General features: G+C 36.4%; 56 protein-coding genes, 1 tRNA gene and 2 pseudogenes (1 of these 59 running past the window's edge). 45 read left to right on the forward strand and 14 right to left on the reverse strand.

What is annotated here, in order from left to right:
• The 9 genes from dnaA to rpsR all read left to right on the forward strand — a co-directional run bounded on the left by dnaA (position 1) and on the right by rpsR (position 10,044).
• Entirely contained in the window at positions 1 to 1,368 is a 1,368-nt protein-coding gene (gene dnaA, locus J6L97_RS00005) for a chromosomal replication initiator protein DnaA (RefSeq protein ID WP_035442826.1), read from the forward strand.
• 170 nt (positions 1,369 to 1,538) lie between these two features.
• Positions 1,539 to 2,669 (forward strand): DNA polymerase III subunit beta, encoded by a 1,131-nt coding sequence (gene dnaN, locus J6L97_RS00010; protein WP_057726290.1) that lies wholly within the window; start codon positions 1,539 to 1,541, stop codon positions 2,667 to 2,669.
• Positions 2,670 to 2,885: 216 nt separating this feature from the next.
• The gene (gene yaaA, locus J6L97_RS00015) at positions 2,886 to 3,107 is read left to right on the forward strand and encodes a S4 domain-containing protein YaaA (protein WP_005721893.1); all 222 of its coding nucleotides are present in this window, start codon (positions 2,886 to 2,888) and stop codon (positions 3,105 to 3,107) included.
• An 8-nt stretch (positions 3,108 to 3,115) separates the two neighbouring features.
• Positions 3,116 to 4,243, forward strand: coding sequence for a DNA replication/repair protein RecF (recF, locus tag J6L97_RS00020; protein ID WP_013085587.1), 1,128 nt, complete (start codon positions 3,116 to 3,118; stop codon positions 4,241 to 4,243).
• The gene (gyrB, locus tag J6L97_RS00025) at positions 4,244 to 6,208 is read left to right on the forward strand and encodes a DNA topoisomerase (ATP-hydrolyzing) subunit B (protein ID WP_057726288.1); all 1,965 of its coding nucleotides are present in this window, start codon (positions 4,244 to 4,246) and stop codon (positions 6,206 to 6,208) included.
• A gap of 9 nt (positions 6,209 to 6,217) precedes the next feature.
• Positions 6,218 to 8,698: a DNA gyrase subunit A gene (gene gyrA / locus J6L97_RS00030; RefSeq protein ID WP_013085588.1), complete on the forward strand. Its 2,481-nt coding sequence runs from the start codon at positions 6,218 to 6,220 to the stop codon at positions 8,696 to 8,698.
• A gap of 217 nt (positions 8,699 to 8,915) precedes the next feature.
• Positions 8,916 to 9,212: a 30S ribosomal protein S6 gene (rpsF, locus tag J6L97_RS00035; protein WP_005729269.1), complete on the forward strand. Its 297-nt coding sequence runs from the start codon at positions 8,916 to 8,918 to the stop codon at positions 9,210 to 9,212.
• Positions 9,213 to 9,261: 49 nt separating this feature from the next.
• Positions 9,262 to 9,780 carry a single-stranded DNA-binding protein gene (ssb, locus tag J6L97_RS00040; RefSeq protein ID WP_013085589.1) on the forward strand — a complete coding sequence of 173 codons (519 nt, stop codon included), beginning with the start codon at positions 9,262 to 9,264 and terminating at the stop codon, positions 9,778 to 9,780.
• A 27-nt stretch (positions 9,781 to 9,807) separates the two neighbouring features.
• Positions 9,808 to 10,044 (forward strand): 30S ribosomal protein S18, encoded by a 237-nt coding sequence (rpsR, locus tag J6L97_RS00045; RefSeq protein ID WP_003549366.1) that lies wholly within the window; start codon positions 9,808 to 9,810, stop codon positions 10,042 to 10,044.
• A gap of 114 nt (positions 10,045 to 10,158) precedes the next feature.
• Here the strand turns inward: rpsR and J6L97_RS00050 are convergent, their stop codons facing one another.
• Positions 10,159 to 10,629 (reverse strand): M48 family metalloprotease, encoded by a 471-nt coding sequence (locus tag J6L97_RS00050; RefSeq protein ID WP_054832720.1) that lies wholly within the window; start codon positions 10,627 to 10,629, stop codon positions 10,159 to 10,161.
• Positions 10,613 to 10,966 (reverse strand): helix-turn-helix domain-containing protein, encoded by a 354-nt coding sequence (locus J6L97_RS00055; RefSeq protein WP_035442818.1) that lies wholly within the window; start codon positions 10,964 to 10,966, stop codon positions 10,613 to 10,615. Before J6L97_RS00055 ends, J6L97_RS00050 begins: the two co-directional genes overlap by 17 nt.
• 333 nt (positions 10,967 to 11,299) lie before the next feature.
• Between J6L97_RS00055 and J6L97_RS00060 the strand changes: the two genes are divergently transcribed.
• From J6L97_RS00060 to J6L97_RS00120, 13 genes are all read left to right on the forward strand, one after another.
• Complete coding sequence (locus J6L97_RS00060) at positions 11,300 to 11,617, forward strand: hypothetical protein (protein WP_023487822.1); 318 nt, start codon at positions 11,300 to 11,302, stop codon at positions 11,615 to 11,617.
• Between the two features lie 38 nt (positions 11,618 to 11,655).
• The gene (locus tag J6L97_RS00065; RefSeq protein WP_023487823.1) at positions 11,656 to 12,654 is read left to right on the forward strand and encodes a helveticin J family class III bacteriocin; all 999 of its coding nucleotides are present in this window, start codon (positions 11,656 to 11,658) and stop codon (positions 12,652 to 12,654) included.
• A gap of 137 nt (positions 12,655 to 12,791) precedes the next feature.
• Complete coding sequence (locus tag J6L97_RS00070; RefSeq protein ID WP_035442899.1) at positions 12,792 to 13,910, forward strand: SLAP domain-containing protein; 1,119 nt, start codon at positions 12,792 to 12,794, stop codon at positions 13,908 to 13,910.
• 210 nt (positions 13,911 to 14,120) lie between these two features.
• Positions 14,121 to 16,142, forward strand: a complete 2,022-nt coding sequence (locus J6L97_RS00075) for a DHH family phosphoesterase (RefSeq protein ID WP_005721046.1) — start codon at positions 14,121 to 14,123, stop codon at positions 16,140 to 16,142.
• Positions 16,143 to 16,153: 11 nt separating this feature from the next.
• Entirely contained in the window at positions 16,154 to 16,609 is a 456-nt protein-coding gene (gene rplI, locus J6L97_RS00080) for a 50S ribosomal protein L9 (protein WP_005721048.1), read from the forward strand.
• Between the two features lie 19 nt (positions 16,610 to 16,628).
• Positions 16,629 to 18,020 (forward strand): replicative DNA helicase, encoded by a 1,392-nt coding sequence (gene dnaB, locus J6L97_RS00085; protein WP_057726282.1) that lies wholly within the window; start codon positions 16,629 to 16,631, stop codon positions 18,018 to 18,020.
• 167 nt (positions 18,021 to 18,187) lie between these two features.
• On the forward strand, positions 18,188 to 19,123 hold the full coding sequence (locus tag J6L97_RS00090) for a phosphate/phosphite/phosphonate ABC transporter substrate-binding protein (RefSeq protein ID WP_054832723.1): 936 nt from the start codon (positions 18,188 to 18,190) through the stop codon (positions 19,121 to 19,123).
• 269 nt (positions 19,124 to 19,392) lie between these two features.
• A complete protein-coding gene (locus J6L97_RS00095; protein ID WP_005728142.1) occupies positions 19,393 to 20,571 on the forward strand; it encodes an IS256 family transposase in 1,179 nt (392 codons plus the stop codon).
• Between the two features lie 32 nt (positions 20,572 to 20,603).
• A complete protein-coding gene (locus tag J6L97_RS00100) occupies positions 20,604 to 21,542 on the forward strand; it encodes a DegV family protein (RefSeq protein ID WP_057726900.1) in 939 nt (312 codons plus the stop codon).
• A 97-nt stretch (positions 21,543 to 21,639) separates the two neighbouring features.
• The gene (locus tag J6L97_RS00105) at positions 21,640 to 23,244 is read left to right on the forward strand and encodes an ATP-binding cassette domain-containing protein (protein WP_057726901.1); all 1,605 of its coding nucleotides are present in this window, start codon (positions 21,640 to 21,642) and stop codon (positions 23,242 to 23,244) included.
• Between the two features lie 128 nt (positions 23,245 to 23,372).
• The gene (locus J6L97_RS00110; RefSeq protein WP_057726902.1) at positions 23,373 to 24,251 is read left to right on the forward strand and encodes an ROK family protein; all 879 of its coding nucleotides are present in this window, start codon (positions 23,373 to 23,375) and stop codon (positions 24,249 to 24,251) included.
• A gap of 147 nt (positions 24,252 to 24,398) precedes the next feature.
• Positions 24,399 to 24,590, forward strand: coding sequence for a CsbD family protein (locus J6L97_RS00115; protein ID WP_005723606.1), 192 nt, complete (start codon positions 24,399 to 24,401; stop codon positions 24,588 to 24,590).
• 50 nt (positions 24,591 to 24,640) lie between these two features.
• Positions 24,641 to 24,898, forward strand: coding sequence for a GlsB/YeaQ/YmgE family stress response membrane protein (locus J6L97_RS00120; protein WP_054832947.1), 258 nt, complete (start codon positions 24,641 to 24,643; stop codon positions 24,896 to 24,898).
• On the opposite strand, the gene J6L97_RS00125 is transcribed toward J6L97_RS00120, so the two are convergent.
• The 3 genes from J6L97_RS00125 to J6L97_RS00135 all read right to left on the reverse strand — a co-directional run bounded on the left by J6L97_RS00125 (position 24,872) and on the right by J6L97_RS00135 (position 28,794).
• Positions 24,872 to 26,605, reverse strand: coding sequence for an IS1182 family transposase (locus J6L97_RS00125; protein ID WP_057726903.1), 1,734 nt, complete (start codon positions 26,603 to 26,605; stop codon positions 24,872 to 24,874). The two genes, J6L97_RS00120 and J6L97_RS00125, sit on opposite strands and share 27 nt — an antisense overlap.
• Before the next feature lie 160 nt (positions 26,606 to 26,765).
• Complete coding sequence (locus tag J6L97_RS00130) at positions 26,766 to 27,995, reverse strand: DUF2974 domain-containing protein (RefSeq protein WP_057726904.1); 1,230 nt, start codon at positions 27,993 to 27,995, stop codon at positions 26,766 to 26,768.
• Positions 27,996 to 28,092: 97 nt separating this feature from the next.
• The gene (locus tag J6L97_RS00135; RefSeq protein WP_054832950.1) at positions 28,093 to 28,794 is read right to left on the reverse strand and encodes an MgtC/SapB family protein; all 702 of its coding nucleotides are present in this window, start codon (positions 28,792 to 28,794) and stop codon (positions 28,093 to 28,095) included.
• 174 nt (positions 28,795 to 28,968) lie between these two features.
• Between J6L97_RS00135 and J6L97_RS00140 the strand changes: the two genes are divergently transcribed.
• Positions 28,969 to 29,041, forward strand: a tRNA-Thr gene (locus J6L97_RS00140).
• Positions 29,042 to 29,244: 203 nt separating this feature from the next.
• Here J6L97_RS00140 and J6L97_RS00145 read toward each other — a convergent pair.
• Positions 29,245 to 30,009 (reverse strand): helix-turn-helix domain-containing protein, encoded by a 765-nt coding sequence (locus J6L97_RS00145; protein WP_005721899.1) that lies wholly within the window; start codon positions 30,007 to 30,009, stop codon positions 29,245 to 29,247.
• A 202-nt stretch (positions 30,010 to 30,211) separates the two neighbouring features.
• Here J6L97_RS00145 and J6L97_RS00150 point away from each other — a divergent pair, with 202 nt between their 5' ends.
• From J6L97_RS00150 to J6L97_RS00195, 10 genes are all read left to right on the forward strand, one after another.
• Positions 30,212 to 30,655, forward strand: a complete 444-nt coding sequence (locus J6L97_RS00150) for a hypothetical protein (protein WP_005721900.1) — start codon at positions 30,212 to 30,214, stop codon at positions 30,653 to 30,655.
• 18 nt (positions 30,656 to 30,673) lie between these two features.
• Positions 30,674 to 31,225, forward strand: a complete 552-nt coding sequence (locus J6L97_RS00155) for a hypothetical protein (protein ID WP_005721901.1) — start codon at positions 30,674 to 30,676, stop codon at positions 31,223 to 31,225.
• Positions 31,215 to 32,009: an FtsK/SpoIIIE domain-containing protein gene (locus tag J6L97_RS00160; protein WP_020992932.1), complete on the forward strand. Its 795-nt coding sequence runs from the start codon at positions 31,215 to 31,217 to the stop codon at positions 32,007 to 32,009. Before J6L97_RS00155 ends, J6L97_RS00160 begins: the two co-directional genes overlap by 11 nt.
• 86 nt (positions 32,010 to 32,095) lie before the next feature.
• Positions 32,096 to 32,917, forward strand: a complete 822-nt coding sequence (locus J6L97_RS00165) for a replication initiation factor domain-containing protein (protein WP_005721903.1) — start codon at positions 32,096 to 32,098, stop codon at positions 32,915 to 32,917.
• Positions 32,917 to 33,300 (forward strand): hypothetical protein, encoded by a 384-nt coding sequence (locus tag J6L97_RS00170; protein WP_057726905.1) that lies wholly within the window; start codon positions 32,917 to 32,919, stop codon positions 33,298 to 33,300. The genes J6L97_RS00165 and J6L97_RS00170 overlap by 1 nt, the downstream gene beginning before the upstream one ends.
• 1 nt (position 33,301) lies before the next feature.
• Positions 33,302 to 33,481: a helix-turn-helix transcriptional regulator gene (locus J6L97_RS00175; RefSeq protein ID WP_054832951.1), complete on the forward strand. Its 180-nt coding sequence runs from the start codon at positions 33,302 to 33,304 to the stop codon at positions 33,479 to 33,481.
• 43 nt (positions 33,482 to 33,524) lie between these two features.
• Positions 33,525 to 34,754: a tyrosine-type recombinase/integrase gene (locus tag J6L97_RS00180; protein ID WP_057726906.1), complete on the forward strand. Its 1,230-nt coding sequence runs from the start codon at positions 33,525 to 33,527 to the stop codon at positions 34,752 to 34,754.
• 224 nt (positions 34,755 to 34,978) lie between these two features.
• Entirely contained in the window at positions 34,979 to 35,056 is a 78-nt protein-coding gene (locus J6L97_RS11370; RefSeq protein ID WP_432718217.1) for a listeriolysin S family TOMM bacteriocin, read from the forward strand.
• A gap of 59 nt (positions 35,057 to 35,115) precedes the next feature.
• The gene (locus J6L97_RS00190) at positions 35,116 to 35,970 is read left to right on the forward strand and encodes an ATP-binding cassette domain-containing protein (RefSeq protein ID WP_005721907.1); all 855 of its coding nucleotides are present in this window, start codon (positions 35,116 to 35,118) and stop codon (positions 35,968 to 35,970) included.
• A 4-nt stretch (positions 35,971 to 35,974) separates the two neighbouring features.
• Positions 35,975 to 36,373 (forward strand): hypothetical protein, encoded by a 399-nt coding sequence (locus J6L97_RS00195; RefSeq protein ID WP_223876404.1) that lies wholly within the window; start codon positions 35,975 to 35,977, stop codon positions 36,371 to 36,373.
• Positions 36,374 to 36,394: 21 nt separating this feature from the next.
• Here J6L97_RS00195 and J6L97_RS00200 read toward each other — a convergent pair whose 3' ends face one another.
• Complete coding sequence (locus tag J6L97_RS00200; RefSeq protein ID WP_005728142.1) at positions 36,395 to 37,573, reverse strand: IS256 family transposase; 1,179 nt, start codon at positions 37,571 to 37,573, stop codon at positions 36,395 to 36,397.
• A 177-nt stretch (positions 37,574 to 37,750) separates the two neighbouring features.
• Here J6L97_RS00200 and J6L97_RS00205 point away from each other — a divergent pair, with 177 nt between their 5' ends.
• Genes J6L97_RS00205 through J6L97_RS11315 form a run of 4 tightly spaced genes read left to right on the forward strand, consistent with a single transcriptional unit; the run spans position 37,751 to position 41,215 of the window.
• A complete protein-coding gene (locus J6L97_RS00205) occupies positions 37,751 to 38,464 on the forward strand; it encodes a SagB family peptide dehydrogenase (protein WP_223876397.1) in 714 nt (237 codons plus the stop codon).
• Positions 38,457 to 39,401, forward strand: a complete 945-nt coding sequence (locus J6L97_RS00210) for a hypothetical protein (RefSeq protein WP_005729239.1) — start codon at positions 38,457 to 38,459, stop codon at positions 39,399 to 39,401. The genes J6L97_RS00205 and J6L97_RS00210 overlap by 8 nt, the downstream gene beginning before the upstream one ends.
• Positions 39,382 to 40,698: a YcaO-like family protein gene (locus J6L97_RS00215; protein ID WP_005721911.1), complete on the forward strand. Its 1,317-nt coding sequence runs from the start codon at positions 39,382 to 39,384 to the stop codon at positions 40,696 to 40,698. The genes J6L97_RS00210 and J6L97_RS00215 overlap by 20 nt, the downstream gene beginning before the upstream one ends.
• Positions 40,676 to 41,215: a CPBP family glutamic-type intramembrane protease gene (locus J6L97_RS11315; RefSeq protein WP_005729237.1), complete on the forward strand. Its 540-nt coding sequence runs from the start codon at positions 40,676 to 40,678 to the stop codon at positions 41,213 to 41,215. Before J6L97_RS00215 ends, J6L97_RS11315 begins: the two co-directional genes overlap by 23 nt.
• A 34-nt stretch (positions 41,216 to 41,249) precedes the next feature.
• Here the strand turns inward: J6L97_RS11315 and J6L97_RS00220 are convergent, their stop codons facing one another.
• Entirely contained in the window at positions 41,250 to 42,428 is a 1,179-nt protein-coding gene (locus J6L97_RS00220; RefSeq protein WP_005728142.1) for an IS256 family transposase, read from the reverse strand.
• Between the two features lie 472 nt (positions 42,429 to 42,900).
• On the opposite strand from J6L97_RS00220, the gene J6L97_RS00225 reads away from it, so the two are divergent.
• The 3 genes from J6L97_RS00225 to J6L97_RS00235 all read left to right on the forward strand — a co-directional run bounded on the left by J6L97_RS00225 (position 42,901) and on the right by J6L97_RS00235 (position 45,255).
• Positions 42,901 to 43,170, forward strand: coding sequence for a hypothetical protein (locus J6L97_RS00225; protein WP_225907787.1), 270 nt, complete (start codon positions 42,901 to 42,903; stop codon positions 43,168 to 43,170).
• A gap of 145 nt (positions 43,171 to 43,315) precedes the next feature.
• The gene (locus J6L97_RS00230; protein WP_057727027.1) at positions 43,316 to 44,383 is read left to right on the forward strand and encodes a hypothetical protein; all 1,068 of its coding nucleotides are present in this window, start codon (positions 43,316 to 43,318) and stop codon (positions 44,381 to 44,383) included.
• 98 nt (positions 44,384 to 44,481) lie between these two features.
• A complete protein-coding gene (locus J6L97_RS00235; RefSeq protein ID WP_054833034.1) occupies positions 44,482 to 45,255 on the forward strand; it encodes a putative ABC transporter permease in 774 nt (257 codons plus the stop codon).
• 67 nt (positions 45,256 to 45,322) lie between these two features.
• Here J6L97_RS00235 and J6L97_RS00240 read toward each other — a convergent pair.
• A pseudogene (locus tag J6L97_RS00240) lies at positions 45,323 to 45,882 on the reverse strand (cob(I)yrinic acid a,c-diamide adenosyltransferase).
• 98 nt (positions 45,883 to 45,980) lie between these two features.
• On the reverse strand, positions 45,981 to 46,268 hold the full coding sequence (locus tag J6L97_RS00245; RefSeq protein WP_318780430.1) for a helix-turn-helix domain-containing protein: 288 nt from the start codon (positions 46,266 to 46,268) through the stop codon (positions 45,981 to 45,983).
• A 256-nt stretch (positions 46,269 to 46,524) separates the two neighbouring features.
• On the opposite strand from J6L97_RS00245, the gene J6L97_RS00250 reads away from it, so the two are divergent.
• Together J6L97_RS00250 and J6L97_RS00255 are read left to right on the forward strand one after the other, a co-directional pair.
• Positions 46,525 to 47,751, forward strand: a complete 1,227-nt coding sequence (locus J6L97_RS00250) for an IS110 family RNA-guided transposase (RefSeq protein ID WP_057727026.1) — start codon at positions 46,525 to 46,527, stop codon at positions 47,749 to 47,751.
• Positions 47,752 to 48,521: 770 nt separating this feature from the next.
• Positions 48,522 to 49,244, forward strand: a complete 723-nt coding sequence (locus J6L97_RS00255; RefSeq protein WP_081036438.1) for a YSIRK-type signal peptide-containing protein — start codon at positions 48,522 to 48,524, stop codon at positions 49,242 to 49,244.
• Here the strand turns inward: J6L97_RS00255 and J6L97_RS00260 are convergent.
• Entirely contained in the window at positions 49,241 to 50,098 is an 858-nt protein-coding gene (locus tag J6L97_RS00260) for an IS982 family transposase (RefSeq protein WP_118992340.1), read from the reverse strand. The genes J6L97_RS00255 and J6L97_RS00260 overlap by 4 nt on opposite strands.
• A 159-nt stretch (positions 50,099 to 50,257) precedes the next feature.
• Here J6L97_RS00260 and J6L97_RS00265 point away from each other — a divergent pair, with 159 nt between their 5' ends.
• Positions 50,258 to 52,681, forward strand: coding sequence for a mucin-binding protein (locus tag J6L97_RS00265; RefSeq protein WP_225907788.1), 2,424 nt, complete (start codon positions 50,258 to 50,260; stop codon positions 52,679 to 52,681).
• A 120-nt stretch (positions 52,682 to 52,801) separates the two neighbouring features.
• Positions 52,802 to 53,089 carry an LPXTG cell wall anchor domain-containing protein gene (locus J6L97_RS10975; RefSeq protein ID WP_054833075.1) on the forward strand — a complete coding sequence of 96 codons (288 nt, stop codon included), beginning with the start codon at positions 52,802 to 52,804 and terminating at the stop codon, positions 53,087 to 53,089.
• A gap of 245 nt (positions 53,090 to 53,334) precedes the next feature.
• Here the strand turns inward: J6L97_RS10975 and J6L97_RS00270 are convergent, their stop codons facing one another.
• The gene (locus J6L97_RS00270; protein ID WP_318780431.1) at positions 53,335 to 54,525 is read right to left on the reverse strand and encodes an IS3 family transposase; all 1,191 of its coding nucleotides are present in this window, start codon (positions 54,523 to 54,525) and stop codon (positions 53,335 to 53,337) included.
• Positions 54,526 to 54,785: 260 nt separating this feature from the next.
• On the opposite strand from J6L97_RS00270, the gene J6L97_RS00275 reads away from it, so the two are divergent.
• Positions 54,786 to 55,964 carry an IS256 family transposase gene (locus tag J6L97_RS00275; RefSeq protein ID WP_005728142.1) on the forward strand — a complete coding sequence of 393 codons (1,179 nt, stop codon included), beginning with the start codon at positions 54,786 to 54,788 and terminating at the stop codon, positions 55,962 to 55,964.
• Positions 55,965 to 56,160: 196 nt separating this feature from the next.
• Here J6L97_RS00275 and J6L97_RS00280 read toward each other — a convergent pair.
• Together J6L97_RS00280 and J6L97_RS00285 are read right to left on the reverse strand one after the other, a co-directional pair.
• Positions 56,161 to 57,355: pseudogene (locus J6L97_RS00280) on the reverse strand (ISL3 family transposase); the annotation flags it as partial.
• Between the two features lie 194 nt (positions 57,356 to 57,549).
• Positions 57,550 to 57,671, reverse strand: the final stretch of a protein-coding gene (locus J6L97_RS00285; protein WP_057726944.1) for an oligopeptide ABC transporter substrate-binding protein. The gene runs 1,639 nt beyond the window's last position; only the last 122 of its 1,761 coding nucleotides appear in the window; its start codon lies beyond the right edge, outside the window; the stop codon is at positions 57,550 to 57,552.

Consider the following 57,671-nt stretch of genomic DNA (forward strand, 5'->3'; position numbering starts at 1 on the left):
TTGTTCGACATTAATAAATTTTGGGAACACTTTAATGACGAGATGCGTGCTCGTTTCAACGAAGTTGCCTACAATGCATGGTTCAAAAATACTAAACCTATTTCATATAATGGAAAAACACATGAATTAAAAATTTTAGTTCAAAATCCTGTTTCTAAAGGTTACTGGGAAAAGAATCTATCTTCTCAATTGATTCAATCTGCCTACGGTTATGCCGACATCGAGATCTTACCTGTATTTAAAATATCTGAAGATGCGGATATTACAGAAAGGATCGTAACACCTGCGCCAAAGCGTGAAGCGCAAGTTCAACAGCCTAATTTGCCAGAAAAAGAATTCACTAAAGACTTGAAGTTAAACGAAAAATACACTTTTGATAACTTCGTTCAAGGTGAGGGAAACAAGTTGGCCGCCGGTGCTGCACTTGCTGTAGCCGACAGTCCTGGTAGTTTTTACAATCCTTTATTTATTTTTGGTGGCGTTGGTTTAGGTAAAACACACCTGATGCAAGCTGTTGGGCATCAAATGCTAGCAGAGCGACCTAACGCAAAAGTTGTCTATATACAGAGTGAAACTTTTGTTAATGACTTCATTAATTCCATCAAAAATAAAACGCAGGACAAATTCCGCGAAAAATACAGAACTTGTGACCTGCTTTTAGTTGATGATATTCAATTTTTTGCCAAAAAAGAGGGGATTCAAGAGGAATTCTTCCATACTTTTGAGACACTTTATAACGATCAAAAACAGATCGTAATGACTAGCGATCGGTTGCCTACAGAAATCCCAGATCTATCAGAGCGTTTAGTTTCTCGATTTACATGGGGCTTGCAAGTCGAAATTACGCCTCCCGATTTGGAAACCAGAATCGCTATTTTGCGACGCAAAGCTGAAACAGAAGGTTTGACTATCGATGATGGTACGCTTAACTATATTGCATCTCAAGTTGATACTAACATTAGAGAACTTGAAGGGGCTTTAGTTAAAGTTCAAGCTTATGCCACAATTGAAAAAGCAGATATTGACGTTAACCTTGCGCGTGAAGCATTAGTTGACCTCAAATTAGTTCAAAAAAATCGTGGATTACAAATCTCTAAAATACAGGAGGTTGTCGCAAACTATTTCCAAACTTCAACTGCTGAATTAAAGGGTAAAAAGCGTGTACGGCAGATTGTAGTTCCTCGGCAAATAGCAATGTATCTTTCTCGTGAATTAACAGATGCCAGTTTGCCAAAAATTGGTCAAGAATTTGGGGGAAAAGATCATACCACTGTCATGCATGCTTATGATAAAATCGACAAGCAGATGAAACTTGATTCTGATATCAAAACTGCTGTCTTTGACCTAAAGCAAATTTTGGAGCACTAAAAGTTATCCACTGTGGAAAAATAAACAAGTTTTACACAAGTTTTTAACCGTAACAAGTCCGTTATTTTAGGCTTCTTATGAGTTTTCAACAGAACTCACAGGTCCTACTACTACTAATTATATAATTACTAATAAAGAGAAATCACACAGCTATTCTTGGGAGGAAAAACATGAAGTTTACAATTAATCGCAATCTGTTTATCGAAAACCTCAATAATGTAATGCGGGCCATCTCATCAAGAGCTACTATTCCAATTCTTAGTGGAATTAAGTTAGACTTAACAGAAGATGAACTTACGCTAACCGGTAGTGATACAGATATTTCAATTGAAATTCAAATTCCAGTCAATGATGATTTAAATGTGGAATCTACAGGTTCTATTGTTTTACCAGCTAGATTCTTTAGTGAAATCGTAAAAAAATTGCCAGGTAAAGACTTCTCATTTGAAGTAAAAGAAAGTTTTCAAACTCAGATCATATCTGAAAATAGTGAATTTACAATTAATGGTTTAGATGCTAATAACTATCCACGTTTACCAGAAATTCCAGATGCTGCTTCATTCACTATTTCTGGTAAAACTTTCCGTGAAATCATTAATGAAACGCAATTTGCTACTTCCAATGATCAAACACGAGCAATTTTAACTGGGGTACGTTTCTTCTTTAGTCCAGATAAAATTAAAGCTGTCGCAACTGATTCCCACCGTTTATCTCAAAGAACAATTGCTTTAGAAAACGGACCTCAAGCTGAAACTGATTTGATTATTCCTGGTAAAAGTTTGCAGGAATTAGCTAGAATCATTGGTGAAGCTGATCCAGAAGTTAAAGTTTGCCCAGGTGATAACCAAGCTTTATTTGTAATTGGCAACTTGTCCTTCTATTCACGTCTTTTGGACGGAAATTATCCAGACACTGATCGCTTGATTCCGACTGAAAAGACCACTAGTGTTGAATTTGACATTTCCGAATTATCTAGTGCCCTTGAACGTGCCAGTTTGTTAACTCATGCTGGCCGTAACAACGTGGTTACTTTGACTTTAGATATAGAAAATCAATCAGCTAAGTTATCAGGTAAATCTGCGGAAATTGGTAATGTTGAAGAAGATGTTAGCTTCAGAAATCTTGAAGGAAACAATTTAGAGATTTCCTTCAACCCTGACTATATGCGTGATGCGTTAAGAGCTTCAGTAACAGATTCTGTAATTATGAGTTTTACTAAGTCACTTCGTCCATTTATCATTAATCCAGATAAAGAAGACATTGAATTTGTGCAATTAATTACGCCAGTTAGAACATATTAATCAAGTACACAATATTTAGGTCATAAAAAGTCGTCAAATAAGGCGACTTTTTATTTTGCTTTTAAACGAAAACGCAAAATATTGGCGTATATTTATTTTTTTACCGTGCTAGTGTGATTAGGTTATTTTGAAAAAAAGCTCTGAAAAGGCTTATAAGAGCGATTTAGTTTGTTATTTGGGTTGAAAACTAATATAATTATATAGGTATAAAGCGTATTGAAGGTGAGCATTATTAAGTATTTTAAAGTTGACGGCGATCATATTACTTTGGGGCAATTCCTGAAGGAAGAGAGCATTATTTCATCAGGTGGACAAGCTAAATGGTACTTAAAAGATAATCCAGTAACTTTAAATGGTGAACTTGAAGATCGAAGAGGCAAAAAGATGCATGTTGGTGATCATGTAGTGGTTAATGGCCAAGAATATGAGTTTCGGTAGGGAAGTCAATGTATCTTGATCATTTTACTGTACAGAATTTTCGTAATTTAAAAAAGCTTGACGTAAATTTTGATTCAAACGTCAATATTTTTATTGGTAAAAATGCTCAGGGCAAGACCAATTTGCTAGAGGCAATCTATTTTTTAGCATTAACACGTTCACATAGGACCAATAATGATAAAGATTTAATTGGTTTCGGCGGTGAGTTTACCAATTTACTTGGGCATGTACATAAAAGCCAGGTGGAGCTTGATTTACGTGTTTTGATCACCCAAAAAGGTAAAAAAGTATGGATTAATCGAGTTGAGCAGGCGAAGTTGTCTAAATACGTAGGTCAGCTGAATGCGATTTTATTTTCACCGGAAGACCTCGAGTTGATCAAGGGTGCACCAGCACTGCGGCGGAGATTTATGGATCAAGAATTTGGTCAAATAAATGCAGAGTATTTATACTTCGCAAGTAAGTATCGGCAAGTTTTAATTCAAAAGAATAATTATCTGAAGCAGCTAGCTAAAGGTAAGGCAAAGGATCAGGTCTTTTTAGATGTACTTTCAGATCAACTAGCTGGTATCGCCGCTGAAGTTGTCTTTCGACGATTTAAATTTCTTAAGTATCTTAGTCACTATGCTAGCGATGCTTATGCACATATTAGTTTAGGCAGTGAGCAGCTTTCAATTGCTTATCATCCATCAGTGGCTGACATCCAAGCTGATGACAGTACAGAAGAAATTTATCAAAAGATTTTAGCAAGTTATGCACGAAATAAGGCAAGTGAAATTCGCAAGGGGACAACTACTTCTGGGCCGCACCGTGATGATATTGAATTTAAACTTGATGGTCAAAATGCACATCTTTATGCTTCGCAAGGGCAGCAGCGTTCAATTGCACTTAGCGTCAAGCTGGCGGAAATTCAATTGGTGCATCAACTAACAGATGAGTATCCTTTACTCTTGCTGGATGATGTAATGAGCGAGTTAGATCATGGTCGACAAAGTGCGCTACTTAATTATATTCATGGGAAAACGCAAACCTTTATTACTACGACTGATTTAGAGGGGATTTCCTGGGAAATAATTAAAAAGCCGCGTGTGTATCACATTCAATCAGGCAAAATTAGTTTGGAGAAGGAGAATTAAATGGCTGATAATTCAAAAGAAAATCTTGAAAAGGTCAAAAAATATGAAAAAGAGGCTGACAAGTATAATGCCAGTCAAATTCAGGTTCTTGGCGGTCTAGAAGCTGTACGTAAGCGGCCAGGTATGTATATCGGTTCGACTAGTTCTCAGGGATTGCACCACTTAGTGTGGGAAATTATTGATAACAGTATTGATGAACGACTTGCTGGTTTTGCGACCAAGATTGAAGTTACGATTAACGAAGATGGTAGTGTCACCGTTCAAGATGATGGACGTGGGATTCCTGTAGATATTCAAGAAAAAACAGGTCGTCCTGCATTAGAGACTGTATTTACTGTACTTCACGCCGGTGGTAAATTCGGCGGTGGTGGATATAAGGTTTCTGGTGGTTTGCACGGAGTTGGGGCTTCAGTAGTTAACGCTCTGTCCACTAAACTTGATGTTACCGTAATGCGTGATGGCAAAAAGTACTTTATCGATTTCGATCATGGCCGTGTTAAGGATGAGATGAAACAAATTGGCACGGTTCCACTTGATGAACATGGGACGATTGTTCACTTCTATCCAGATCCAGATATTTTCACAGAAACTATTGTTTTTGATGACAAGATCTTGAAGAACAGAATCCGTGAATTGGCCTTTTTGAACAAGGGATTAACTTTAACCTTTACTGACAAGCGTAAAGACACTGCCGAAACAGATGTGTATAAGTTTGAAGGTGGGATTAAGGAATACGTTGCCTTTTTGAACAAGAGACAAGAAGTATTATTTGATGATCCAATTTATGTTGAAAGCACCTATAATGGCATTGATGTTGAAGTGGCTTTGCAATATACAAATGGCTATAAGACTACTTTGATGACTTTTGCCAATAATATTCACACCTATGAAGGCGGGATGCACGAGGCCGGTTTTAAGACTGCGTTAACACGCGTGGTTAATGACTATGCACATAAGTCTAAGATCTTGAAAGATAAGGACGATAATCTTTCCGGTGAAGACATTCGTGAAGGAATGACAGCTATTGTCTCAGTTAAGCACCCTAGTCCGCAATTTGAAGGTCAGACTAAGACCAAGTTAGGTAATTCGGATGCTAGAACTGCTGTAGATAAGGCTTTTTCAGAAACCTTTAGTCGTTTCTTGATGGAAAATCCTTCAGTTGGGCGCAAGATTGTAGAAAAGGGTCAATTAGCCGAACGAGCTAGAACTGCTGCCAAGCGTGCACGTGAAGTAACAAGAAAGAAATCTGGTCTGGAAATTGCTAATTTACCAGGTAAGTTAGCCGACAATACAAGTAACGATCCAAGTATTTCAGAACTGTTTATCGTCGAGGGTAACTCAGCCGGCGGTTCTGCTAAGCAAGGTAGATCACGTTTAACACAGGCTATTTTGCCAATCAGAGGTAAGATTTTAAATGTTGAAAAAGCTTCGATGGATCGAATCATGGCTAACCAAGAAATTAGATCTTTATTCACAGCTTTAGGAACAGGCTTTGGTGCTGACTTTGACGTTTCAAAAGCACGTTATCACAAATTGATTATCATGACTGATGCCGATGTCGATGGTGCCCACATTAGAACCCTGCTGTTGACCTTGTTCTATAACTATATGCGCCCAATGATCGACAAGGGCTATGTTTATATCGCCAAGCCACCTCTATACCAAGTTCGTCAGGGGAAAGTGGTCAGATATCTTGATACTGACGAAGAATTGCATGATTACTTAGGTAGCTTGCAACCAAGTCCCAAGCCTACTGTGCAACGTTACAAGGGGTTAGGTGAAATGGACCCAGAGCAGTTGTGGGAAACTACTATGAATCCAGAAAATAGAAGACTGGATCGGGTAAGTCCTGAGTATGCTAAAGATGCTGACGCAGTCTTTGAGCTCTTAATGGGAAATGAAGTTTCACCAAGACGTGACTTTATTCAAAAGAATGCTAAATATGTTGAAAACTTGGATGCATAGGAGGATTAGATGGACGAGAATCAAACTCAAGATCATAGAATTAAAAACGTCGATCTAACTAGCATGATGCGTAGTTCATTTTTGGATTACGCAATGTCAGTTATTGTTGCACGTGCTTTACCTGATGTTCGTGATGGCTTAAAGCCCGTACAACGTCGTATTCTTTACGGTATGAGCGAGTTGGGTGTAACGCCTGATAAACCATACAAGAAGAGTGCCAGAATTGTTGGGGAAGTTATGGGTAAGTTTCACCCCCATGGTGATTCCTCAATCTATCTTGCTATGGCACACATGGCACAAGATTTCTCATACCGTTACATGTTAGTCGATGGTCACGGTAACTTCGGTTCTGTCGATGGTGATGAGCCAGCCGCAATGCGTTATACCGAAGCAAGAATGAGTAAAATTGCTGTGGAAATGTTGCGCGATATCAACAAAAACACCATTGATTGGCAAAGAAACTATGATGATACCGAAAATGAACCGGTTGTCTTACCTGCTAGAATTCCTAACTTGCTTGTTAACGGTGCTAACGGGATTGCCGTTGGGATGACAACAAATATCCCGCCACATAACTTGACTGAAGTTATTAGTGGTTTGCACATGTTAATGAAAAATCCTGATGCTACAACCAAGGACTTGATGAAAGTTATCCCAGGTCCCGATTTTCCAACTGGCGGAATTATTATGGGACGTGGTGGTATCTACCGTGCTTATGAGAGTGGTAAGGGTAACATTGTTGTTCGCGCCAAAACCAATATTGAGACTGAAAAGAGCGGCCGCGAGCGCATAATTGTGAGCGAAATTCCATTTATGGTAAACAAGGCTGAATTGGTGAAGAAAATTGCTGATTTGGCTCGAGAAAAGACTATCGATGGAATTACTGGTGTGCGTGATGAATCAGACCAGACAGGGATGCGGATTACCATTGATATTCGCCGTGATGCTAGTGCTAGCGTTGTTTTGAATAATTTATTCAAGCAAACTCAAATGCAGGCTAACTTTGGTATGAATATGGTGGCTATTGTTGATGGTGCGCCACACTTTTTAACCCTGAAGCAAATGCTGCAATATTACTTGGATCACCAAGAAGATGTTGTAACTCGCAGAACAAGATTCGAGTTAGCTAAGGCAGAGGCAAGAGCCCACATCCTTGAAGGGTTAAGAATCGCTCTGGACAATATTGATGAAATTGTCCACATTATCCGCAATAGTCAATCAAGTGACATTGCTAAAGCAACTTTGATTAGCCGCTTTGGCCTTGATGATAAGCAATCTCAGGCTATCTTAGACATGCGTTTGGTTCGCTTGACTGGCTTGGAGCGCGATAAGGTAGAAGCTGAATACAAGGAATTACAAGCTAAAATTGCTGACTACAAAGATATTTTGGCTAAGCCTGAGAGAATTGACCAAATTATCTATGACGAATTGCTTGATATTCAAAAACGATTCGGTGATAAGCGAAGAACCGAAATTGGTGCTAGCGAAGTCGTTTCAATTGAAGATGAAGATTTGATTGAAAAGCAAAATATTCTGTTGACGGTTACCCATAACGGCTATATTAAGAGAATGCCAATTCAGGAATTTAAGACTCAAAACCGTGGTGGTAAAGGTATCAAGGGAATGGGTGTACAAGATGGCGACTTTATTGAGCATTTGATTTACTCAAGTACGCACGATCTATTACTCTTCTTCACCAATGCCGGCAAGGTTTACTCTAAGAAGGCCTATGAAATTCCTGAATATGGCCGTATGGCTAAAGGCTTACCAGTAGTAAATCTTTTGCAATTGGAAAAGGGAGAAAAGGTTCAAACAGTCATTAACATTCCAGAAAATGCGGATGACAATTACTTGTTCTTTATTACCAAGATGGGTACCGTTAAACGGACACACGTTAGCGAATTTTCTAATATTAGAAATAGTGGTCTAATTGCCTTAACCTTGAAGGATGGCGACGAATTGAGTAATGTTTTGACTACTGATGGTAAGCAAAATATCTTGATCGGAACGCATTTAGGTTATGCGGTAACCTTTAGTGAAAACGATGTCCGGGCAATGGGTAGAACTGCTGCGGGTGTTCGCGGAATCAATTTAAGAGAGAATGACTATGTAGTTGGATCTGGCGTTTTAGGTGCTGATGATCAAGTCTTGGTAATCTCTGAAAAGGGCTATGGCAAACGGACGCCAGCCGCAGAATATCCAGTTAAAGGCCGTGGCGGTAAAGGCATTAAGACTGCCAATATTACTGAAAAGAATGGTCCTTTGGCCGGCGTAACAATCATCAACTCAAATAATGATGTTATGGTAATTACTACTGATGGGATTATGATTCGCTTCAAGATTGAGGATGTTTCTCAAACTGGTCGTAGTACAATGGGCGTTCGCTTAATTAAAGTCAATGACGGCAGTCAGGTTGCAAGCTTAACTATTGTTCCGACTGAAGAAGAACAAGATCAAACTGGTGACGATGACGAGCCCAAAAATGAATAATTAATTAAGAAAAACAAAAATTTTGAACTTTTAAAAAAATTATCAAACTTTTTTGCGTAATAAATAATGAGCAGTAAAAAAACTGTTAGGATCACGTGAAAACTGTTTGGTAATTTTTTGTTTATATGCTAAAATTAGAAATTGCGAGTAATATTCCATTACTCCTTGTTCTTGATTTTAGCAAGAACCATATAGTCCAAAAGGAGGTGCAATAGTCATGGCAACTACAAAGTACGAAGTAACTTACATCATCAAGCCAGATGTTGACGAAGACAACAAGAAGGCAGTTGTAGAAAACTACGACAAGGTTATCGCTGATAACGGTGGTACTATGGTAGAATCCAAAGACTGGGGCAAGCGTCGTTTCGCATATGAAATTGATAAGTATCGTGAAGGTACTTACCACATTATGACTTTCACTGCTGACAACGCTGACGCAGTTAACGAATTTAGCCGTTTGTCAAAGATTGACAACGCTATCTTACGTTCAATGACCGTTAAGTTAGATAAGTAATTTTAATTTATTATCCGTTATGTGATTTAGGAAAGGAAGGTACATGAGTATGATTAATAGAGTTGTACTTGTTGGCCGTTTAACACGTGATCCTGAATTACGTACTACTGGGAGTGGAATCTCGGTTGCTACGTTTACTCTTGCTGTTGACCGTCAATTTACAAATAGCCAAGGTGAGAGAGGCGCAGATTTCGTCAGCTGTGTAATTTGGAGAAAGTCAGCAGAAAACTTCTGCAACTTTACTTCAAAGGGTTCATTAGTTGGAATTGATGGCCGAATTCAAACCAGAAGTTATGATAATAAAGATGGGCAAAGGGTATATGTAACCGAAGTTGTTGTTGATAACTTCGCATTGCTCGAATCACGCAAGGATCGTGAAGCCCGCGGTCAAAATGGTGGTTATACACCAAATAGTGGAAATGCTGGCAGTCAACCTGCTAACAATTTCCCAAATAATGGCGGATCACAAGGTAATTCACAGACTAATAATAATCAAAATAATTCACAAGATCCATTTAGTGGCTCAGGTGATACGATTGATATTTCTGATGACGATCTACCATTTTAAACTAAATTAAAGAAAGGATTCTAGAACATGGCTCAACAAAGAAGAGGTGGCCGTCGTCGTCGTAAGGTTGACTACATCGCAGCTAACCACATCGACTACGTTGACTACAAAGATGTCGATCTGTTGAAACGTTTTATCTCAGAAAGAGGTAAGATTTTACCACGTCGTGTTACTGGCACTAGTGCTAAGAACCAACGTAAAGTAGCTAATGCAATTAAGAGAGCTCGTATCATGGGCTTGTTACCATTCGTTGCTGAAGACTAATTTAGATCGAAATAAACCAAAAGGACAGGACACAAGGTTCTGTCCTTTTTTGATATATAAATAATTAAAAAGAACTCACTACGTGCGCTGCATTGTAGTGAGTTCTTTTTGTGTTTAGTTATGGATTTTTGATCTGCCTATGTAGAAAAATTCACCTTCGTCTTCAAACATTTTGTAGGCTTCTTTGATCATTCTTTCGGGAATTGCGTAAGATTGGATAAAAGCGGCTGGATCGTAAAAATTATCTTCCTGAGCACAAGAGTATTGATAGATCAGATGCAATCCATAAATATCGGCATCTCTTTCTTCGTCATCAAAGCCGCCGTAGTCAAGACAACAATTATATTGTTTTAAGTTGAGCTTGCCATCCATGATATGCCCAATTTCATGAGCAATTGTAAATGGTACTTCTGGTGAATGGTGGTGCCAATTCATGTTGATGCAAATTTCTCGCTCATTTTTAAATGAAAGCGATGGATTGTTGGGATCTGATTCGAAAAAGATATAACCAATATCATGATCATAGGCATAATTAAATAAATACGTGATTAATTGCTTTTTTCGATGATTATTGTCCTCTGCCATTTTTTCTAGCTTCTCTCTGTTTGATGTCTCTCTTCATGAGCTCGCGAACCATATCGAGGTACTCCTTAGGAACAGGATGACCATAGTATGAATATGGCACTTCATCTTCCAAGTTTACGGTGTCTTGCACACTTGGAGCTGGATCATCGGTGATGCCGCTTAAATAGTCAACTGAAGTATGCAGGACCTTGGCTACAGCACCTAAGGCCATAATACCCGGTTTTCTGCTTTTCCAATTATAGATGCTTCTTTTGCCTAAACCTGCCTTGTCATTTACTTCTAGTAAAGACATTTTTCTTTTTTTTGCTAATTCTTTTGTGCGCTCAAACTCAATCATAGCGTGGGTTTCTTCACTTTCTAAATAAAAAAAGTATGCTAAAAAGCATATTTTTACTTGACATAGTATTCGTATAAGCATATTATATGAACTGTCAACAAGTTAGAAACAATCTAATGACCAGTAAAATTCTGTGTGGTAGTGGAATCGACGGCATTAGTCTGTTTTTTATACTCTAATTGTAGTATATTGACGTATTACGGTCAATGATAAATATGTCAATACTTAATTAAGAGCTGCTTGTTGAACATTATCAAACAGAGGTGAAATCCAATGGACATTCGTTAGCCCCCTCGGATCGTTTGATCAAAAGAGAGGTGAAATTATTCAATCATGGATATTCATGATTACGTTGAGCTGATTGCCCTAGCTTTCTGGGTAATTAGCGTAGTTGGTATTGGTATTTTGAGCAGAGTTCATTTCAAGAATAAACGCTTAGAGCGATTCCGCGATACTGTAGATAGCTTGATGAAAAGCTATGTACGCTTATACGACAAAGAGAATCTTTCTAACGAACAAAAGATTAACCGTGTCGGCAACGCCGTAGTAAATAGTCTTGAAGCCAAAGGCTTTAAGCTGAATAGGCAAGAAGTGCAGGACATCTTTGCGGCAGTAGCTAAGCAAATGAATGAACAGACTCAAGATAAGTAGTAATTTCTTAATTTTAAATTTTTTTCGGAGGTTTTATTATGAAACATTTAAATGAAACGACAAATGTTAATATTTTAAGTCAATTTGATTTAGGTACTGGATATCAAGCAGTAGTCCAAAAGGGTAATGTAGGAAAGAAGTATGTCTATGCCTTACAATTGCGTAAAGGTGTAACTACTATCTTGCGTGGTTATCGTGGTAATAAGATTAATAGTCCTATTCTTAAGTTATCCGATCAAGCTGGAGGTCATACTCAAACTTGGGAATTTGCTGGTAATCATAAGGATATTAATGGTAATGATAGAGCAGGTCAATGGTTTGTAGGAGTTAAGCCTACTAAAATTCAGGGGAGTGATATTATTTGGGCAAGACAAATGGCTAGAGTAGATATTAATACTCAGGCTGGACCTCATGCAGATAATACTGATTTTCCACGGTTGTCTTATTTGAACCGAGCCGGTGCCAATCCATATGCTGGAAAGGTAATGACTCATGCAGAAGCTGCGGTATCACCAAATTATAAAAAGTTCTTAATTGCAACCATCGAAAATAATCGTATTGGTCATTTTACCATTTATGATTTAGATAAAATCAATCAAGCACTTGATAAAAGTGGAAAGTATAAGGATGTCAGTTTGGATGGCTTTGAGTATGAAGATAGCTTTACTATTAATAACTTGTATGGCAATGCAGAAGACGCTGTTGTAAATTCAATTCAAGGATATGATTTGGATAATGATGGAAATATTTATATTTCTAGTCAAAAAGCACCCGATTTCGATGGCTCATATCATGCATATCATAAGCAAATTGTTAAGATTCCATGGAATGGTCGCTCTGAAACGAAAGAAGATCAATGGGAAAGTGTAAATCTAAGTGCATTTGGTGGATTGGATATATCAAAGAAGCATAGTGAAGTTGAAAGTATTCAAATTCTTAGTGAAAATCATTGCTATTTAACGGTTGCATACCATTCTAAATTAGACGGTAAAAATAAAACTACCTTAAATAGAATTTATGAATTATCTTGGAGCTAACAGAAAAACATTAAAACCATTTAAATCTAAAAAATTGAAGGGTGAGTATTTAACAAGATACTCACCCTTTTATTTGCCTTAAATAAATAAAAAGAAGATAATTGTGGTGTAATAATTTGATAAGGATGGGTGTTCTTATAATGAAGACTAAGATTACGTTAATATCTGCAGCTACATTAATGTCTATTGTACCCTTATTTGCTTTAAATAATACTGCTCAAGCTGCAGATAATTCAGTCAAAAAAACAGTAATGCATACTGCAATTGCCTATGACAAAGACGGTAATAGAACAAGTCAAAAATATAATGCTTATAGTACAGTTACTGTTGATTCTAAACCAATAGCTATCAATGATGATCAATATTACAAAATTTTAGGCAAAGATCAATATCTAAAAACTACTAACATTGACGGCGTAACTCGCAAGATAACACACAATACTTATATTTATAAATCTTCATCGGCCAGAACTTCTTACAGGGGGCGCTGGAAATTGTATAGAGGCGAAACAATTACTACTTATGGTAGCTCCTATAAGTTTAAGAATGGCAAGAGCTATTTCAGAGTAGGTGGACCACGTAAGCAATATATTAAATCCTATAATTTGGGTCCAGTTGTTAATTCAGATGTTGAATCTACGTCTGCTGTAGCAACGGTTGTTAGAAGGGCGCATGTTTGGACAGAAATAGGTCCTAATAAATTTGAAAATAAACTTAGTGATTTAAAAGTAGGGACTAAAGTATTAGTTGATCGACTAGAATACAATAGATTATCAGAAAATTCACCACAAGATGAAGATACTGGAATGAATTTTAGATATTACCATATTAAAGGTACTAAAAACTGGATATCAGAAGAAGATGTTAAGGTAAACAAAAAAGTACCGTTTCATAACTATAATAAGGAGCATTATACTTACATCACATTCCCTAAAGACACCGACGTCTACAATGCAGATGGAACAATCCAAGATCATAATGGACAAAAGATAAGTAAACAAAAAGGTCAGTTAAAAGTTGATAAACTTGTTTACATTTGGGTTCCAAGTGAAAATAAAGCAGAGCTTTTCTATCATTTAGTTGGCACTAGTTTTTATGCAAGTACTACTCCAACAGCTCATTGGAGCACAATTAACGTAGGGCATGATGCATATGTTAAAGCAAGTGATGTAAAATTTGTTTATGGAGTAAAATTAACCCCATCAAACACTGCTGCAGAAGCACAAGCAGCTGCACAGAAAAATAAGTTGAATTAAGCAAAAATAGTTGGAAATCAGATTTTTGATGTAAGATGGTAATTAAAAAGGTTGCTAATATGGAATAAATCACCATATTAACAGCCTTTTTAATGTGGAGAATCTCCAATGACTAGAGATTCTCTTTTTGCATCTACTGTTTTCAATCCTTGCTTGGAATAAGGTATAATTGACACTGAAATATTATGAAATCTATTAGAAAGGATCTTCATGAAGGATTTTTTACGTAAGCTAGAGTTGCCTGAATTTATTAAGGATTCACGGCTGACAGCTTCTATAATCATTGCACTTTCTCTTTCGTTATTGGGAAGCATTATTGCGATGATTATGAATCCATTGTTTGGATTGGCAATGCTTTTAGTCTTTATCTTGACCGTTGCCTTTGCCATCTATGGGACCTATATTTTAGCGGGTAATGCAAATAGCTTTGCAGTTAATTTGTCTTACCGGATAAAGCGTAGTGAACAAGAAGCAATGATTAAGATGCCGTTGGGAATTTTGCTTTATGATTCGGATCACCAGATTCAGTGGGTTAACCCATATCTACAATTATATTTAAAGAGTACAGATTTGGTGGGACACACAATTGAATCAGTTGACCCTGATCTGAATAAGCTACTTAATGAAGCAATTGAGGCAAAAACAGCAGAAAATCATCTGGTTGATTGGGATGGTCACCGATTTGAAATGGTGGTCCAAAATAATTTAGGCGTAATATATTTATTGGATATTACGCGCTATGCCAAAATTGAAGATAAATATAAAGCTGAACGATTGGCGATTGGTCAAATTTTCATCGATAATTATGATGAGCTAAGTGAAGCAATGCATGATCAAGAATTGACCAGCATGAGTTCATATGTGCAAAATACATTGAGTGATTATGCGAAAAAGTTTAACGCATATTTAAAACGGATTGATGAAGACCATTTCTTGATCTTGATCCATATGCAAGAATTAGCTGAGATGGAGAAGGACAAATTCTCTGTTTTAGATAAGGTGCGTCAAGAAACGAGTAGAAACAATACGCCACTTACTTTATCTATGGGAATTGCTTTTGGGAGTGATTCTTTGTCTGAAATTGCCAACCAGGCTCAATCTAACTTGGATTTGGCCCTAGGTCGAGGTGGAGACCAGGTTGTCTTACGTCAACCCGGTAAAGACGCCCGCTTTTATGGCGGTAAGTCTAATCCGATGGAAAAGCGGACTAGAGTTAGAGCAAGAATGGTTTCACAAGCAATTAGTGAACTATTTAAAGATGCCGATCAAGTTTTTGTTGTTGGTCATCAGCGTCCTGACATGGACTCAGTCGGTAGTGGGATTGGCGTAGTAAAATTAGCTCGTCTTCACGGAGTTAAAGCTAATTTTGTTTTAGATACTAATAAGACAAACTATGATGTTGGTCGCTTGGTCACCTTAATGCAACAGAAAAATCAGGATAAGGATATTTTTATTAACCCTGATGTAGCTTTAGCTCAAGTTACTGACAAGTCAATGTTGGTAATGGTTGATCATTCGAAGTATTCAATTACTTACTCACGGTCACTTTATGATCGTTTGAAGAATCGAATCATCGTTATTGATCACCATAGACGAGGCGAGGAATTCCCTGAAAATCCAATGTTAACCTATGTTGAACCATATGCTTCTTCGGCTTGTGAATTGGTCACTGAAATGATTGAATATCAGCAGCCAGCTAACGGTAAGCGAGTTTTGACCGATATTGAAGCTACAGCAATGTTAGCCGGGATTGTGGTCGACTCCAAGGAATTCTCGTTGAGAACAGGAACTAGAACCTTCGATGCGGCTAGTTACTTACGTTCAATCGGGGCTGACTCAGCAGTTGTAAGCATGCTCTTGAAAGAGGACATTGATAGTTTCCTCGAACGGACGCATTTAGTAGCCACTTTGAAGATGGTGAAGCCACATATGGCCGTATTATGTGGACCTGATGATAAGATTATAGATCCGATCATTACAGCGCAGGCGGCTGATACTGCACTTGATTTGGAAAATGTGGGTGCTAGTTTCGCAATTACGCGGCGCAGTGATAATACGATTGGTATTTCAGCTAGATCAATGGGTAAGATCAACGTTCAAATTATTATGGAAAAATTGGGCGGTGGTGGACATCTTTCTAATGCGGCAACACAGATTAAAGATGTTACTATTGAAGAAGCAAAACAAAAATTGCTTGATGCAATTGATGAATATGAAAAAGAAAATGATTAGGAAGGACAAATATGAAAGTTATTTTTACTCAAGATGTTAGAGGTCGAGGTAAGCGTGGACAAGTTAAGGACGTACCTGATGGATACGCACAAAATTACTTGATTAAGCGAGGCTTGGCTAAAGAAGCTACTAAAGGTAACATGAATACCTTGAAGCGTGTAGAAGCTAATGAAAAGGCTGCTTATGAAGCAGAAAAGGCCGAAGCAGAAAAGATCAAGGCAGAACTTGAAAAAGACGATACCGTTGTTAACTTCAAATCTAAGGCTGGTACTGACTCACGTTTGTTTGGTTCAATCTCAAGTAAGAAGATTGTGGAAGGCCTTGAAAAGCAATACGGTATCAAGGTTGATAAACGCAAGCTTAACTTGCCAGAACCAATTAAGACTTTGGGCTATACTAATGTTCATGCCAAATTATTTAAGGGTGTAGAAGCTACTATTCGCGTTCACGTTACTGAACAAGACTAATAAAAAGTGGTTGTGATTGATGGATAATATCGTTTCTCAACAAATTCCGCATGATCGCGATGCCGAAAGGGCAGTTCTGGGTGCGATTTTTATCGATCCTGAAGCCATTGCGGATGCTAGTGCGGTAGTTCAGCCTGAAGATTTCTATGAGCGGGCTAATCAAATTGTCTTTCAAGCGATGTTGGACTTGTCTGATCGCGGGGATGCAATTGATACGCTGACCTTGCAGGATGAATTAAACAAAAGAAATCAGTTAGAAGATATTGGTGGCATCGGTTATGTTTCTGAATTAGCGATGGCCACACCGACAGCAGCGCATGTTACCTATTATGCCAAAATCGTGCATCGGAAGGCGCTGCTTCGTCGTTTGATCTCTGCCAGTCAGAAGATTATTTCTAATGCAATTGACGGCTCAGACGACGTGACCGACATTCTAGACGACGCTGAAAGTGAAATCATGAATGTCTCGTCAGAAAATAATACAGGTGGCTTTAGAGCGATTAAGGAAATTGTTAATTCGGCGATTAATGATATTAACAATATCCCAGATGACGGGAATATGGTCACCGGTTTGCCAACCGGTTTCGCGGAATTGGACAAGATGACCACCGGTTTTCACGATGATGAATTAATCATTGTCGCTGCTCGTCCTGGTGTAGGTAAAACTTCCTTTGCCTTAAATATCGCGCAAAATGTGGGTCTGCATACGGATAAAAGCGTTGCGATGTTCTCACTTGAAATGAGTGGGGAGCAGTTGGTTCAAAGAATGCTGGCTTCTGAAGGCTTAATTAATTCGCAGCACTTAAGAACTGGTCAGCTTGATGAAGAAGAATGGCGCAAATTAGTAGTGGCTTCGGGGTCACTAGCTAACGCCCAGATTTTCATTGATGATACGCCGGGGATTAAGATGAGCGAGATTCGGGCCCAATCACGGCGTTTAGCTAAGGAAAAAGGTAATCTTGGCTTGATTGTGATCGACTACTTGCAGTTGATTGAAGGACCACGTAGTGAGTCACGGCAACAAGAAGTTTCAGCTATTTCACGACAATTAAAAAAGCTAGCTAAGGAGCTTCACGTGCCCGTCATTGCCCTTTCGCAGCTATCACGGTCAGTTGAGCAGAGACAGGATAAACGGCCTGTACTGTCCGATATTCGTGAATCTGGATCAATTGAACAAGATGCCGACATTGTTTCTTTCTTATATCGGGATGATTATTATCGTGATGAACCAGATGATGGTGAAAGTAGCGGTAGTCAAGATGAAGTTGGCGCAGAAGACGATAATGGTGAAGTAGAAGTCATCATTGAAAAGAACCGTTCCGGTAGCCGGGGGACGGTTAAGCTAATGTTTTCAAAGCCATTCAACCGTTTTTCAAATTTGGATTATGCGCATGATCCTAATGGTAATTAGAAAAAGCACTCGATGAGTGCTTTTTCTATGTTTGAATATAATACGAATAATATTTACATTTATAATGGAAATTGTTTATATTTGGTGTTGAAATGATACCATAAGTTTGCTATAACTATTACTGAAAAGAGTAATAGCGAATATACTCATGGAGGAATAGCAAATTTATGAAATTTAAGAAGATTTTGCTTGGTGCATGTGCAGTTTTAGCAGCCGTTTCACTAGCTGCCTGCTCAAATAGTAAGAAGAGTTCATCTGCATCGAGTGAGCCAAAGGAATTGAACGTTGAATTTGTACCAAGTACTCAAGCAAATAAGATGGAAGCTAAGGCCAAGCCTTTAGGCACATTATTGCAAAAGCAATTACACATTCCAGTTCATGTAACAGTTTCTACTGACTATAGTGGTTTAGTTGAAGCAATGTCATCTAAGAAAGTGGATGTTGGTTTTATGCCGCCATATTCTTACATATTAGCTCATAAAAAGGGAATTGCTGATGTTTTATTGCAAGCCGAACGTTACGGCTATGATGAACCATCCGGTAAGATGAATCATACCTTAATGCATAAGTATCGTGGTATGATCGTGGTTAAGAAGGGCTCAAAGATCAAATCTTGGAAAGACTTAAAGGGTAAAAAGATTGCGATTGGCGATCCTAGTTCTTCATCGGGCTATGTTTATCCAATTGCGGAACTTTACAAAAAGGGTTTGAATGTAACCAAGGACTGCAAATTAGTTAATGTTAAGGGTGACGATCAAGAAGTGTTATCCGTTTTGAATGGGGATGTTGATGCCGCATTCGTCTTCTCAGATGCACGTAATATTGCCGCTAAGGATGACAAGAAAGCAATGACCGATGTTGTGCCAATCTACTTTACCAAGTGGATTCCAAACGATACTATTGCAGTTAGAAAAGATATGCCTAAAAAATTCAGAGTTAAGTTAGCTAAGGCTTTCAAGAATATTGCTAAGTCTAAGAAGGGTAAGCAAATTATCGAAAGCATTTATAACCATTATGGTTACGTTGAAGCTAAGGATTCCGACTTTGATGGCTTACGTCAATACCAAAAGATCGTTAACAAAGCTACTGGTGGCAGTAACTAAAATAGAATAATTTAATTGAAAGGGCTCATCATTACGGGTGAGTTCTTTTTGTTTCTATATAATGTATCAGTTAAAATAGACATAAAAGAAATGAAGAAAGAAGAAAAATATGAAAATTGCGGTTTTAACTGATAGCTCGAGACTGTAAAATAGTTTGTGTAAGGATGAATGATTCCTTAAATTTATTTCTTTAAACATTAGAAAAAGGAGTTCCTTTCTCGTATGATTGGTTTGAACAAAAAAACACATACAGAAAGAAGAACTCCTTCATGAATGATTTTACCAAAGATTTTGCTCAAGCTCTATTCAATCCAGACAAAATAAATGATTTATTGCGCAAAGAGCTACAACAGGCTGTTAATAACTTGCTAGAAGCTGAGTTGACTGCCTTTCTAGGCTATGATCCCTATGCCAGAAATGGCTGGAATACTGGCAATTCTAGAAATGGTGCTTATTTCCGCAAGGTTGATACCCAGTTTGGACCAATTGAAGTGCAAGTGCCTCGAGACCGCAACGGTCAGTTTCATCAGCACACGCTGCCTGACTACAAGCAGCACTCTGATGTTTTGGAAAGCACGATTATCAAGCTATACTCCAAAGGCGTAACTACCAGAGAAATCGCTGACTTGATTGAGAAAATGTATGGCAGTCATTATAGTCCAGCTCAAGTATCAAATATTTCCAAGCAGATGCTCCCCAAGATTGAGGCTTATCACAAGCGCAAGCTAAGCGACAAGTTTTTCTGTGTCTATTTGGATGCGACATACCTTCCTTTGCGCCGAGAAACGTTTGAGCGTGAAGCAGTATATATTGCCATTGGCATTAAACCTAATGGACATAAGGAAGTCATTGACTACTGCATTGCTCCTAGTGAGAACATTGAAGTTTGGACAGAGATGCTTCAAAACATGAAGTCCAGAGGCTTGAAGCAAGTTGAGCTTTTTCTTTCTGATGGTGTTGTTGGCATGAAAACAGCCTTGGCCAGGACTTATCCTAAAGCTCATTTTCAACGCTGCCTGGTTCATGTCATGCGCAATATCTGCGCTAAAGTACGCGTCGACGATCGTGAAAAGATCATGAACGAATTCAAGCAGATACATCAACAGACAAGCAAAAAAGAAGCTGCAGCTGTCTTGCACAAATTCTATGCCAAATGGAATAAAGCTTATAGCCATGTCATCAAAGGTTTGAAGGAAATTGAGCCCGATCTGCTAGTCTTCTACAATTATCCCAAACAAATCAGAGCTTCAATTTATTCAACCAATATGATTGAATCCTTTAACAACGTCATCAAGCGTAAAGCTAAGCCTAAGGCAGAATTTCCAACTGAACAGTCGCTTGATGCATTTATTGGCATCCAGGCAATGAGCTACAATGACCGTTATTTCAATCGAATTCATAAAGGCTTTGGTCAGGTTCAGGACACCTTAGAATCCTACTTTGATTAAATAAATAATTAAAAAATCAATTTACGAGAAAGATCTATTTACACAAAAGATTTGACAGTTTCGATAGCTCAGCTTATTTAACTAAAGAACAACAAGAAAAATATCAAATCGATGTTTTGCCAATTCCAATTATTTGGGGCAAAAAAGTATATCATGACTTAGTCGATATTGGTTATGAAGAATTTTATCAAAAACTAAATACAGCAAAAGAGCTGCCAACTACTTCGCAGCCTTCAATCGGTGATCTTAAGCAGAAGATTGATGAATACGTGGCAGCAGGCTACACGGATGTTATTGTAATTACTCTTTCAAGTGGGATTTCTAGCTATTTCTCAACCGTTCAGAGTGTTGCGGCAGAAGAAGACCGAATCAAGGTTCATCCATTCGATAGTAAAATTACCTGTGCTGGTGAGGCGGATTATGCTATGTTGGCAGGCCGTTTAATCGAGGCTGGAGCGGATATTGATTTGATCATGCATGATCTTAAGGACCTGCAAAAAACGATGGATGTGCGCTTTATGGTGGACGATTTGAGCCATTTGAAGCGTACAGGTCGTTTGTCTAATGCGGCAAGTTTTGTTGGGACGCTGTTTAAGATTAAGCCAATTTTATCTATGGATGTGCAAAATGAAGGCAAGATCTCGGCGATTGCCAAAGAACGGCAATATAAGCGGGCTTATCGCCATGTCCAGAACGACTTTGATAATTTAACTAAGAATCTGTCTTACAAGATTCAAGATACGATTTTTGACTCGCTTGATCCTGAGAAAAAACAGGCCTGGCTTGATGATTACCGAGCTAAGTTCCCTAAGTATAAGTTTGATACTAGTATTATCGGCCCTGTTGTTGGGGTGCATGTAGGTCAAGGTACAATGTCGATGATCTGGTGCCGTGATTTGGATACTTATTTTGATGAAAACGGTCAGCCAATCAAGGGAATTGAGTCACAAGCAGTAGTGGATCCAGAGTAAGCATAATACCAATATGACAAAAAAATGAGAGATACTATTGATTCTTTAATATCATCGCTATATTATTATTAATAATTTAATATGTCGATGAATGGGGATGATCAGAGTGTCAATCAGTTCTTTTTTTAAAAAGTTAATAGCCAAAAATAAACTCTTGTTTTTAGCTATGGTGATTACTAGTGCTTTTGCTTCTTTAGATGGCGTCATTTCTCCTTATGTTATTGGGAAAATTACTAATACACTTTCTCAGAAACATTTTAGTGAGATACCGAAAATCTTGTTACTGTATCTGTTGATGATGCTTTTTCTGAATGTTAGCTTTTATCTATGGCAATTTTGTTGGGGAAAAATTACCAAATCAAGTAATGAATTATTGAGATCTACAGCTCTTAATAATTTTATTGCTTCCCCTAGTGAAAAGAAAATCACTAATACCCTGAATTTTATCAATGTTAATGTTAAACAAATTGAAAATCAATGTATTGATTCAACAATTATGCTTGTTTACTGCGTTGAGCAAGCCATCGTTTCATTAGTTTATATTTTAAGTATTAATGGCATTGCAGCAATGGTTTTCTTAGTTTGTGGGTTAATTCCAGCAGTTATTCCACGTTTAACTCGTAATTGGGTTCAGACAGGAACTAAAAAGTGGAATAGCAGTTATGAAAACTATAATCAAAAAACAAGTGATGCTGTGCATGGTTTTGATACTATCAGACATGCAAATGGTGATAATAGATTCAAAATATTTGTCCAAAAAGCATTAATGGGAGAAGAAAAGAAGTATTTTTTGATGAATTTTCGGCGTAATACTTCTAATTTTTTAGCCCAGGTCTCTTATTCATTATCAATGCTTATTTCTTTGGCTGTTGGTACATTCTTTGTAATTAATGGTCAAATTCTAGTAGGTGGTTTGATTTCTCTATTTTTAGCATCAGATCGTTTAACTAGTCCAATTATTTCGATTGTTAATATTGCAAATCAATTGACCTCTGTTAGTCCTCTGCTAAAAAATAAAGCTTTACAAAAATCTAAAAAGCAAGAATTTAATAATTTAGACTTCACCAAATTACCAAACCAAGAGAAAATAATTTTTGATCACTGCAATTTAGGGTATTCTAATAAAGCTATTTTGAAGAATATTAATTTGACAGTTTCTAAAGGAAATAAAGTATTGATCATCGGTCGTTCTGGTATTGGTAAATCCACTCTGTTCAAGACATTGCTTAATGAAATTCCATTGCTAAAGGGCAAAATACTGGTAGATAATAGTCTTAACCAAGCTAATTTCTATACCAATTTTGGTATTGTTAGTCAGGATACTTATATATTCGCTGAATCTTTGCGCTTTAATTTAACGCTTGGAAAAGATTTTCCTACTCAGCAAGTAATAAATGTTTTGAAAACTGTTAAATTAAGTTATTTAGCTAATGAAAAAAGCTTAGACATGCAGATCGGGGAGAAGGGATTATCACTTTCGGGTGGAGAAAAACGAAAACTGGAAATTGCACGAGCTTTATTGAATCAAAAATCGATTTTACTTGTTGACGAAGGACTATCTGGACTTGATGAAGAAAGCAATAAACAAATTTTTGCACTTCTTCAAAGTCTTCCGCAGACAGTAATTGAAATTGAACATGCTGTTAGTCCAGAAGAGAAAAATCAATTTGATCAAATTATTGATCTAGGAGCTCAGTATTGATTTTTTTATAAATAAACAAAAAAATACATACGTATGAAAGCCTTTACACATAAGGGCTTTTTTCTTTATAATATTAGCAGCACGAAAACTTTTTGGAGAAAAACTTACATACAGAAAAGGATGAGAATATGGCAGAAAAGAAATATGTTGGTAGTATCGAAGCTGGTGGTACTAAATTTATCGTCGCTGTGCAAGATGTTGAAACAGGCAAGGAAGTAGCGCGTGATCGTATTCCTACCACTACTAACAAGGAGACTTTACAAAAAACAGCTGAGTTTTTCAAAAAGCACCCCGTTGATGCATTAGGAATTGGTACTTTTGGTCCAATTGATATCAATCCTAACTCTCGTACTTATGGCTACATTTTGGACACGCCTAAGCCAGGTTGGTCAGGTACGGACGTAAAGGGCTTCTTTGAAAGAGAATTAGGTATTCCAGTTGCCATGACGACTGACGTTAACGCATCATGCTATGGTGAATATGTTGCTCGCGGTCGCGATGATTCTAAGAGCTACTTCTATGCAACAGTTGGTACTGGCGTTGGAGCTGGAATTGTGCAAGCGGGTAAGTTGCTCGGTTTGAATAACCATCCAGAAATGGGGCACATGTTGGTTCGTCGTTATCCTGGTGATGATTATGAAGGCCATTGCCCATTCCATAATGATGCTTGTGTTGAAGGCATGTCTGCTGGTCCAAGTCTTGAGGGCAGAACTGGTATCCCTGGTGAAAAATTGTCTCGCGATAACAAGGTCTTCACTTATTCTGCATATTACATTGCTCAAATGCTCTTCAATGTTTACATGGCTGCTCGTCCAGATGTAATGATTGTTGGCGGTTCAGTTTTAAATGAAGATGATTTGGTTAAGGTAAGAAAGTTCTTTGATGAATTTAACAACAATTACGTTGCCACACCCGATTTGAATGAATTAATTGTGCGTCCTGCTGTGGCTCACAACGGGTCTGCAACTCTTGGCGATTTTGAATTAGCTAAGAATTTGCTCAAATAAAAAAGCATAGATAAATTGAATAAGCAATAAAAAGGCTCAACTCGTTAAGAAAGACGTAAGGCGAGCCTTTTTTGACGTAATTTGACCTAAATGCGAGTAATATTAATTCTAGAAACGTAACCGGTTTATTAAGAAAGGAGCCCAACTATGAACAAATCAGATAGTGGCTTAAAAGACAAAGTTATCGGTAAAGTGAAAGAAGTCGAAGGTAAAATTACCGGCGATAAATCACGCGAAGTCCAAGGAAAAGCTCAACAAGCCAAGGGCAAAGTTAAGGACAAAGCCAAAAAATTAAAGGATGATCTGGAAAAAGACCATCAAATAGATGAAGATTGTTAAAGACTCAGGTCGACTAGCAATAGCTAAACAGAAAGCAAATAGGTGATCCTATGTTATCATGGATCTGGGTTTTAATCGTTGGCGCTATAATAGGTCTAATAGCTGGTTTCATAACTGGTAGGGGTGGATCAATGGGATTTATAGCTAATTTAATAGCAGGGCTGGTTGGTTCAACCTTAGGCCAAGCAATCTTTGGTTCGTGGGGGCCGCAAATGGCTGGGATGGCAATCGTACCATCAATATTGGGAGCAGTCATCTTGGTACTAGTGGTTTCCTTTGTACTAGGGATGCTTAGAAGAACTGAATAAAAATAGAATAAGAGAAGTGTCTGGGAAAAAACTAACCATTAGATACTGAAAGACGATCAATCCAACTCTTAATTTGAGTTGCTTGACCGTCTTTTTCTGTCTATTTTTATTTTTGAACAAAGAAAATTGGTCTTTTGACCATCTTCTGTTCCAATATTTGCTTAAATTCATCATCATGAAGGCTATTCCTATATCTGTTTCAACCTTCTTTTTGCCTCTTAAATGAGTTCGGCGCATGCCAAAGACGTTCTTCAAATGTCCAAAAATCGGCTCCACATCATATTTCCTCATGCTGTAGATGTGTCTGCCTTCAGGACTTTGGAGAACTGCTTTGGCTTTTTCTTTTAGGTATTGCCAGTTAGGATTATAGCGAACCTGACGTTGGCGTCCGCTCTTAGTCTTGGCTAAGCGTTCTAATTCTGGCGTTAGTTGAAATTCATCTGCTTCATAGACCTTAAAATCACGAACCTGACCAGTCGATCGATCTTTACGTTGACTATAATATTTGAAGTTGAATCTGACGCCATTTTGATCAAGGTAATAATCATCTTTTTCATCATAGAACCAGTTAGCCAGCTTAGTTGGATCGTTGCGATACTTTCTGGTCTTTTCCTTTTCGTACATGGTATAAGGAATATAGTACTTCTTGTCTGAATATTTCTCTGCCAACATTGAATAGTTATATTCGCTGCCATAACCAGCATCAGCGACAATCTTGTCAAACTTGTCTAGTGTCGTCATCTGCTTTAAAAATGGTTCGAAAGTTCTGAAATCAGTTGGATTAGGGTATAAAGCAAAGTCAACCACATATTGATCAGTGGTAGCGGCTTGAATATTGTAGCCTGGCTTGAGCTGGCCGTTCTTCATGTGATCTTCCTTCATATGCATGAAAGTCGCGTCATGATCTGTCTTAGAATAGCTATTACGCCCTGCAAAGATTTCTTTCGCCTCTTCATATTTCTTCATTCGAGGAACATAGTCTTTTCTTAGTTTATGAAGCAGCTTTTTAAGACCGCGTCTTCTTGCTTTTCTAGGCGAACCGCCAGGGATTGCTTTGGGTTCTTGCTCAATTTCTTCGGTCAGCTTTTCAATCTCGGCTTCCGTTTCTTGTACTAGCTCTGCCAAACCTTGACTGGTCTGGACTTTCTCTTTTGCCATTGCTTTGACGACTTCTTTGGCAATCAATTCATCATAAAGCTCAACCGCTTGACCTTTGAGCTTGTCATGAAATTTTTCAACTGCCTTGCGCCAAACAAAAGTATAGCGATTGGCGTCAGCTTCGATTTTAGTGCCATCAATAAAGATCGCTCCTTCATTGATAAGGCCCTCGGCTTCTAACAAATTGGTAAAGTAGAGGAAGCTTTTCTTAACCAGCTCATTGGCATGCTTGCTGGATCTAAAGTTATTGATAGTATGGTAAGAAATCTGTTGGTGTTCAGCCAAAGCCATCATCGGCACGTTTTCTTCCAGCATTAATTCGATTTTTCTGCCTGAAAATACTCTTCTGGAATAAGCAAAAAGCAAGATTTTAAGCATCATCGCTGGATGATAAGCTGGACGACCGGTTTTAGCAGTATTACCCAATAAGACATCTTCTGGAATTGAATCGACAAACCAGCTAATGGTATTAGCCAAATGATTATGAGGAATAGCGAAGTCTAAGTTGAGTGTTAAAGCTGTTTGACCTATGGTATAATTTTGATACATTAAGATTGCCTTCTTTCTTTTTGTTTTGTGGTGATTCAATAATATCAAGGAAGGCACTTAAAGTATAGAAAAAGAACGATGAAATCCATTAGGAAATCATCGTTCTTTTTTCCTGTCTGAGAATTAGTTTTTTCCCAGACACTTTGTGTTTCATGTGAAACTATTTTAGCTTTTTTCGTTCATTTTCTTTCTCAGCTAAAAAACGTTGCTTAATTTCTTCAGGCAAAAGACTAGGGACCGTTTTGTCATAAAATTCAAAGAATATGGGTGCCTTGTTAGAGTCATTGCTCTTGGGATATAAGGCAAAGTCACTTTCGCTAAACGGTAAGCTGATATTACCACGTAAAGCATTGATAATCTCACCGAACATATGCAAAACATAACGGCGCGTCTCAGGCTCTAATGACATAATTACGCGACTGAAACGGACAGTGCCTAATAATTTATTGGCTGTAATCTGGAACACATCGGTAATGTTCAATTCATCAAAAGCTTGAAAGAGGGCATCCCAGAGTTCGCCGCGTTGTTTTTCAGGGATGCTGTGATTGAAATCGATGAGCGAGTGGCGCAATGAGCGGGCACCTGAAGTTAAACTCTCAGCTAAAACAAAACTGGCACGCCCCACGGCCCAGCGGCGAGGATCATGTTGTTGGACCATTGGCGCTGTACTTTTAATGATTAAAACGCGCTCAGGGTGGTCAAGCATGGTGCCGATGATTGAGGCTTCAGGTAAATAGGTCTTCATTTTATACATGCTGCGAGTAAAACCAGGAGAGTTCCAGACCTGGCGGAAAAAGCCGGGGCCATCAAAGCTAAAGGCTTTGATAATGCGGTCTTGCAATTTTGGCTCGGCTACGCTTAAAGCATATTCAGCGTAATTGCCGCCCTTAGAATGCCCTGCTAAATAAATTTTGTCATGGGGAAAGGCGGCAGCCATTTCTTTGAGGTAATTGGCAGCGATGTCTTGGCCATAAACTTTGGGCATGTAGTTCATATTCATGTCTTCGTTCCAGCCGATGATTGAGCTGTCGGTTCCGCGGTAAACGATGATAATTGTATTATCGGTTAAGCGAAAAGTAGCCGCGGTAAATTGAAGTGGATAAGGATCTTTTTCCAGTCGGTTGGTCCAGTTAAGGATTTTGATATCGCCTAGACGAGGTGATTTAGGTAAAAGAAGAACTTGATCGCCAGCTAAATCTTTCATTTGAACTTGAAATGAAGGAAGGACGCGCAATTTTTCTGCGACTTCACTTAAGGTATGTCCCTTAGCAGATTTGTCGACGGGTAAGTAGATGATTGAGGCGAAGAGGGATGCGTCCACGCTATTAAAAGACCGTTCTTTAAAAGAAAGATCTCCCCGCCAACGTAAATAATCAAGAGTTCCAGCCATAATCTCATCCTTTCATTAATTAGGCAATATTACTATTTTACTAAATTGTCGCGCCAAAATAAAAATCTCAAGCTAATGCTTGAGATTGAAAATGATTTTACATACCACCACGGGTATAACTAATGCGGGTAATATCAGGATATTTACGTAAATTCATGATAATAGAATTCTCATCCATTTTATTATTAATGATTCCGTCAACGTAGAAAACAATGTGGTCATCACTCACGTCGAGAATTTTAACAGTAACATTTTCGACGTGATTATCTGCTAGTTCTTGCTTGATTTTAGATAAAATATGATGCTGATTAATAGCCACAATTTGAATGTTAAAACGAACATGTGGCGTTATTTTGTTGATAATGACATCATCGTGAAAGATCATTTGAATGATAAACAATAGGGCGGTTGATAGGATACCGATGAAATACATGCCAGCACCAACAGCCATCCCGATGGCGGCAGTTGCCCAAACTCCAGCGGCAGTAGTTAAGCCCGAGACCTGTTCTTTTCTAACTAGGATTGTACCCGCACCAATGAAGGAAATTCCTGTAACGATCTGGGCCGCAATTCTTGATGGATCTAGTGCAATGTCATGCATGCTTAATAGATCGGTAAATCCATATTTAGATACGATCATGAATAAAGCAGAAGCAATCGCAACTACGATATGAGTTCTCACACCCGCGCTTTTTCTCTGAATCGCCCGCTCATAGCCGATTAATGCGCCACAAAAAGCTGCGACAACAATTCTAAGTAGCCAATCTAATTCGGTTGTAATTGGAGCTAAAGTTTGCATTATTTAGTCCTCATCCTTTGTATAATCAACAATTATTATCATTTCTATTTTAACGTAAATGCAGAAAAATTATAGTCTGGGGAATTTTTTTGAACTTTTTTCAAAAAAAGACTTGCACAGTTTCCATCTATATGGTTTAATAAATACTGTTGTCGGGTAAGACAACGAAGAGTTGCTGACTTAGCTCAGTTGGCAGAGCACCTCACTAGTAATGAGGAGGTCGGAGGTTCGAACCCTCTAGTCAGCATTAGTTAAACAACTTACAAGTTTTTAAGTCTATCATTTAAGTTCGAAAGAGCTTGATATGATAGACTTTTTTGTTACTTATAATTATTTGTGTAGATTTAAAAATAGATATGAATACTTAGTTTCACCACAAAAAATGCCACACAGTTTTTCTAGTGTGGCATTTGTGTGGCAAAGGTACTATAAATACTGTAATGACAGGCTTTATTGTTTGTCATTTTTTGATTTATCTGAATTATCAGATGAAAAGAAATTTTCTTTAGCAAATTGTAGACTCTGTATACCTTGATCAATAGCTGATAAAAGTTCTTTTTTAGTAGCTTGAGTATTGATTACTTTTGAAGCAGTTAGTTCAATGTTATGAGCCATATTATCAACTTCATCAATTAATATATTAAAGTTTCTATTATCTACATCTTTAGAATATTGATCTTTTAATTTATTAAGAACTAAATTTTCAAATTCTTTATTTGTTGTTCCAACTAGGGAATTGATAAAGTTAAGATCTTTAAATAGAAAGGAGAAATCTTTTTTCCAAAATTCATTGATTTCATCAAATTGAGGAAAATGTGTTTTTTCTGCTGTCTTATCAATATCGCCGTCTTTATTACGATAAAAATTCAGAGGAGTATTATAGTCACCCAAAAATAGTAGGTAGTTTTTTAAGTATTGATGAAATTCATCAGTAAAGTCAGAAACGTTAAAGTATTTATTATGTAAAAGAGATACTAATTTATGATCAACGTCTGATCTTTGGGTGCCTTTTCCTGATAAATAGTATTCAGAAACATTAAGCGCATGTGCAAGTTTACTCATTGTTTGGGGAGATGGATAGTTAACACCACTTTCATATTTTGCAATTGTGCCTCTGGAGATGTTTAATCCTTTTTCATTTGATAGATAATCGGAGAGTTGGGCTTGAGTTTTATCCATTTTTTCTCTGATTTCTTTAATTCTAGGTAATACCATAAAAATCCTCCCTTAAATATTCTTCATAATTATAACATGCTCTATAAACTAAGGAGCTAAAAATATTTATTTAGCTATTGAAAAGGAGCAAACAAAATGATATAACTATTTATGCAGAAAGGAGCATAAATATAAATAGTTCATCGTTATAAGGAGCAAATAATGTATATGCTCTAAAGTGTAGAACATAAGGAGGTTCCACATGGCACAAGATAATACAACAAAACAAGGTGAATTGCTTTCCACCTTTAATGAGAGCAACAGTAAGAGAACTCCGATTCAATCGGCTTTAACTCGACCATTAGAGGAAGCTATCGGTAAATGCTTCTTGTTACTAAGCGGAACAACAGAAGAAGTCCAAGATTCTAATGATGAAAGTAAAACTATTCCGCGTGCAGTATATAAAGTACGAGTTGTAAGTTCTAATACAAGACTAGCAATTGGTACTGTGTTAACCGTGAAAGTTAAGGGAAGCAAAAGTGTAATTACTGATGATGAAAATAAAAAATTTTTGTTTGGTTTAGAGAAAAATAAGGTAGTTGCCTTTGATGATCTTAGTCATTGGAATTTTAACGGAAATGAGGGGCTATCTGCGTCAAATATTAGAATTTTGGAAGTCAGTCCTCAAGAAGCTATGAACTTATAAGGGCTAGGAAGTGATTTTGTGAAAACTAAGAGACTAGTATTAGATACAAAAAAGCCGCTAGGTAATCCTAGCGGGCTAAAAATGGCAGAAGGAGTAACCTTATTGTTATCAATTGCAGTTGAGTATAAGGTTGCGCCTAACTTGTTAAGCACGGGCAATTACACAGCTCTTGCTTATCCATTTTTAGTAAATATTATACCCTTAGGGTATCCATGTTGGAAGTGGATTAATCTTCATATTATTAACTATAAAATCTATAAGCGATTAATGAGCATCATTCATTCTGAACAACTTATAGATTATGCAGATAAAAAAGAAACAACAACTTTTAATGAACGAAAAGTTGAATATGGCGTCAAGATTATCTATGAAGAAACATCAGAAGGTATATACATTACTGTATATCCTAATGGCATAAAGCATAGTGATGCTACACAAACGCTAAATAGCAGGCTAGAGGAGACCTTCAACATGAATGTCTTATCAGTAGATCACCAATTATCTTATACAAGATACTTGTTAAGAGATATTGATAAGCAACAAATGAAGGTTATGGATGATGTGTTTTAGTTTTAATATTCAACTAGATAAAAATACTAGTTTTAGTCTTAAGGGCTCAGGAGGTCTTCTGATAGTCGGTCGTAGTGGGTCAGGCAAAACTAACACTACGACTTATATTATGCTTAAGGCTGTCTCTCAATGTGATTGCGGATTATACATTATTGATGCTAAAAGAGCTGATATGTATGGACTTCATCAATTTTTAAAAGATGGCAAGAAAGTAGTAGCAAGTACAACAAATCAAATAGCACGGCTATTGCGTGTCATTAACGAGAATATGAGTGCAAGATATGAGCACTTCAAAAATGGAAAATGGGGACAAGATTTCTCAGAATATGGGTATCGACCTTATCTATTAGTCATTGATGAAGTATCAGCTATGCTTGCTGAAGCTGGTAAGAATAAAAAAGAGATAATGGGTGAATTACGTCAGATTATTCTGCGAGGTCGACAGGCTGGAATCTTTACACTTATCTCTGGTCAAAGAATTGATGCAACCATTTTAGATCGTGATATTACATTGCAATTAGGCACACGAATCGTTATGGGACAAGCAGACTCGGAAACTTATCGTATGGCTTATCCAATGGTGAATGATATTAAAGCATTACCATTAGTTCCAAATAAACCGGGTTATGGTCTTATCTATTCTGATGGACAAAAGATTAGCAATCCTACTCCGTTTGTGTCACCTGATATGTCTAATATTGATGTACCTAAGGTAATTACCCGACTGGAAAATAATTATGACTCGTCTAAGTATAATGATGAGTCTGATTATTGGCAATTATAGTTATTTTAGTTGCCAGCTGACGGGGGACGGAGTCACCCGAATGGAATGTTCAAGCGTGAGCGGGCTGGCAACACCCACTTAATAATATGGGTGTAACGGAAAGATTATTAATCATGGAAACGATGAATAATATTAAAATTGATCAACTTCGTCTAAATATTCCATATGATGAAATCTATCAAGTAGAAAATAGTCAAAGTTTACCCAAAGAAGTTATAGTAGCTGATAATCTGCTGCATCTGGCATGGTTGTTTAAGTCTAATACAGTGAGTCATGGACATAATGGCTATACTTCTTCATATAATTTCGGTTCAGGAGAACAAGGCGGAAATATTTCCGTAATGTGGAACGAGTCAAGAAAAGATATGGGAATACTAGTCGACTTTACTGCGACAGGCAAAGCGCTATATGAAAGCCTTGCTGAATTACATGGAATTCCTGTTAATTGGAAGAAAATAATTGAAGAATTATATGAAAAAATGGGGCATATATCGAGGCTAGATATAGCTACTGACCTTATTAATTATGGTTTTTCAGTTAACGAAATTATTCAAAGGTTAAAGAATGAAGAATCATTTTTCTTGAATACTCAAGGAAATAAAATCAATGCTAATCGATTTAAGATAATTGGAAGCTATAGTGAAGCTCAGACTCTATATATCGGTAGTAGAAAAAGTGATGCTTTTCTGAGAATTTATGATAAAAAAGTTGAACAGGATCGAGCCGATGGACTCTATAGAAACTTGGCTAGAAACTGTAACGATTGGATAAGAGTAGAAGCAGAATTTAAACACCGTTTAGCTAAAGAACTAGGAAAATATATTACAACATTAACTGCAGATAATATTTATCCTTATTTACTTGGCTGTGTACTAGAACGTTGGTCATTAGTTGATAGGGAAGAATAATGACATATGAAAAATTCCAATATTCTAAAGAATGGAAGATTTTAAAAGAGTTATCGAAAGGACAAGGACTTCAAGAACTAAAACAAGCTCAAGTTGACGCTTCCCTGAATAGAAAAATTAATTGGTTCTTGTATGGTGGTGCCAGTGGAGTTATTACGTTGATTAAAGAAATTTATGGTGATGAAGCACTAAAAAAGTTGTATCAATTTTTAGATTATTTTATTTCTAATCCTGATACGTTAGGACATTACTACCACTCGGACAAGATAAAGGCGGATACTAAAACTATTGCAGATTCTACGCAAGGCTTGAACTTTGGAGAATATTTAGAAGACTTAAAGAGAGAATTAGTTGAGGGAGATAAACAGAAAGGCAGGGGCTAATATGTTTGGCACAGAGTTACTCAACGCTAGACAAATAGCAGAAGAATTAGGTATTAGCTATACTTACTCTTTTAAATTAATTAAAAATGGGTGTCCTTATCATCAACTTGGAGACCAAGGACGTAAATATTACGTTTTAAAGGAAGTACAAGAGTGGCTATTAGTAAGTAGCCAACATTAATTAGAAGACGTAGCAACTTGCTACGCTTTTTTAGGAGAAAGCTATGTCAATTACACAAATTAAAACGGGGAAAAATAAAGGAAAATACCGTGTTAGAATTCAACCTACTGATAATGAAACAGGTAAAACTATTCCGATTCCTAGTAAAGTAACAAAAACTAGCAGTAAGCGTGAAGCAAAACAATTAGAAGAACAAATGTGGGTGCAATATCGCGCGCATAAAGAAATGAATTTAAATGTATTAGATCAACCACTTGCAAAAGCTTTAGATCACTATGTAGAAGAAGAAAGAAGTTCGGGGCGTTGGTCATCGATTACTACGTATGATAATTGGAAATATACGGTTAAGCTTGTTTCTCAATATTTCGGAAAGAAAAAAGTTAAAGATATCAAAGAAAAAGATATGCGTAGTTTTGCTAGAAATTACATAAGTACACATAAAGCAACTGTGGCACCTCATTCAACGCTAGATAGACAGTTACAAAATTTAAGGAGTTATTTTGCTACTTTGAAGGAATATGGTGTCTTAAAGAATCCTATTCCTATGAAGCCATTAACTAAGTTTTTTAGACGTGATGAAATGAATGCCCCTGTTAAGAAATATGTTTTCACTAATAATGAAATTAATGTTCTTAAAGATAGAATTTATAGAGAGCTTGGAGTAACAAGAATAAGTTATTGGACAACTAGAATTGCTATCTTGATAGCTCTAGATACTGGAATGAGACCTCAAGAAATTCAGGCTTTAAAGTGGAGTCAAATTACTAATGATGGAAGTTTTAAAGTTTTTAGAATAAATGACTCATGGAATGAAAAAGAGAAGCATCTTAACGGACATTTGAAAAGTCGACCGCATGGAGAATCTAGACTAACCCTTCCCCTTTCTGAACCACTTTTGCAGTTATTGAATAAGTTTCGTCATTGTCAGTTAGAACTTTTAAGGGAGAATGGTTTAACTAATTTTAATGATCGAATTTTATTGAACATCACAGATTATCACTTGTGCGCATTAGGGTATCCAATAACTCAAAAAAGTATGAATGATATGTTGAAACAGTTGAGTAAGAAAGTAGGGGTTAATAATCAAAATTTAAATATAAGTATGTATACTTGTCGTCATACTGTAGCAACAAAATTAGGGAATACACCAGGCATGTCTTACCCTTGGGCGGCAAGCAGATTAGGGCATTCTTTAAAGATGTTTATGCGGACATATGTACATGTTGATGAAGATCGAAATGAAGAAATGCTTAGATTGATAGCTAAAAGATAAAAGAAAAATGCAAAAATAACTTATATTTGATAAAAAAATGAATTAATGTAGCAATAGCAAGAATTTGAAAATAATAAATAACAAATAATTTTTAACATTTTATAGATTTTGAAAAAAAAAGAGCGTATACTCAGGGCATCATAAAGAGATGTGAAGGAGAAATCAAAATGGTTATTGTAGAACAAAAGTTTAATAAATATAATCATACAAGCAACATGGATGCTATGGAGTACGCTGCAGGATGTTGCACATGTACAACAACAAGTTGTACAACTTCATGTGCCGCTGTAGCTGAAAGTTAATGGATAGTTGGCGCTGTAAATTATATTACAGTGCTTTTTTTAGGAGTATAAATACTGTTATGTGTCTATTAAGAATAAAAGACTTAAAAGTTAATTTTAAGGATCAAACAGTACTGGATTTTAGAGGTCATGATATAGAGATAAAGTCAGGAGACAAAGTAGCTCTAATTGGAAAAAATGGGGCAGGAAAAAGTACACTATTAAATTGTCTTTTACATGAAGTAAAATACACTGGCTGTATAAAGGAGAAGTATCATCAGTCGGATATAGGAGTAGTTTTTCAAGAAAATGTATATTTTAAATTCTTGAAAGTTTATGAAATCTTTGAATTAGTGTGGAATAAACCTAAAAAGTTAATTTTAAAATCTAAATTTATTAAGAATTTTAATTTAGCAAGCATTATGAATAAATACATTTCTGACTTATCTGGTGGTGAAAAACAGAGATTAACAATAGCTTTGGTTTTTTCTCAAAATAAAAAGATTTACTTACTAGATGAAATAAATTCCGGCTTAGATTATGATAACAGGCATGAATTAAGTAAAATCATAAATAATATTACTGAAGAAAAAACAGTAATACAAATAAGTCATTATTTTGAAGAAGTTGAAAATTGGGCTAATAAATTGATAATCCTTGATAGAGGCAAGATGATATATTTTGGAAGCTTATCTAAGTTTTATTCTATAAATAAGCATGATTCATTAATTATTATAAATGATAAAAAAAGCCTATCTAGACTGACCCAGAAGCCTTTAAATCTTTATAGTAATAAATATATTGTATCTAGTAGTATTGATGAGAGACATGATATAACAAATTTATTAGAGCAACAAAAGATAGATTATAAAGTGGTGCCACAAAATTTATACACAACTTATAAATTAGCATTAGTAAAACATGAGGATAGGTAAAATAATGGCTAGAGAAATTTTATTAAGTTTAAAAGCACAACTTAGAGTTCCAATTGCTGTATTTTTTTCTATTTTTTTTCCAATTATTATGATGATTATGATGATGACATCTTACGGTAATTTTTCATTAAGAAATGGATATCACTTTATAGATAAGTATTTTTTTATTAGTACTACTATAGGTATTCTACCTCTAACCTTAATTAGTTTTCCTATTGATATAAATAATTTGCTTGAAACTAAGCATTACTTGCGTTTGAAATACTTAAATGTTGATTTAAAAAAATTATTTTTATCAAATATTATTTCTTATTTGATAATTGTATTTATTTCAGTTGGAATAAATTTAATAGTAGGAAAAAGAAACTGTCAAATCTTTTGTGTAAATAGATCTTTCTCGTAAATTGATTTTTTAATTATTTATTTAATCAAAGTAGGATTCTAAGGTGTCCTGAACCTGACCAAAGCCTTTATGAATTCGATTGAAATAACGGTCATTGTAGCTCATTGCCTGGATGCCAATAAATGCATCAAGCGACTGTTCAGTTGGAAATTCTGCCTTAGGCTTAGCTTTACGCTTGATGACGTTGTTAAAGGATTCAATCATATTGGTTGAATAAATTGAAGCTCTGATTTGTTTGGGATAATTGTAGAAGACTAGCAGATCGGGCTCAATTTCCTTCAAACCTTTGATGACATGGCTATAAGCTTTATTCCATTTGGCATAGAATTTGTGCAAGACAGCTGCAGCTTCTTTTTTGCTTGTCTGTTGATGTATCTGCTTGAATTCGTTCATGATCTTTTCACGATCGTCGACGCGTACTTTAGCGCAGATATTGCGCATGACATGAACCAGGCAGCGTTGAAAATGAGCTTTAGGATAAGTCCTGGCCAAGGCTGTTTTCATGCCAACAACACCATCAGAAAGAAAAAGCTCAACTTGCTTCAAGCCTCTGGACTTCATGTTTTGAAGCATCTCTGTCCAAACTTCAATGTTCTCACTAGGAGCAATGCAGTAGTCAATGACTTCCTTATGTCCATTAGGTTTAATGCCAATGGCAATATATACTGCTTCACGCTCAAACGTTTCTCGGCGCAAAGGAAGGTATGTCGCATCCAAATAGACACAGAAAAACTTGTCGCTTAGCTTGCGCTTGTGATAAGCCTCAATCTTGGGGAGCATCTGCTTGGAAATATTTGATACTTGAGCTGGACTATAATGACTGCCATACATTTTCTCAATCAAGTCAGCGATTTCTCTGGTAGTTACGCCTTTGGAGTATAGCTTGATAATCGTGCTTTCCAAAACATCAGAGTGCTGCTTGTAGTCAGGCAGCGTGTGCTGATGAAACTGACCGTTGCGGTCTCGAGGCACTTGCACTTCAATTGGTCCAAACTGGGTATCAACCTTGCGGAAATAAGCACCATTTCTAGAATTGCCAGTATTCCAGCCATTTCTGGCATAGGGATCATAGCCTAGAAAGGCAGTCAACTCAGCTTCTAGCAAGTTATTAACAGCCTGTTGTAGCTCTTTGCGCAATAAATCATTTATTTTGTCTGGATTGAATAGAGCTTGAGCAAAATCTTTGGTAAAATCATTCATGAAGGAGTTCTTCTTTCTGTATGTGTTTTTTTGTTCAAACCAATCATACGAGAAAGGAACTCCTTTTTCTAATGTTTAAAGAAATAAATTTAAGGAATCATTCATCCTTACACAAACTATTTTACAGTCTCTAATTCTGAGATGCTGACATACTTACTTAATATGAACCATCAGCGATTGAATGATTTTAAGAGTATGCATCAATATAATTATGGAAATTTTGCATCCTTAATGAACAGTGTAGAACAGTATAACGAAATAGAAAATGATGAAACTATTTTGCTACCTAAGCCATTGAGAATAAAAAATAAGTTACAGCAGGTTCTAAAGAAAAGAAAAAGTGTTAGAAATTATATAGGCTTATCATGTGATTTACGAGAATTGTCCACAATATTGATGTATTCATTTGGAATCTCGGGAAGAAAAGAGAATTTTGGTGGAATAGTCGCAAGTATGCGATATTACGCTTCTGGAGGTGCTCTATATCCAATTTCAGTGATTATATATATAAATAAGGTGGATGGATTGAAAAAGGGGCTGTATTTATATCAGCCAATGTATCATTCCTTATTACCACTAAATATTAAAACTCAAATCGATATTAATAAATTATTTGTAGGAAGTAACATTGATGTTAAAAATAGTAGCTTTTTTGTATTTTATAAATATGCGATTAGTTCTACATATTTAAAATATGGTGAGCTATCTTTAGCTAATATTTTGATTGAAGCGGGAATGATGGCGCAAAATTTTTCCTTAGTAACTACAGCATGTGGTTTTGGGTCATGTCCAATTGCAGGATATAACAAAAGATTTATTGAAGATATTTGTAATTTAGATCATGTTAATGAGCATATAATTTTTACTGAAAGTTGTGGGAGAAATGAATAGCGATACGATTTTTTTTGTAAAAAAAGATACACATATTAATTCTAATATAAACGAATGGATATTAAGTAAGGGAATAATTCATAAAAGCACTTTAACAATAAGTAAAAATGAAAGTAGTACTTTGTTTGTAAGTTTATTCAAGCAATTAATACAAAATCAGGAAATTAAAGTTAGTGAAGATGATGAAGAGTATTCAGACTTTAAAAAACTTGTTCAGCTTGGATTTTTAGGAATAAGAAATAAAAATAAAAAAGTAGCACTTATTGTGGAAGAAAGTGCAAAAAACTTCTTTGAAAACTATTTAAAAGATGAAAATATATGTGTTAGCTCATTAGATGAGTTTATAACTCAAGATACATTAAATATTTTAATTGAAGAAAAAAATAATACTAAATTAAATAAAATAGTTCAAAACTATAAAAATAAATACAAAGATGTAGATTTGATTTTTGTTTGTTCTTTGTATTATGAAAATTATTTAAAAGGAATCAACAAGCTAACTAAATTAATTAGTATCCCATATAATATAGGATTTTATGATAATAATAATATATTTGCTACTAGAATAATACATGGAGAGACTGGCTGCTATCAATGTCTTGAAAATCAAATACTACAAAAATTTGATGGATATATCGAAGATTATGTATCAGAAATGGATTCTGAAAAACAAGTATTTGATATAAAAAATTATGGAGTATTAATATCTATAATTAAGTCAGAGATAGAAGAACTAAATTTATACTCTGATACAGAGCTACGAGGAAATGTTCTTCATTTTTATTTACCTACTTATGAATACAATTTTGATAAGAATAGAATTCAAAGTGATTGCTCAGTTTGTTCTACTATAAATAATATTTTATTTAAAGAACAAAATATGAAAGCGTGCAATATTTTAGCCGAGGTTTTAGGTAATGATAAATATCAAGAATAATTTAGAATATAATTTATTGCGTCAACGGATCTTGGGTGGCGCTATAACTGGAATCTGGAAAAAGGATACTTTCTTTATTGGCGAAAGTTCGTATCCGGTAATGAATTATAATTATATTACTGCAAACTTTACTAATTTTGAAAAATTCGCTTTTCCTGGCTATGTTCCCCCGATTAATTATCATCTTAGTGGCTACGGCTTATCTTATAATAAAGCTTTATCGGCTTTTCTAGGTGAAAGTACAGAAAGATATTCTTTTTCAGTCTTATATCAAAACATTAAGCATAATATCATTTATTCTGATTATCAAAATCTTCAGAAAAAGTATTCTAATTGTTATATAGTACCTTTAAATTATATTAATATTTATTTTTCAAAAGAAGATAAAGAAAATTATATAACTAAAAAAGATCCAATAAGATGGATAGCATTAAATTCACTATTTGATATTAATAAAAAGGTACTAGTTCCGCTTCAGTTTTATATTATGTATACCAACAGTATATTTAAAAATGAAAAAAGAATTGTAAATAGTGCTACATCAACAGGAACTGCTTCGCAAGAAAGCTTTGATAAAAGTCTGGAAAATGCCATAGTTGAGTTCTTACAAATAGATTCTTTTAATCTTTGGTGGTATGGAGGTCTAAGAGGTAAAAATTTAAATATTGATACAGAAGGCTTATTAAAGGAATTGTTCCCAAACAATAATAGACTTTGGATGTTTTTAAAAAAATTTACGGTTAATTTTATAGATATTAGTTTTGACAAAGCAATTAATGTAGTTGTTTGCGAAATTACCAGTAATAGTGATAGTAAACTACCTAAATATGTAGTAGGAGTTCAAGGAGGATTTTGTTTAAATAAGTGTATTGAACGATCCTTTTTTGAATGTGTAACTGTTTTAGAATATTGTTTTACTCAAAGTTGGGTTGAAGGTTCTAAATTTAAAAAGATTTCTACAAATATAGATGATTTAAATGTAAATAATTTAGACGATAATGTATTGTTTTATGCTAAAAATGGAAAGCCTAAATTAATCAAAAAAGAGAATATTTTAAGAGTGTCCAAAAAGGTTACTAATTTAAAAGATTTGCTTTTGAATTTAAAGAGCATCTCTAAGTATGCAGGATATTTAAATATTACGCCTCCAGAATTTAGAAATCAAAACTTTGAAATATGTAGAGTATTTATACCAGAGCTTTTACCAATTTCTTTACCGTCTTATCCGCCTTATTATCATCCAAGATACAGTAAAATAGGAGGTATTATTAATAATGTCCCCCATCCTTTGGCTTAAAATAGCTTTTTTCATCACTTTGTTTCCAGGCGGAATATATTTGATAATAAGAAGAATATTGTCCAGCCATAGAAAAAGCATAACAGTATATTTAATAACCTTGGTAATTGTAGCTATTGTAAATACCATTATTTTAAAGATCAATTTTAATAGGTATATTGAAATCATCTTAATATTGATTATTCCTTTTACGTATTATTTTTTTGAGTATGTTATAAGGTATAAAAGATTCAATATCTTAAGTTTTAAGGCTAATAAAACAATTATTTATGTTTTAGTTTTTTTTCCTATATTTGAAGAAGTTGTTTACCGTTTCTTTATATTTAAATATTGTTCGGTTTTAGGCTTTTCTGGAATACAGGCTATGATATTTGCAACGTTATGCTTTGAATTTTCGCACATATATTATTTAGGCTTTAAAGCTATTAATAAATTATTTTTTTCCTTTATTCAAAGTATGTTGTTTTTGGTTTTTCAAAGTTTATTGTTGAAACTGTCAAATCTTTTGTGTAAATAGATCTTTCTCGTAAATTGATTTTTTAATTATTTATTTAATCAAAGTAGGATTCTAAGGTGTCCTGAACCTGACCAAAGCCTTTATGAATTCGATTGAAATAACGGTCATTGTAGCTCATTGCCTGGATGCCAATAAATGCATCAAGCGACTGTTCAGTTGGAAATTCTGCCTTAGGCTTAGCTTTACGCTTGATGACGTTGTTAAAGGATTCAATCATATTGGTTGAATAAATTGAAGCTCTGATTTGTTTGGGATAATTGTAGAAGACTAGCAGATCGGGCTCAATTTCCTTCAAACCTTTGATGACATGGCTATAAGCTTTATTCCATTTGGCATAGAATTTGTGCAAGACAGCTGCAGCTTCTTTTTTGCTTGTCTGTTGATGTATCTGCTTGAATTCGTTCATGATCTTTTCACGATCGTCGACGCGTACTTTAGCGCAGATATTGCGCATGACATGAACCAGGCAGCGTTGAAAATGAGCTTTAGGATAAGTCCTGGCCAAGGCTGTTTTCATGCCAACAACACCATCAGAAAGAAAAAGCTCAACTTGCTTCAAGCCTCTGGACTTCATGTTTTGAAGCATCTCTGTCCAAACTTCAATGTTCTCACTAGGAGCAATGCAGTAGTCAATGACTTCCTTATGTCCATTAGGTTTAATGCCAATGGCAATATATACTGCTTCACGCTCAAACGTTTCTCGGCGCAAAGGAAGGTATGTCGCATCCAAATAGACACAGAAAAACTTGTCGCTTAGCTTGCGCTTGTGATAAGCCTCAATCTTGGGGAGCATCTGCTTGGAAATATTTGATACTTGAGCTGGACTATAATGACTGCCATACATTTTCTCAATCAAGTCAGCGATTTCTCTGGTAGTTACGCCTTTGGAGTATAGCTTGATAATCGTGCTTTCCAAAACATCAGAGTGCTGCTTGTAGTCAGGCAGCGTGTGCTGATGAAACTGACCGTTGCGGTCTCGAGGCACTTGCACTTCAATTGGTCCAAACTGGGTATCAACCTTGCGGAAATAAGCACCATTTCTAGAATTGCCAGTATTCCAGCCATTTCTGGCATAGGGATCATAGCCTAGAAAGGCAGTCAACTCAGCTTCTAGCAAGTTATTAACAGCCTGTTGTAGCTCTTTGCGCAATAAATCATTTATTTTGTCTGGATTGAATAGAGCTTGAGCAAAATCTTTGGTAAAATCATTCATGAAGGAGTTCTTCTTTCTGTATGTGTTTTTTTGTTCAAACCAATCATACGAGAAAGGAACTCCTTTTTCTAATGTTTAAAGAAATAAATTTAAGGAATCATTCATCCTTACACAAACTATTTTACAGTCTCTTATTGTTAATAATATGTTTACACATAATTTTTAATTTATATGTGTATTTACACAAAAAAGATATGTATAAAGTTATTTTTTGATATTGACTTGTATTACGTATATAACAATATGTGCCACACGGTTTCTAGAAAAATCCTAAAGAGTGCTAATTTTAAAAGCAAAAATTGTTAAGCCTTTTACGCTTCTAGTCAGCATAACAAATGTGTTAGACATGGTTTAAAAGCCATGTCTTTTTTGTGCAATAAAAAAGACTCGTAACAGTAATTTGCTACAATTCTTTATATGATTTGGTTTTAGGAATGTTTGCGAAATTTTCCCATTATCAGCTGTTGGTGAGATGGCCAGCCTAGCCTTTTTATTGGTGTATGCCATGGTTAACTTAGGCCACTTGCGCATTGCAGGACAAACTGGGGCCAAGCGCTGGATTTTGATTTGCTCTGTTGTATTGAATCTAGCTTTGTTTGCTTTGTTGTTTATTCAGACAATTCTCAACCACGAAACTTTAACTTGGATTTCAGTAATTGCTTTGTTAATTATTAGTTTTTTAGTTGAACTTGCTTGGCGAAAAAAGAATAAACGCAACCTGCATTGGTTAGGAAAAAAATAGTAATTTATGATACAAAAAGTCGACTTTTGTTCCACTTATTGGGTACAAAAGTCGGCTTTTTGTTTTTTTCGTTGTCAAAACATTATCTTTAATATTTTAATTCAGATATATTCTCTTTGATCAAGTTTGAAGTGAGGGAAAATGAATGAAAAAGTTATTGATCGGAAGCGCAGTCTTAGCTGCCTTATTAATTAAAGAAAATATCGCAGTAAATGCGGCAATAGAGCAAAACGAAACAACGCCTAAGATTGCAGTTACTGACAAAAAAGAGAAGCCAAAAGACCAGTTTGATAATAGTTTGGCAGGTCATTATGACCAAGAGACAAATTTTATTACCTGGGAAATAAGGCTGAATCCCAAGAAAGAAAAATATACTGGTGATTTGAAGTTGGAAAATTTAATTCCAGAAGGCTTAGTTCTAGATCCAGATACGATTGAAGTAATAAAGAATGATAATTTTATTCAAAATTCTAGTTTAGTTAAATTGAAGAAAAACAAATTAACAGCTGAATTTCCTGCTAAGAAGTATTCAGAGAGCACAATTTTGATTAAGTATCGAACCAAGGTGGAAGCAGAGCCTAATGAGCCTAATTATCTTAGGGTGAGTCAGTCCTTTACTTTGGGCGATGATCGAGTTCAAGAATACGAGCAAGAAATTAAATACGATCGAAGTAATAAGAATTTTAACATTGAAGCGCCACATAAATCTACGTTTAGAGATGATAATCAAATTTCGTTAATTAAAAAATCTAAAAATAATGAAGAACGCTCTGAAGATTGGCTTAAACGTCTAGCAGAGCTGATTATTAATAAAAAAGAAACTACTTCAGATAAAGGAGGTGAAAAAGTTCAAGGACAGGTCAAAGATCAAAAGCAGCAAGCTTCCCCAGAAAATACAAACCTTTCACGCACTCCAACTGTCAAAGGCTTGACTGGTTTTGATACTAAGGCTAACGAGGTAAAATCCACGGCTAAAATAGATTCTGATTCAGTAAAAACTACTCTAGATAAAGACGAGATTAAGGACAATGCAAGTACTATCTCGCCTAAGTCGCAAAAACACGATACTCATGTCACACTCCCTAAAAGTGACACATCAGAAACTAAGGCAAAATTACCTAAAGCTGGTGAAACTGCCGGTGTTATGCTCAGCGTATTGGGCATAATTTTAATAATTGCAGGGTGGACAGTTCGAACAAAATTCTTAAAATAATCTATATTTGTACTAAAATACGGATTTTCAATAGCCAAAATAGACTCTTTCACGTATTATTGAGATAGATAAACTTGTATCATGAAAGAGAAACAAACATGCCGTACACTATTTCAGAAATTATTGTTTTATTTTTTACTTATTCAGTTATCGGCTGGCTTTGGGAAACCTTTTATTGTTCGATCAAAGACCACCATTATGATTATCGGGGATTTCTGTTTGGTCCTTACTGCCCCGTGTATGGGTTCGCCGTTACTACAATTTTAATTTGTACCAAAGACGTGCGAGATAACCTGCTCCTTTTATTTATAGTAGGGACTATCGTTGCCACTATTTTCGAATTTGTGGCTAGTTGGCTATTAGAGACAATCTTTCACATGAAGCTTTGGGATTATTCAAAATTATGGGGTAACATTCAAGGTCGAGTGGCCCCAATGATTTCATTATTTTGGGGCGTTGGTGTAGTTTTATTAGTAAAATTTATTCAGCCAATCATTCAGAAGCTCATTAATAATGAAGAAAAGATAACTCATGGCTGGCTAGCTGTGGGTATTACCATTGTTATGGGTATTGACTTAGTATTAACAGTAATCAGTGTCGAGAGATTCCATACTACAACTAAGATGTGGGATGTGCATATTGACCACTTTATTGAGCGAGTTAGAACTAAAGTAGAAAGTCATATGCCTGAGAAAGGAAAATTGCGGGTTGGTGATTGGCACCACTCAGTGATGCAGCACTATGATGAATTACAACCGCAACGATTAAGCTGGAATCATAAGCGCTACTTGAAGAGCTTTCCAAAATTAAAAGTTACTGATGCTCCTAAGTTCATGGAAATTAAGAAAGAAGTCTTGAAGAAAGAAAGCTAACTAACATAATCTTATTTTGTGGGATTGAAAAAAGTCGGATGACCATATTAGGTCATCCGACTTTTTCTTATCCATTAATTCTATTTGGTTCACGTTTTTTACTTTTTATTTCGATGTAGTTATCTAAAACGTTGGCATAGCGTCCAAGGGTGAAAAGGTAATCAGATAATCGATTGATGTATTTTAATACGTCATCTGATAATTCCTGTTCATTTAAACTTAATTTGACCAATGCCCGTTCGGTGCGTCGAGCGACTGTCCTGGCATACTGAAGATTGGCACCAGTGGCTTTACCACCTGGCAGAATAAATTCAGGAATGGAAGGAATTTGGGGCGTTAGTTGATCAATGCGATGTTCGAGTTGCTGCACTGTTTCATGGGTGATTTCTTGATGATGCTTTACCACGATATCAGCTTGTAATTGGTAAAGGTTGCGTTGTACGTCTTGCAGCTCATCTTTAAGTTGCAGACAGTTTTTAGATAAGTTGCAATTACTACACCTAAGTAGGATTGCAATTCATCTACGTCACCTAGAGCTTCAATTTGGAGGTCATATTTAGGCACCATTTTGCCAGTAACTTGCTTAGTTAAACCTTTGTCACCAACTTTAGTGTAAATTTTAATCATAGCTGATTCCTGCTTTTCGTTTGTAATTGTTTAGGGCAAGAGTCAATGGTTTGTACAAAACAAAATAGAAACCAAAATTGCCCAGACAATGGTAAGTATCAAATAAGAAACTTCCCGCAACATAACCTAAAAAGGATGACCAGCCACCCCAAATTGACATGCCGAAATTGATCAACAAGCCATATACGTAACCCATTATATTTATGCGGTCTTAATGCTTCTGGCCCTTGATCCTTAAATGCATATACCCATTGGCGCAGTGTAGTCCTGCCAGCTCCTAAAACTTTCGCAATTGAAGCAGGTGATGCTTCGCCACTTATGTATTGTTTAACTGCTTTAAGCTTAGCTTCATAGCTAAATTTACTTTTTCTAGACATACAAAACATTCTAAGCTAAATAGTGAATTAGTTATCCGACGGGATAATTGATTCACTATTTTTATTCTTTTGTAGAATTAAAGTAGTAGTAAAACGATATGCCCTGAGGTCTTTAGACACTTGATGTCGTATACAAAACTGGCAGTTTTACTTAAGTTTTCAATAGTCTCTTCGAAGAATGTGGACACTAGATGTCGAGTTTAGAAAATTAGATCTGATTTCTTAAGTAAATACGTTTTACTACTAAGTTTTGGAGGTTTTTATTATGCAAGTTACTTTTGGAATTGATGTAAGCAAGTCTACTTCTACTGTTTGTGAACTAATTGGTGAAAGCAAAAATGAACTAACCATTACTAATAATCGTCCTGGTTTTATTCAATTGCTTCATGAATTAACCGCTTTTTCTAAACATCCGCAAATTATTTTTGAAGCTACCGGTGTTTATTCACGTACACTGCAATCTTTTCTGGAAGACTATGGCTATGATTATGTAATTCTTAATCCTCTTAAAGCTAAAAAAGAAATGGATATGGGACTACGTCATAATAAGACTGATAAAACTGATGCTTATCATTTAGTCTTAATTCAAAGACTATATCATCATCCAATTAATCAACTTCAATCTCAAACTTATAAGCAGCTTAATGTTTTGAGTCGTTTCTATGACCAGTTAACAGCTGACTTAGTAATGGCTAAAAATCGACTTCACCAAGCTCTACAATCGACTTTTCCTGAAATTGAAAATCTATTTTCTTCTGCTAAAGGTAAAAATTACTGGCAAATAGTTGTGCGATATCCTCATTGTGACTTAGTAAGAAGAGAAGATAAAAAACAGCTTATTAACTGGTTAATGAGCTTAAAGGGGATTGCTTTTAAACACGCTCTAAGGACTGCAGATAAATTAATTGAATTAGCTTATCAAGCTTATCCAGTTGTATCTTGCTCTAGCATAGAAGTCGAGCAAGTGCAGTATTATGCACACAGATCGCTTAATTTAAGTGATCAAAGAGAAAATTTAATCGCAAGAATGGTTAAGTTAGCGAAGTCTTTGCCCAATCATGATTTAGAAAACCTAGAAAGCATTCCAGGCTTTGCACAGACCACTGCTGTCAGAGTTTTAGCAGAGTTAGGAGATTTACGCAGATTTAGTAATCCTAATAAAATCAATGCTTTTATCGGAATTGATCCAGGCAGATATCAGTCAGGAGAAATGGACTCTAATTTAAGTATTACTAAACATGGCAATGCAGTCGCACGTAAGTTGCTTTATCGAGCTATTGGACAAATTGATAATGCAGCTAAGACAAATCCGTGTCATATAGCAGATTATTATGAAAGCAAAAAGCTATCCTCTCAAACCAAAGGGTTCAAAAAGATAGCTATTGCTTCAATTCATAAACTAATCAGAACCATTTATGCCCTGATTATCAATGATCAACCATATGATTACAACGTAGCCACACATAACCAAAAAGACTTTAGTCGTAATTAATTGATCAAGTACATTATAACGCTAAGCCCATAAATTAAATATAGAGGTGGGCTTATTTAGTATGCTTTCTAAAAAAATAAATCGCCACTAAAAGATACTCATGACAAAATTTAGGTAAAAAATAAAGCCAAACACCTTATTGCGCTTGACTTTACGTAGAAAAAGTCCTGCTTTCATAGATAGTACAATTTTATATATTTGTACTGTCTACTAAAGTAGGACTATATCATTCAGGATGATCTTTTTGAATTTCCTGTTTTTGAAGGGCAGCCCAAGTCCATGGAAGAGTTTTTTAGTCGCCTAGAAACTATAGGCAAGGCTTGGCATAAAGCCTATGATACCATTGATTCCGATACAGATAGAGTCATTAAGAGAACTAAAATGGATGCTCGTACTACGTTAGACCTACTAGAACATCTATCACCTGTACAGCTCTCTTGAAGAGAAAAAGAATATCAGCACGTAACCAGTATGGTTCTTAGACTATGATCAAAAAATTTATTGTACTGATGACGCCATCATTGGTCAGATGCTTCAAACCATTAATCATGACATTACCCGACGCAGCAGTCGTAGCTTATTACACTGGAAAATTCTTAAACAAAATTGTTTCAGAGATTTTTATTTTTTAATGGGTGTTATTTTTTATTTAGTTCTAAGTGATTTTATCTATCAAAGGTAATAGCTCTATGTTATATTATAAGTGTTATAATAATGTAAAAATTATTAGGCACTGAAATATAGTGCCTTATGATAGGAGGAGAAAGATCATGTTAGAAAGAGTCCCAAAATATACACTAAGAAAACTGTCAGTCGGCTTGGCCTCAGTGATGATTGGATCAGGGATACTGATGAGCTCTCCAAAGGTACTTGCAGCTACTAACGCAGGTGAAAGTACTGGTACTGCTGTTCAATCTTCTAGTCAAGATAAAGATAATAGTAAGCCAAGTACTCAAGGTCAAAACACTGATCCTGAAGCAGCTGTTCAAAAGGGCAGTGACAACTCATTTGCTGAACCAGCAACCACAACTAATGCTGAAGAAAAAGTAGTAGCAACAAATACCCAAGATACTACGCAAGACCAAGGCAAGCAGACAAATGCGAATGAAACTACGCAAAATACTACCAATGTCGGCAAAAAAGATACTGAAGTAACGCCGGCTAACGGCGCAACAACACTAAAGAAGCTTGGACGGGTACGGGCTGCACTACCAGTAAGGAAGGCTGAAACACCAGATCCTGAAACACCAGATCCAACGGTTCCAGATAACTCAGCTAATACTGCTATTATCAATGACAAGGATAGTTTGGAAAAAACTTGGCTTGAAACATCTACTGAGCGGGCCCAGGTCTACATTACCGTTAAGGGGACTGACCAAAAGAATTACGTCAGTTCTTATGCAGACTTTAAGAAGCGCCTTTATTCAGAAATCTATACTAATCGGATGGATCCTAATAGCCTGGAATTACATATTAAATACGCGTGGTGCTAGTTAAATCTTTCTAGACAATAAGCCAAATTATAAGCTAAAATTGCAATTTCCAACCGGCTTTGAAAGCCTATCAGACTACGTGCTCGATTGTTCTCGGCATTGTAATAGGTCAGAAGCGAAAAGTCGCTTTCAATTGTTCTGCGAATAGCCATCAATTGATGATCATTGTGCTTTTTAGCTCCTGTCATATTTTTACGATATGGTGTCCAAAGTTCATAACCCATTTGTTTTAGCTGTTGATGCAGTTCTTTGCCTAAATAGCCTTCGTCGCCAAGAAGATAGTAATTAGATGGATGTGCATTTTCCATCAGTTCAACTGTCTCCTTGGCATCATGAACTGATGCTTTTGTTACGACATAATCAAGAATGTAACCGTCATCGCTAACAATGGCATGAACTTTGAAACCATAGAAGTAAATTTTCTTGGTGGCCTTATAACCAATGTTGGCATAACCGCGAAAAATTTTAGCACGATAGTTGCGAATTGGTTGGCAAACAGGTACCGGAAAGCTGTCAATGATCAAGAAATGTCCATTCAGGTCAACCTTTTTATTCATTTCTTGCCGTATCTGATAAATCAATTGCAATAGCTGACGTGAACGCCGATTAAAACGTGAGTGTGATAAACAATTGAAACATTCACAGAATCTTCTTTGTGATTCAATTCCTGTCTTAGCTTGCCAGATAAGTAAAGCCAAAATCAGACTGTCCGTAGTTTTAATTTGATCAATATTTCGCCGATGAGTAAACTCAGCCGGTGCATACAAACGATACCAGTGCCGACAAATTATCACTAAATCTTTAAAACTAACTTGTAAATGGTGGCTAAAACGCTTAAGCTTAAGGCAGTTCAATCAGATCAGACTCTTTTCTATTATTACTATTTACAAGTCGAGTCTAACAAGATTGGATTTTTTTATTAACTAAAACGATTTAACTAGCACCACGCGTATATTAAATATCAGGTTTTAAAGGATCGGGTCCAAAACTTCATTGTAAACTGGGGAGAATCGTTGCGGTTAGATACCAGTAGAATTGGTAAAGATGGTTTAACTTTCACTACAGATACAGGTGAAAAAGTAGCCTATACGTTAACACCAGGATGGGGAAAGTATAAAACCTATGATGAATGGCTTAAAGAAGGCCAAGATATGAGTGCGATGAACGCTCTTAAAATTGGCAACAATTTAAAGGCCGGGACTAACTTCACATTAACTGCTCCACTAAAATATATTGGTAGAACTGATGGTGAAAAACAATTTAATAATATTCAAGTTGTAGATTACGGGCACCCAAACGCTAATATGGGATTTGGCTTCGTTGAATTACACCCAGAGAAAATCGATACTCCAGAAGCTCCAACTACTGATAAAGAGTCAGTTACTACCGGTATCTATAACAATCCGTTAGCTACTGCTACAGACTGGTATAAAACGGAGCATGGTGAATATGTTGCATACTATACAGCTAAAGGGAGAGATGGTAAGACCTATGTAACTGGATATGTGGCTGCCAATGGTAAGTCTGAGTCGATTATCAATGTTGATCAGATTGATCTAAATACCTTGGAATACCATATGATTTACCGTAATGGTGACGAAGAAGTAGCGGCCGGTATTTCAGCAAGCTTTGCTGATGGTAAGACTCTAGTGGTTGATGCTAGTCGTATAGGTGCTGATGGTATCCGTTTGAAGAGTCAACAGGGTTGGTCTTATAACAACGGGGGTTATAGAGAGAATACTAGTGGGAGACTCTATTGGAGTTGGGAAGATTTTCTTAAGAACCATAACGGATCGGTAGATAACCTCGTTGGCATCAATATGAATGCAGCCGCTTTCAAGCCGGGCGATACAATTGAAGTAGTTGTTCCTGTTAAGTATATTGGGAAACTTTCTGATCGAGTTCAATCCTTAGAATTTAAATCTGAAGCTAGAAAAGATGTTTCGGTTAAACTCTACTTCACAACTGTGCGCATGGACTTGAGTCAAATTAAACAGGTAATCTTGCTTCCGGCTGAATTCATAAGTGAAGAACCTGGTCAATCAAATTGGAAATACGTTAAAGAGATCGCACCTGATATGCCAAATGGTTGGGATGCAGTAAAGATCAGTAATTTCCCAGTATACAAGGGCGTATTCAACACGGATCCGTTGCTAATCAGTGAGCTACCAACTGTTATCTATGGAACGGCTCAGTACTTTGTTGACCTCCAAGAAATTCAGAAAATTTTTACTCAACACGGCTATACAGTAAAATTTGCTAACAACAATGGTCAAGCACAACAGATGCCATTCTATGCCTACAGTACCTTGCCATTGGCCAAGTTTATTGATGGTAAACCAATTGATTCCTCATCGATTTGGACTATTCAAGTTCAAGCCGTTCCTGCTTTGATCTTGAACAAGGATCAATACTATCGAGCTGATCCAAATGCTGGTGCTTGGGATACTACTTCTATGATCGACGCTATTTATGGTGCCGATGACCCAGGAGCACGGAAGTCACGGGAAGAACTTGATCAGTTACCAAAGACGGACGTCAATATTAGTTACGAATACCAAGCTCCGGGTGCGACTACGACCGTTAAAGCTGACAAAGTGGACTTGACAAAAGCCGGGGTATACACTGTAACTTACAGTCATACTTATGCCGACGGAGTTGTGGTTAGCGATAGCCGCAAGGTTTATGTCGATGATGTTAAGCAAGAAACCAAGGATATTACCCGGACCATTATCGTCCACGCGCCAAACGGAACTGACCAAACAGTTACCCAAAAAGCAACATTGACACGGGAAGTGATTCTTGATGCAACTACTGGGCAAATCAAATCTGCGGGTAAATGGTCTACTGCTAAGTGGGAAACATACTCAGCTCCAGACTTTAAGGGATACACTCCAGACGTGGTCCAAGTCGAAGAAGCAACAGTTACTAAAGATACTCAAGACACGACGGTTGAGATCAACTACGCGGCTAATGACCAACAAACCCACGTGATCTACGTTGATGACGATAACAATGGGGATCCAATCAAGACAGAGATGTTGAACGGGAAGACCGGCGAGACGGTAGCTACTAACATTGCAAATCCAGATGAAAGCAAGTATGAACTGGTTGGAACACCAGAAGCAGAATATACTTTCGCTGCCGAAAACAATGAAGATGTCATTGTGCACTTGAAGCACAAGCATGGGCAACAAGTCGAAGAAAAGACGATCACTCGGACAATCAACGTTACTCATCCAGATGGTAGTCATGAGAGCATCAAGCAAACAGTAACCTTGAACCGGACTAACGAAGTTGATTTGGCAACAGGCGAAGTGGTCAAGGATGGTGAATGGACTACTGGCAGTTGGGAAGAATTCGTTGCTCCAGAACATGCAGGATACACTCCAAACATTGCCAAAGTAGAACAAACAGACGTGACGGCTGATACCTAAGACACAACGGTTGAGATCAACTACACGGCTAACAAGCCAACTACGCCAGAGCAAAACAATGATCAGGGCCAAAAGCCACAAACTAACGATCAAGGTCAAAAGCCACAAGCTGAAGACCAAGTGACAGAAAATGGCAAGGGCACTGCAACGGCTAACAAGCCAACTACGCCAGAGCAAAACAATGATCAGGGCCAAAAGCCACAAGCTGAAGACCAAGTGACAGAAAATGGCAAGGGCACTGCAACGGCTAATACTCAGGGCCAAACTCCAGCGCCAGTAGCTCAATCAGCTCAAGCGCAAAAGTTGCCACATACTGGAGAAGCTGAAAACCGCTTAGGAATCTTAGGTGTCTTAACAGCTACCCTCGGGATGTTAGGTTTAGGCTGGAAGAAACGTGAGAGACAGTAATTTTGCAAATAGACTATATTGAAATAGTAAAGCTAATTATTGTTGTGATTTATACAGAATTATAGATTATCTTTGTTTATTTAACGTGTGAGATTAGTGAAACACTCAGTCTATAAAAAGCCGGTGATGAATTAAAAATTGAGGCTCTTTGTCAAATCCTGTTGATAATGAGTAAATAAAAAGAATCAAGCAACCATTAAAAGGCTGTTTGTAGTGACCCGCATTTTTCGGACACTTTATTGATATTATGCGACTAAGGACTTATTCCGATATTCTATCGGAGTAAGTTCTTTTAGTTTATCCTTAGTTCTTTCCGTATTGTAATAGTCTATATATTTTCTGATAGCTTGCTCTAATTCGTCAAGTGAAGCATATTTCTTCTCCTGACCATAGAACATTTCACGTTTGAGAATGCCAAAGAAGCCCTCCATTAAGCCATCATCTGGAGAACAGCCTTTTCTAGACATGCTTTGTTCAATACCGCGAATAGCTAGTTCATGTTGATAAGCCTTGTGTTGGTATTGCCAGCCTCGATCTGTATGAAAGATTAAACCATTTAGTGCCTGATTAGTTTTAAAAGCATCATCCAACATTGACATCACTTGTTTCAGATTAGGATGACGAGAAATATTATAAGCAACGATATCACGTCCGCAGCCATCAATGATAGGTGATAAATAGAGTTTCTTACCCCTTAGATTGAATTCGGTAATATCGGTATACCATTTCATATTCGGTCTTAAAGCAAAGAATTTGCGTTTAATTAAGTCTGGTTTGATTCTGCCTTTAATATCTCCTTGATAGCTGCTATATGGATGTCTACGCTTCATCACATAACCGTACAAATCCATTTTGCGCATTAAACGATTAACAGTTTTACGATTAATCTGATAGCCTTCACGATGCAAAATATGTGTAATACGACGATAACCTGGGGCAACATAACGATTCTTAATCTCATCATAGATCTCCCGAATGCGCATCATCACATCACTATGATGAACTTGATCCTTATCCTCACGAGTATAAACGTCATAGTAGTTACTGCGCGAGATGTGCGGCAGATCTTCATTAGCGTTAATAATTTCAATGATCTTCTTTACTGCGAGCCCCAGTTCATGCCTCAATTCGGTAACAGCTTGTGCTATTTCTGTTTTGGTTGGCTCTTTCTTTTTTGAACCAAGGCATCCAATTTTTTTATATATGCGTTTTCGACAGTAAGCTTTAAATTCTGGCGACGCAACTTGGCGTTTTCTTGCTTGAGCCGTTCTAATTCGTTTAACTCTTTCTTGCTCATGGATTCGTCGTCCTTTCTTCTTGATAACGACATTATATCCATTTTCTTTGTAAGAGCGAATCCAATTGCTTAACATACCATTACCAGGCAAACCTAGATCAAGTGCTACTGCATTAATCGATTCATTTCCTAAAAGCACTCTTTTTATGGCATGTTCTTTATACTCTTTTGAGTAATGCGTATAAGATTTATCAAGTACTGATAAGCCATGAATTTTAATTAAATTTATTAGATAATTTACCTTTTCTCTTCTGATACCATATTTCTTGAGACTGTAAAATAGTTTGTGTAAGGATGAATGATTCCTTAAATTTATTTCTTTAAACATTAGAAAAAGGAGTTCCTTTCTCGTATGATTGGTTTGAACAAAAAAACACATACAGAAAGAAGAACTCCTTCATGAATGATTTTACCAAAGATTTTGCTCAAGCTCTATTCAATCCAGACAAAATAAATGATTTATTGCGCAAAGAGCTACAACAGGCTGTTAATAACTTGCTAGAAGCTGAGTTGACTGCCTTTCTAGGCTATGATCCCTATGCCAGAAATGGCTGGAATACTGGCAATTCTAGAAATGGTGCTTATTTCCGCAAGGTTGATACCCAGTTTGGACCAATTGAAGTGCAAGTGCCTCGAGACCGCAACGGTCAGTTTCATCAGCACACGCTGCCTGACTACAAGCAGCACTCTGATGTTTTGGAAAGCACGATTATCAAGCTATACTCCAAAGGCGTAACTACCAGAGAAATCGCTGACTTGATTGAGAAAATGTATGGCAGTCATTATAGTCCAGCTCAAGTATCAAATATTTCCAAGCAGATGCTCCCCAAGATTGAGGCTTATCACAAGCGCAAGCTAAGCGACAAGTTTTTCTGTGTCTATTTGGATGCGACATACCTTCCTTTGCGCCGAGAAACGTTTGAGCGTGAAGCAGTATATATTGCCATTGGCATTAAACCTAATGGACATAAGGAAGTCATTGACTACTGCATTGCTCCTAGTGAGAACATTGAAGTTTGGACAGAGATGCTTCAAAACATGAAGTCCAGAGGCTTGAAGCAAGTTGAGCTTTTTCTTTCTGATGGTGTTGTTGGCATGAAAACAGCCTTGGCCAGGACTTATCCTAAAGCTCATTTTCAACGCTGCCTGGTTCATGTCATGCGCAATATCTGCGCTAAAGTACGCGTCGACGATCGTGAAAAGATCATGAACGAATTCAAGCAGATACATCAACAGACAAGCAAAAAAGAAGCTGCAGCTGTCTTGCACAAATTCTATGCCAAATGGAATAAAGCTTATAGCCATGTCATCAAAGGTTTGAAGGAAATTGAGCCCGATCTGCTAGTCTTCTACAATTATCCCAAACAAATCAGAGCTTCAATTTATTCAACCAATATGATTGAATCCTTTAACAACGTCATCAAGCGTAAAGCTAAGCCTAAGGCAGAATTTCCAACTGAACAGTCGCTTGATGCATTTATTGGCATCCAGGCAATGAGCTACAATGACCGTTATTTCAATCGAATTCATAAAGGCTTTGGTCAGGTTCAGGACACCTTAGAATCCTACTTTGATTAAATAAATAATTAAAAAATCAATTTACGAGAAAGATCTATTTACACAAAAGATTTGACAGTTTCTATTTCTTACTTAAGTACGTTCCACGTTTATTTTCTAAAGTCCATTCTTCAAAAATATGAATTTTATCCTTTTTAGTTAGTTTAGACATAGTAAAACCCTCGAGATTCATGTCCGAATTTCGAGGGTCACTACAGTTTGGTTCTTTTTCTTTGTACAGATTTTCTTCCAAACGAATTCTGGTTAAGAGATTAGTAAAATTAGAATAGCCAAAAGCTGTTCGTTCAATTTGTTTGAGCTTGCGGTTGAACCCTTCAAGGCAGCCGTTAGAATAAGGCAGTTTTGCTCCATTAAGCACAGCTTTTAGGTTATGTTTAAAGGTCAATAGTGTTTTGTGCATTAAAGTCCCAATTTGATCTTGGCAGTTGATTAATAATTTGAGCTCATGAGTATTGCCCGTTTCAACGGCTTGAATAAAGCTTTGCATCAGGTTATATGAATTCTCTAAGGTAGTGCTGGTATTGATGCCTTCTGTAACTACTTGTGCTTGAGTTAAGCAGTCTTTGTAGTGCCAGTTATAGTGAGGATGAACTTTTTCAAGTTCATCAAACTTCTTCAAGTATAATTTCCAAGGAGACTTAAGCAGCTGATATTGCCGCGATCTTTTATCAAAGGTCTTCATGACTTGGACTCTCAGCGAGTTGAATGAGCGCGTAAGCATTTGAATCATGTGAAAACGATCAATGACAATCTGTGCATTAGGAAAACAAGCTCTAACGATATCTTGATAGTAAAAATTAAGATCCATCGTGACCGTTTTAACGTTAGCTCTAGCTTGGAGCGAGAAACGACCAAAATACTTAAGCAGCGTCTTCTTGTAGCGAGTTCTAAGAATCTGAACAACTTGATGATTATCACCATCCAGGCAGATAAAGTGCAGCTAGCGGTAACTCATCAAAAGCTAAATGAGCTGGCAAATATTCGTAGCTGTCAATAAACCGGTGTGAATAGTTGCCCAGTACTCTTTGAACAGTATTAATTGAAATATTGTTTTCTCTGGCAATGCTGGTCATAGATCGATCTTCAGTTAAAGCTGACAACACTTTAAGCTTAGAGGCATTAGAAATAGAACAGTATTTATTTACCAATTCAGACTGAGCCATAGACCAGCGCTCACAAGTGCGACATTTAACTCGTTGCTTAGCTAATCTGATAATGACCGGTAAACTTGCAATAGCTATCGGATAGTGAATGTTGGTAATCAAATGGCCATTGTGTAAGAGATCTAGGGAGCCGCAGAAAGGACAAGCAGGTTGAAGCAATTCAGCTTCATAGATTTTATGCTTTTGCAGTTTGATCGATTTATAGAAATCACCTTTATTTATAAGAATTTGTGTGGAAACGATTTTTATTGAAGAGGACTATGTCCTCTTTTTTGCAATAAAAAATCCTGTTAACAGCTTATCATATAGATAAGTCATCAACAGGAAAAATTATAGAGCCAATATTTTGAGATTAATTGATAGGGGTTGAAAAGTAAATTTTATTTGTTATAGAAAATATAGAAAAAGGATTGTTCAAGAAATTATTTTACGAAACCTGCAGTGAACCAAGTGTTGGCACTAGGCTTAAGTGACCAGCCAGTGACCTTCTTGTTAACAGCAGTGATTGAGTATTGGTTGGTAGTTGGCACAACGTATGCTTCAT

The organism is Lactobacillus crispatus, assembly GCF_018987235.1.
GTDB classification, from domain to species: domain Bacteria; phylum Bacillota; class Bacilli; order Lactobacillales; family Lactobacillaceae; genus Lactobacillus; species Lactobacillus crispatus.

Coding starts and splice junctions, on each gene's coding strand:
- J6L97_RS00060 (WP_023487822.1), top strand. CDS start 11,300: ATGGATATTCATGATTACGTTGAGCTGATTGCCCTAGCTTTCTGGGTA.
- J6L97_RS00115 (WP_005723606.1), top strand. CDS start 24,399: ATGAACAAATCAGATAGTGGCTTAAAAGACAAAGTTATCGGTAAAGTG.
- dnaB (WP_057726282.1), top strand. CDS start 16,629: ATGGATAATATCGTTTCTCAACAAATTCCGCATGATCGCGATGCCGAA.
- J6L97_RS00225 (WP_225907787.1), top strand. CDS start 42,901: ATGGCCAGCCTAGCCTTTTTATTGGTGTATGCCATGGTTAACTTAGGC.
- J6L97_RS00135 (WP_054832950.1), bottom strand. CDS start 28,794: ATGCAAACTTTAGCTCCAATTACAACCGAATTAGATTGGCTACTTAGA.
- J6L97_RS00195 (WP_223876404.1), top strand. CDS start 35,975: ATGGCTAGAGAAATTTTATTAAGTTTAAAAGCACAACTTAGAGTTCCA.
- J6L97_RS00145 (WP_005721899.1), bottom strand. CDS start 30,009: ATGGTATTACCTAGAATTAAAGAAATCAGAGAAAAAATGGATAAAACT.
- J6L97_RS00250 (WP_057727026.1), top strand. CDS start 46,525: ATGCAAGTTACTTTTGGAATTGATGTAAGCAAGTCTACTTCTACTGTT.
- J6L97_RS00220 (WP_005728142.1), bottom strand. CDS start 42,428: ATGAATGATTTTACCAAAGATTTTGCTCAAGCTCTATTCAATCCAGAC.
- J6L97_RS00130 (WP_057726904.1), bottom strand. CDS start 27,995: ATGGCTGGAACTCTTGATTATTTACGTTGGCGGGGAGATCTTTCTTTT.
- J6L97_RS00175 (WP_054832951.1), top strand. CDS start 33,302: ATGTTTGGCACAGAGTTACTCAACGCTAGACAAATAGCAGAAGAATTA.
- gyrB (WP_057726288.1), top strand. CDS start 4,244: ATGGCTGATAATTCAAAAGAAAATCTTGAAAAGGTCAAAAAATATGAA.
- J6L97_RS00125 (WP_057726903.1), bottom strand. CDS start 26,605: ATGTATCAAAATTATACCATAGGTCAAACAGCTTTAACACTCAACTTA.
- J6L97_RS00190 (WP_005721907.1), top strand. CDS start 35,116: ATGTGTCTATTAAGAATAAAAGACTTAAAAGTTAATTTTAAGGATCAA.
- J6L97_RS11315 (WP_005729237.1), top strand. CDS start 40,676: ATGTCCCCCATCCTTTGGCTTAAAATAGCTTTTTTCATCACTTTGTTT.
- rpsR (WP_003549366.1), top strand. CDS start 9,808: ATGGCTCAACAAAGAAGAGGTGGCCGTCGTCGTCGTAAGGTTGACTAC.
- J6L97_RS00050 (WP_054832720.1), bottom strand. CDS start 10,629: ATGGCAGAGGACAATAATCATCGAAAAAAGCAATTAATCACGTATTTA.
- J6L97_RS00105 (WP_057726901.1), top strand. CDS start 21,640: ATGATCAGAGTGTCAATCAGTTCTTTTTTTAAAAAGTTAATAGCCAAA.
- J6L97_RS00255 (WP_081036438.1), top strand. CDS start 48,522: ATGTTAGAAAGAGTCCCAAAATATACACTAAGAAAACTGTCAGTCGGC.
- dnaN (WP_057726290.1), top strand. CDS start 1,539: ATGAAGTTTACAATTAATCGCAATCTGTTTATCGAAAACCTCAATAAT.
- J6L97_RS00275 (WP_005728142.1), top strand. CDS start 54,786: ATGAATGATTTTACCAAAGATTTTGCTCAAGCTCTATTCAATCCAGAC.
- J6L97_RS00095 (WP_005728142.1), top strand. CDS start 19,393: ATGAATGATTTTACCAAAGATTTTGCTCAAGCTCTATTCAATCCAGAC.
- J6L97_RS00055 (WP_035442818.1), bottom strand. CDS start 10,966: ATGATTGAGTTTGAGCGCACAAAAGAATTAGCAAAAAAAAGAAAAATG.
- recF (WP_013085587.1), top strand. CDS start 3,116: ATGTATCTTGATCATTTTACTGTACAGAATTTTCGTAATTTAAAAAAG.
- J6L97_RS00165 (WP_005721903.1), top strand. CDS start 32,096: ATGGGTGTAACGGAAAGATTATTAATCATGGAAACGATGAATAATATT.
- J6L97_RS00075 (WP_005721046.1), top strand. CDS start 14,121: ATGAAGGATTTTTTACGTAAGCTAGAGTTGCCTGAATTTATTAAGGAT.
- J6L97_RS00235 (WP_054833034.1), top strand. CDS start 44,482: ATGCCGTACACTATTTCAGAAATTATTGTTTTATTTTTTACTTATTCA.
- J6L97_RS11370 (WP_432718217.1), top strand. CDS start 34,979: ATGGAGTACGCTGCAGGATGTTGCACATGTACAACAACAAGTTGTACA.
- J6L97_RS00110 (WP_057726902.1), top strand. CDS start 23,373: ATGGCAGAAAAGAAATATGTTGGTAGTATCGAAGCTGGTGGTACTAAA.
- J6L97_RS00210 (WP_005729239.1), top strand. CDS start 38,457: ATGAATAGCGATACGATTTTTTTTGTAAAAAAAGATACACATATTAAT.
- J6L97_RS00245 (WP_318780430.1), bottom strand. CDS start 46,268: ATGTTTTGTATGTCTAGAAAAAGTAAATTTAGCTATGAAGCTAAGCTT.
- gyrA (WP_013085588.1), top strand. CDS start 6,218: ATGGACGAGAATCAAACTCAAGATCATAGAATTAAAAACGTCGATCTA.
- J6L97_RS00230 (WP_057727027.1), top strand. CDS start 43,316: ATGAAAAAGTTATTGATCGGAAGCGCAGTCTTAGCTGCCTTATTAATT.
- J6L97_RS00170 (WP_057726905.1), top strand. CDS start 32,917: ATGACATATGAAAAATTCCAATATTCTAAAGAATGGAAGATTTTAAAA.
- J6L97_RS00180 (WP_057726906.1), top strand. CDS start 33,525: ATGTCAATTACACAAATTAAAACGGGGAAAAATAAAGGAAAATACCGT.
- rpsF (WP_005729269.1), top strand. CDS start 8,916: ATGGCAACTACAAAGTACGAAGTAACTTACATCATCAAGCCAGATGTT.
- J6L97_RS00200 (WP_005728142.1), bottom strand. CDS start 37,573: ATGAATGATTTTACCAAAGATTTTGCTCAAGCTCTATTCAATCCAGAC.
- J6L97_RS00215 (WP_005721911.1), top strand. CDS start 39,382: ATGATAAATATCAAGAATAATTTAGAATATAATTTATTGCGTCAACGG.
- J6L97_RS00090 (WP_054832723.1), top strand. CDS start 18,188: ATGAAATTTAAGAAGATTTTGCTTGGTGCATGTGCAGTTTTAGCAGCC.
- J6L97_RS00065 (WP_023487823.1), top strand. CDS start 11,656: ATGAAACATTTAAATGAAACGACAAATGTTAATATTTTAAGTCAATTT.
- J6L97_RS00160 (WP_020992932.1), top strand. CDS start 31,215: ATGTGTTTTAGTTTTAATATTCAACTAGATAAAAATACTAGTTTTAGT.
- J6L97_RS00120 (WP_054832947.1), top strand. CDS start 24,641: ATGTTATCATGGATCTGGGTTTTAATCGTTGGCGCTATAATAGGTCTA.
- ssb (WP_013085589.1), top strand. CDS start 9,262: ATGATTAATAGAGTTGTACTTGTTGGCCGTTTAACACGTGATCCTGAA.
- rplI (WP_005721048.1), top strand. CDS start 16,154: ATGAAAGTTATTTTTACTCAAGATGTTAGAGGTCGAGGTAAGCGTGGA.
- J6L97_RS00150 (WP_005721900.1), top strand. CDS start 30,212: ATGGCACAAGATAATACAACAAAACAAGGTGAATTGCTTTCCACCTTT.